Annotated in this window: 59 protein-coding genes and 1 tRNA gene (2 of these 60 running past the window's edge); 25 read left to right on the top strand and 35 right to left on the bottom strand. The window is 67.6% G+C overall.

Features of this window, described 5'->3' with window-relative positions; translation table 11 throughout:
• On the top strand, positions 1–441 hold the 3' portion of the coding sequence (locus IEV99_RS15525; protein ID WP_188518659.1) for a class I SAM-dependent methyltransferase. It extends 528 nt beyond the left edge of the window; the window shows 441 of its 969 coding nt (coding positions 529–969); the start codon falls outside the window, past its left edge; its stop codon occupies positions 439–441.
• 96 nt (positions 442–537) lie between these two features.
• Here the strand turns inward: IEV99_RS15525 and mscL are convergent, their stop codons facing one another.
• Together mscL and IEV99_RS15535 are read right to left on the bottom strand one after the other, a co-directional pair.
• Positions 538–996 carry a large conductance mechanosensitive channel protein MscL gene (gene mscL / locus IEV99_RS15530; RefSeq protein ID WP_188518660.1) on the bottom strand — a complete coding sequence of 153 codons (459 nt, stop codon included), beginning with the start codon at positions 994–996 and terminating at the stop codon, positions 538–540.
• Positions 997–1007: 11 nt separating this feature from the next.
• Complete coding sequence (locus IEV99_RS15535) at positions 1008–1484, bottom strand: BA14K family protein (RefSeq protein WP_188518661.1); 477 nt, start codon at positions 1482–1484, stop codon at positions 1008–1010.
• 76 nt (positions 1485–1560) lie between these two features.
• Here IEV99_RS15535 and IEV99_RS15540 point away from each other — a divergent pair, with 76 nt between their 5' ends.
• Entirely contained in the window at positions 1561–2028 is a 468-nt protein-coding gene (locus IEV99_RS15540) for a MarR family winged helix-turn-helix transcriptional regulator (protein WP_188518662.1), read from the top strand.
• A 265-nt stretch (positions 2029–2293) separates the two neighbouring features.
• Here the strand turns inward: IEV99_RS15540 and IEV99_RS15545 are convergent, their stop codons facing one another.
• The gene (locus IEV99_RS15545) at positions 2294–2656 is read right to left on the bottom strand and encodes a response regulator (protein ID WP_188518663.1); all 363 of its coding nucleotides are present in this window, start codon (positions 2654–2656) and stop codon (positions 2294–2296) included.
• 580 nt (positions 2657–3236) lie between these two features.
• Between IEV99_RS15545 and IEV99_RS15550 the strand changes: the two genes are divergently transcribed.
• The 3 genes from IEV99_RS15550 to IEV99_RS15560 all read left to right on the top strand — a co-directional run bounded on the left by IEV99_RS15550 (position 3237) and on the right by IEV99_RS15560 (position 5364).
• Positions 3237–3461 (top strand): hypothetical protein, encoded by a 225-nt coding sequence (locus tag IEV99_RS15550; protein WP_188518664.1) that lies wholly within the window; start codon positions 3237–3239, stop codon positions 3459–3461.
• A gap of 728 nt (positions 3462–4189) precedes the next feature.
• Positions 4190–4444, top strand: a complete 255-nt coding sequence (locus IEV99_RS15555; RefSeq protein ID WP_188518665.1) for a hypothetical protein — start codon at positions 4190–4192, stop codon at positions 4442–4444.
• A gap of 683 nt (positions 4445–5127) precedes the next feature.
• A complete protein-coding gene (locus IEV99_RS15560; RefSeq protein WP_188518666.1) occupies positions 5128–5364 on the top strand; it encodes a hypothetical protein in 237 nt (78 codons plus the stop codon).
• A gap of 134 nt (positions 5365–5498) precedes the next feature.
• Here IEV99_RS15560 and IEV99_RS15565 read toward each other — a convergent pair.
• A tRNA-Ser gene (locus IEV99_RS15565) sits at positions 5499–5592 on the bottom strand.
• A gap of 281 nt (positions 5593–5873) precedes the next feature.
• Positions 5874–6143, bottom strand: coding sequence for an SEL1-like repeat protein (locus tag IEV99_RS15570; protein ID WP_188518667.1), 270 nt, complete (start codon positions 6141–6143; stop codon positions 5874–5876).
• Positions 6144–6511: 368 nt separating this feature from the next.
• Between IEV99_RS15570 and IEV99_RS15575 the strand changes: the two genes are divergently transcribed.
• On the top strand, positions 6512–6979 hold the full coding sequence (locus tag IEV99_RS15575) for a DUF2147 domain-containing protein (RefSeq protein ID WP_210318666.1): 468 nt from the start codon (positions 6512–6514) through the stop codon (positions 6977–6979).
• Between the two features lie 42 nt (positions 6980–7021).
• Here IEV99_RS15575 and IEV99_RS15580 read toward each other — a convergent pair whose 3' ends face one another.
• A complete protein-coding gene (locus IEV99_RS15580; protein ID WP_188518668.1) occupies positions 7022–7732 on the bottom strand; it encodes a glutathione S-transferase N-terminal domain-containing protein in 711 nt (236 codons plus the stop codon).
• 261 nt (positions 7733–7993) lie between these two features.
• On the opposite strand from IEV99_RS15580, the gene IEV99_RS15585 reads away from it, so the two are divergent.
• Complete coding sequence (locus IEV99_RS15585; RefSeq protein ID WP_188518669.1) at positions 7994–8305, top strand: hypothetical protein; 312 nt, start codon at positions 7994–7996, stop codon at positions 8303–8305.
• A gap of 60 nt (positions 8306–8365) precedes the next feature.
• On the opposite strand, the gene IEV99_RS15590 is transcribed toward IEV99_RS15585, so the two are convergent.
• Positions 8366–8836: a GNAT family N-acetyltransferase gene (locus IEV99_RS15590; protein ID WP_188518670.1), complete on the bottom strand. Its 471-nt coding sequence runs from the start codon at positions 8834–8836 to the stop codon at positions 8366–8368.
• The gene (locus IEV99_RS15595; protein ID WP_188518671.1) at positions 8833–9471 is read right to left on the bottom strand and encodes a glutathione S-transferase family protein; all 639 of its coding nucleotides are present in this window, start codon (positions 9469–9471) and stop codon (positions 8833–8835) included. Before IEV99_RS15595 ends, IEV99_RS15590 begins: the two co-directional genes overlap by 4 nt.
• 221 nt (positions 9472–9692) lie before the next feature.
• Here IEV99_RS15595 and IEV99_RS15600 point away from each other — a divergent pair, with 221 nt between their 5' ends.
• Together IEV99_RS15600 and IEV99_RS15605 are read left to right on the top strand one after the other, a co-directional pair.
• Positions 9693–10214 (top strand): DedA family protein, encoded by a 522-nt coding sequence (locus IEV99_RS15600; protein WP_371875810.1) that lies wholly within the window; start codon positions 9693–9695, stop codon positions 10212–10214.
• Positions 10205–10849, top strand: coding sequence for a DUF2238 domain-containing protein (locus IEV99_RS15605; RefSeq protein WP_210318667.1), 645 nt, complete (start codon positions 10205–10207; stop codon positions 10847–10849). The genes IEV99_RS15600 and IEV99_RS15605 overlap by 10 nt, the downstream gene beginning before the upstream one ends.
• 3 nt (positions 10850–10852) lie before the next feature.
• Here IEV99_RS15605 and gatB read toward each other — a convergent pair whose 3' ends face one another.
• The 6 genes from gatB to IEV99_RS15635 form a co-directional block, all read right to left on the bottom strand.
• A complete protein-coding gene (gene gatB, locus IEV99_RS15610) occupies positions 10853–12340 on the bottom strand; it encodes an Asp-tRNA(Asn)/Glu-tRNA(Gln) amidotransferase subunit GatB (protein ID WP_188518674.1) in 1488 nt (495 codons plus the stop codon).
• Between the two features lie 220 nt (positions 12341–12560).
• Entirely contained in the window at positions 12561–12869 is a 309-nt protein-coding gene (locus IEV99_RS15615; protein WP_188518675.1) for a hypothetical protein, read from the bottom strand.
• A gap of 159 nt (positions 12870–13028) precedes the next feature.
• Positions 13029–13238: a hypothetical protein gene (locus tag IEV99_RS15620; RefSeq protein WP_188518676.1), complete on the bottom strand. Its 210-nt coding sequence runs from the start codon at positions 13236–13238 to the stop codon at positions 13029–13031.
• A 3-nt stretch (positions 13239–13241) separates the two neighbouring features.
• Positions 13242–14720: an Asp-tRNA(Asn)/Glu-tRNA(Gln) amidotransferase subunit GatA gene (gene gatA, locus IEV99_RS15625; RefSeq protein WP_188518677.1), complete on the bottom strand. Its 1479-nt coding sequence runs from the start codon at positions 14718–14720 to the stop codon at positions 13242–13244.
• 65 nt (positions 14721–14785) lie between these two features.
• Positions 14786–15073 carry an Asp-tRNA(Asn)/Glu-tRNA(Gln) amidotransferase subunit GatC gene (gene gatC, locus IEV99_RS15630; protein WP_188518678.1) on the bottom strand — a complete coding sequence of 96 codons (288 nt, stop codon included), beginning with the start codon at positions 15071–15073 and terminating at the stop codon, positions 14786–14788.
• Between the two features lie 247 nt (positions 15074–15320).
• Positions 15321–16016 carry a metal-dependent hydrolase gene (locus IEV99_RS15635; RefSeq protein WP_188518679.1) on the bottom strand — a complete coding sequence of 232 codons (696 nt, stop codon included), beginning with the start codon at positions 16014–16016 and terminating at the stop codon, positions 15321–15323.
• A 107-nt stretch (positions 16017–16123) separates the two neighbouring features.
• Between IEV99_RS15635 and ruvX the strand changes: the two genes are divergently transcribed.
• Entirely contained in the window at positions 16124–16624 is a 501-nt protein-coding gene (ruvX, locus tag IEV99_RS15640) for a Holliday junction resolvase RuvX (RefSeq protein ID WP_188518680.1), read from the top strand.
• 10 nt (positions 16625–16634) lie between these two features.
• Here the strand turns inward: ruvX and IEV99_RS15645 are convergent, their stop codons facing one another.
• A complete protein-coding gene (locus IEV99_RS15645; protein WP_188518681.1) occupies positions 16635–17183 on the bottom strand; it encodes a hypothetical protein in 549 nt (182 codons plus the stop codon).
• Between the two features lie 348 nt (positions 17184–17531).
• Here IEV99_RS15645 and IEV99_RS15650 point away from each other — a divergent pair, with 348 nt between their 5' ends.
• The gene (locus IEV99_RS15650; protein ID WP_188518682.1) at positions 17532–17786 is read left to right on the top strand and encodes a hypothetical protein; all 255 of its coding nucleotides are present in this window, start codon (positions 17532–17534) and stop codon (positions 17784–17786) included.
• On the opposite strand, the gene dprA is transcribed toward IEV99_RS15650, so the two are convergent.
• Positions 17749–19029 carry a DNA-processing protein DprA gene (gene dprA, locus IEV99_RS15655; protein ID WP_188518683.1) on the bottom strand — a complete coding sequence of 427 codons (1281 nt, stop codon included), beginning with the start codon at positions 19027–19029 and terminating at the stop codon, positions 17749–17751. The two genes, IEV99_RS15650 and dprA, sit on opposite strands and share 38 nt — an antisense overlap.
• Positions 19026–19622: a glycerol-3-phosphate 1-O-acyltransferase PlsY gene (plsY, locus tag IEV99_RS15660; protein ID WP_188518684.1), complete on the bottom strand. Its 597-nt coding sequence runs from the start codon at positions 19620–19622 to the stop codon at positions 19026–19028. Before plsY ends, dprA begins: the two co-directional genes overlap by 4 nt.
• A gap of 185 nt (positions 19623–19807) precedes the next feature.
• On the opposite strand from plsY, the gene IEV99_RS15665 reads away from it, so the two are divergent.
• On the top strand, positions 19808–20902 hold the full coding sequence (locus IEV99_RS15665; RefSeq protein WP_188518685.1) for an acyltransferase family protein: 1095 nt from the start codon (positions 19808–19810) through the stop codon (positions 20900–20902).
• Here the strand turns inward: IEV99_RS15665 and IEV99_RS15670 are convergent.
• The 3 genes from IEV99_RS15670 to IEV99_RS15680 form a co-directional block, all read right to left on the bottom strand.
• A complete protein-coding gene (locus tag IEV99_RS15670) occupies positions 20887–22188 on the bottom strand; it encodes a dihydroorotase (RefSeq protein ID WP_188518686.1) in 1302 nt (433 codons plus the stop codon). The genes IEV99_RS15665 and IEV99_RS15670 overlap by 16 nt on opposite strands.
• A gap of 11 nt (positions 22189–22199) precedes the next feature.
• Positions 22200–23159: an aspartate carbamoyltransferase catalytic subunit gene (locus IEV99_RS15675; protein ID WP_188518687.1), complete on the bottom strand. Its 960-nt coding sequence runs from the start codon at positions 23157–23159 to the stop codon at positions 22200–22202.
• 120 nt (positions 23160–23279) lie between these two features.
• Positions 23280–23843, bottom strand: coding sequence for a TIGR00645 family protein (locus IEV99_RS15680; RefSeq protein WP_188518688.1), 564 nt, complete (start codon positions 23841–23843; stop codon positions 23280–23282).
• Between the two features lie 336 nt (positions 23844–24179).
• On the opposite strand from IEV99_RS15680, the gene topA reads away from it, so the two are divergent.
• The 5 genes from topA (at position 24180) to rpmG (ending at position 32140) form a co-directional block, all read left to right on the top strand.
• Positions 24180–26903: a type I DNA topoisomerase gene (topA, locus tag IEV99_RS15685; protein ID WP_188518689.1), complete on the top strand. Its 2724-nt coding sequence runs from the start codon at positions 24180–24182 to the stop codon at positions 26901–26903.
• A gap of 1129 nt (positions 26904–28032) precedes the next feature.
• Positions 28033–30324 (top strand): ribonuclease R, encoded by a 2292-nt coding sequence (rnr, locus tag IEV99_RS15690; RefSeq protein WP_188519693.1) that lies wholly within the window; start codon positions 28033–28035, stop codon positions 30322–30324.
• 192 nt (positions 30325–30516) lie between these two features.
• The gene (locus IEV99_RS15695; protein WP_188518690.1) at positions 30517–30981 is read left to right on the top strand and encodes a DUF983 domain-containing protein; all 465 of its coding nucleotides are present in this window, start codon (positions 30517–30519) and stop codon (positions 30979–30981) included.
• Positions 30978–31730, top strand: coding sequence for an NUDIX hydrolase (locus tag IEV99_RS15700; protein ID WP_188518691.1), 753 nt, complete (start codon positions 30978–30980; stop codon positions 31728–31730). Before IEV99_RS15695 ends, IEV99_RS15700 begins: the two co-directional genes overlap by 4 nt.
• Positions 31731–31972: 242 nt before the next feature.
• Positions 31973–32140: a 50S ribosomal protein L33 gene (rpmG, locus tag IEV99_RS15705; protein WP_188518692.1), complete on the top strand. Its 168-nt coding sequence runs from the start codon at positions 31973–31975 to the stop codon at positions 32138–32140.
• Between the two features lie 430 nt (positions 32141–32570).
• Here rpmG and IEV99_RS15710 read toward each other — a convergent pair whose 3' ends face one another.
• Positions 32571–33950, bottom strand: coding sequence for a PleD family two-component system response regulator (locus IEV99_RS15710; protein WP_188518693.1), 1380 nt, complete (start codon positions 33948–33950; stop codon positions 32571–32573).
• A gap of 14 nt (positions 33951–33964) precedes the next feature.
• Positions 33965–34336: a response regulator gene (locus tag IEV99_RS15715; RefSeq protein WP_188518694.1), complete on the bottom strand. Its 372-nt coding sequence runs from the start codon at positions 34334–34336 to the stop codon at positions 33965–33967.
• 83 nt (positions 34337–34419) lie between these two features.
• Here IEV99_RS15715 and IEV99_RS15720 point away from each other — a divergent pair, with 83 nt between their 5' ends.
• Both IEV99_RS15720 and IEV99_RS15725 read left to right on the top strand, forming a co-directional pair.
• Positions 34420–34755 (top strand): DUF3572 domain-containing protein, encoded by a 336-nt coding sequence (locus tag IEV99_RS15720; protein WP_244643891.1) that lies wholly within the window; start codon positions 34420–34422, stop codon positions 34753–34755.
• Between the two features lie 3 nt (positions 34756–34758).
• A complete protein-coding gene (locus IEV99_RS15725) occupies positions 34759–36063 on the top strand; it encodes a DNA polymerase IV (RefSeq protein WP_188518695.1) in 1305 nt (434 codons plus the stop codon).
• Positions 36064–36066: 3 nt separating this feature from the next.
• On the opposite strand, the gene IEV99_RS15730 is transcribed toward IEV99_RS15725, so the two are convergent.
• On the bottom strand, positions 36067–36906 hold the full coding sequence (locus IEV99_RS15730) for a cell envelope integrity EipB family protein (RefSeq protein ID WP_188518696.1): 840 nt from the start codon (positions 36904–36906) through the stop codon (positions 36067–36069).
• 206 nt (positions 36907–37112) lie between these two features.
• Here IEV99_RS15730 and IEV99_RS15735 point away from each other — a divergent pair, with 206 nt between their 5' ends.
• The 5 genes from IEV99_RS15735 (at position 37113) to IEV99_RS15755 (ending at position 40577) form a co-directional block, all read left to right on the top strand.
• Complete coding sequence (locus IEV99_RS15735) at positions 37113–37580, top strand: RidA family protein (protein ID WP_188518697.1); 468 nt, start codon at positions 37113–37115, stop codon at positions 37578–37580.
• Positions 37580–38329: a glycerophosphodiester phosphodiesterase family protein gene (locus IEV99_RS15740; RefSeq protein WP_188518698.1), complete on the top strand. Its 750-nt coding sequence runs from the start codon at positions 37580–37582 to the stop codon at positions 38327–38329. Before IEV99_RS15735 ends, IEV99_RS15740 begins: the two co-directional genes overlap by 1 nt.
• A 94-nt stretch (positions 38330–38423) precedes the next feature.
• Positions 38424–39656: a GNAT family N-acetyltransferase gene (locus tag IEV99_RS15745; RefSeq protein WP_188518699.1), complete on the top strand. Its 1233-nt coding sequence runs from the start codon at positions 38424–38426 to the stop codon at positions 39654–39656.
• Positions 39657–39773: 117 nt separating this feature from the next.
• On the top strand, positions 39774–40064 hold the full coding sequence (locus IEV99_RS15750) for a hypothetical protein (protein WP_188518700.1): 291 nt from the start codon (positions 39774–39776) through the stop codon (positions 40062–40064).
• An 81-nt stretch (positions 40065–40145) separates the two neighbouring features.
• Positions 40146–40577 (top strand): HIT family protein, encoded by a 432-nt coding sequence (locus tag IEV99_RS15755; RefSeq protein ID WP_188518701.1) that lies wholly within the window; start codon positions 40146–40148, stop codon positions 40575–40577.
• Here the strand turns inward: IEV99_RS15755 and IEV99_RS15760 are convergent.
• From IEV99_RS15760 to IEV99_RS15785, 6 genes are all read right to left on the bottom strand, one after another.
• Entirely contained in the window at positions 40574–40933 is a 360-nt protein-coding gene (locus tag IEV99_RS15760) for an AzlD domain-containing protein (protein ID WP_188518702.1), read from the bottom strand. The genes IEV99_RS15755 and IEV99_RS15760 overlap by 4 nt on opposite strands.
• On the bottom strand, positions 40930–41676 hold the full coding sequence (locus tag IEV99_RS15765) for an AzlC family ABC transporter permease (RefSeq protein ID WP_188518703.1): 747 nt from the start codon (positions 41674–41676) through the stop codon (positions 40930–40932). The genes IEV99_RS15760 and IEV99_RS15765 overlap by 4 nt, the downstream gene beginning before the upstream one ends.
• A gap of 16 nt (positions 41677–41692) precedes the next feature.
• On the bottom strand, positions 41693–41884 hold the full coding sequence (locus IEV99_RS15770) for a hypothetical protein (protein ID WP_188518704.1): 192 nt from the start codon (positions 41882–41884) through the stop codon (positions 41693–41695).
• Positions 41885–42043: 159 nt separating this feature from the next.
• Positions 42044–44539 (bottom strand): ATP-dependent Clp protease ATP-binding subunit ClpA, encoded by a 2496-nt coding sequence (clpA, locus tag IEV99_RS15775; protein ID WP_188518705.1) that lies wholly within the window; start codon positions 44537–44539, stop codon positions 42044–42046.
• 14 nt (positions 44540–44553) lie between these two features.
• Positions 44554–44997: an ATP-dependent Clp protease adapter ClpS gene (clpS, locus tag IEV99_RS15780; RefSeq protein ID WP_244643892.1), complete on the bottom strand. Its 444-nt coding sequence runs from the start codon at positions 44995–44997 to the stop codon at positions 44554–44556.
• Between the two features lie 267 nt (positions 44998–45264).
• Complete coding sequence (locus IEV99_RS15785; RefSeq protein ID WP_188518706.1) at positions 45265–45603, bottom strand: phasin family protein; 339 nt, start codon at positions 45601–45603, stop codon at positions 45265–45267.
• 284 nt (positions 45604–45887) lie between these two features.
• Between IEV99_RS15785 and IEV99_RS15790 the strand changes: the two genes are divergently transcribed.
• Positions 45888–47561 carry a serine hydrolase gene (locus IEV99_RS15790; RefSeq protein ID WP_371875795.1) on the top strand — a complete coding sequence of 558 codons (1674 nt, stop codon included), beginning with the start codon at positions 45888–45890 and terminating at the stop codon, positions 47559–47561.
• 166 nt (positions 47562–47727) lie between these two features.
• On the opposite strand, the gene IEV99_RS15795 is transcribed toward IEV99_RS15790, so the two are convergent.
• From IEV99_RS15795 to IEV99_RS15820, 6 genes are all read right to left on the bottom strand, one after another.
• The gene (locus IEV99_RS15795) at positions 47728–48444 is read right to left on the bottom strand and encodes a DnaJ domain-containing protein (protein ID WP_188518707.1); all 717 of its coding nucleotides are present in this window, start codon (positions 48442–48444) and stop codon (positions 47728–47730) included.
• A 5-nt stretch (positions 48445–48449) separates the two neighbouring features.
• Positions 48450–49178: a vWA domain-containing protein gene (locus tag IEV99_RS15800; RefSeq protein ID WP_188518708.1), complete on the bottom strand. Its 729-nt coding sequence runs from the start codon at positions 49176–49178 to the stop codon at positions 48450–48452.
• Positions 49179–49255: 77 nt separating this feature from the next.
• Complete coding sequence (locus IEV99_RS15805; RefSeq protein WP_188518709.1) at positions 49256–49537, bottom strand: hypothetical protein; 282 nt, start codon at positions 49535–49537, stop codon at positions 49256–49258.
• A 95-nt stretch (positions 49538–49632) separates the two neighbouring features.
• Positions 49633–50070: a DUF1489 family protein gene (locus IEV99_RS15810; RefSeq protein ID WP_188518710.1), complete on the bottom strand. Its 438-nt coding sequence runs from the start codon at positions 50068–50070 to the stop codon at positions 49633–49635.
• Positions 50071–50134: 64 nt separating this feature from the next.
• Positions 50135–52102 carry an acetyl/propionyl/methylcrotonyl-CoA carboxylase subunit alpha gene (locus IEV99_RS15815; protein WP_188518711.1) on the bottom strand — a complete coding sequence of 656 codons (1968 nt, stop codon included), beginning with the start codon at positions 52100–52102 and terminating at the stop codon, positions 50135–50137.
• A gap of 20 nt (positions 52103–52122) precedes the next feature.
• Positions 52123–53621, bottom strand: partial view of a carboxyl transferase domain-containing protein gene (locus tag IEV99_RS15820; protein ID WP_188518712.1) — the 3' portion only. It continues 109 nt past the right edge of the window; only the last 1499 of its 1608 coding nucleotides appear in the window; its start codon lies off the right edge, out of view; it ends in the stop codon at positions 52123–52125.

A 53621-nucleotide genomic window follows, 5' to 3' on the forward strand; every position in this document is an offset into this window, starting at 1 on the left:
CACGTTCTGGACGGGGCCGCCCTGCTGCGCACGTTGCGTGCGATGCTGGCCCCAGGCGGTCGCCTCGTGGTGTTGGTCCCGGATCTGGATGCCATCCAGCCGATCGTACGCACCGACAATGCGTCGCGTGTGTTCAAGGTTGTGCACACCTACTACTTCACCCGCAAAACGCTGCCCGCGCTCGCTGGGCGAAGCGGCCTCGCGACGCTGTCGGTGAAATCGGGGCCGTTTTCGTCGGCCGGCCAGCACGACTTGGTGGCAGTGTTCGAGGCCGGGCCGGAGGTTGCTCCCGTGCTGCCCGTGGAAAACTGGGGCGAGAAAAAAGCCGGTGTTCTTAGCATGCTTGAGAAGCATGCAGCGACGAAGCCGACGAAGCCTCCTTTCCTAGGCGTTAGTAGGATCGCGAGGCGCGTGCTTGATAAGTTGTTTAGGGCATGGTGAGCAGCCGGTCGATTTATCGTCCATCTGACCCATCACGGAGCTGCGGCCCTCACACACATAGCAGTAGATCAGCAGACAGTTCCTCGCGTCGACGGCTCAGCGCCCGTGCTGGCCAGACGTCAGGGCTTGGGTCAGGGCGGTCATCTGGTCACGGATCTCAGCCAGCAGCTTGAGGTCAGCCGGGATCTCCGGCGACTTCGGCACGTCAACCTTGGCGTCCTCCTGACGCTTCAGCTTGTTCATGGCTCGGACGATGCTGAACAGCACAGCCGCCACAATGGCGAAGTTCACCGCAACCGTCAGAAACTGCCCATATCCCAGCACCGCGCCCTGCTTCTTGGCATCGGCATACGCCAGGCCGGACTGCACCTTTGCAGACAGGGGCAGGTAATAGCTGGAAAAGTCGAGCCCGCCGGTGATCGCCCCAATGATCGGCATGATGATGTCGGCCACGAGCGAGGTCACGATGGAACCAAAGGCGGCGCCAATAACGACGGCGACCGCGAGATCCACGACGTTGCCGCGCAGCGCGAACTTCTTGAAATCGTCGAGCATCAGGCCGGCCTTCAGTTCAGCGCAACCGAGCGCGCCGGCACTTCCCGGCAAGGCTTCACTGCGCCGTCAAAAGAGCGGTAGGTCTGGGTGGCGGCGCTGTATGACTTGTAGCCGGTGCAGCCAGCAGCCCCCGCCACGGCGCCCAGCTTGCGAGCAGGCGTCGTCTTGTCGGGCAAGGATACCGAAACCACTGAAACCGTCGCAGGGGCTGGCGCTTTGGTCTGTATGGCGGTCGCAGTGACCTGGGGATGGGAGAGCGTTGCGGGGGCAGCCTGGTCGGGGCTACGGCTCGCTGACGGCTGAGCCAACACGTCACGCGGGCCCGAGCGGACCGGCGATTGGGCAACCCCGCCCGATTGGATGGCATCGAGGCTGGCGACCTTGCGCTCGGGAGCGGCGGTCTTGGGCGTCTTGGCGTCGAGCAGCTGAATGGCACCCACAACCATGGCGGCCAGGATAGCGGGGGTCAGGAGAAAGCGAGCAAGCATAACGGTTCCTCTGCGGCGCAATTTCCCTATCGCACAATTGAATTGCGTACAACTTAAAAAGCTCTAGATTGCCCCTATGCCACATACTCACAAAGACCAAGACACTCCGGAGCTGCTGCTAGAAAACCAGCTGTGCTTTGCCGTTTACTCAGCCGCGCACGCCTTCACGGCCGCCTACAAGCCCCTCCTGGACCAGATCGGCGTCACTTATCCGCAGTACCTAGTGCTGTTGGTGCTTTGGGAAGCGAATGGGTCCAGCGTCGGAGAAATCGGGGGCAAGCTGAACCTCGATTCTGGCACTCTGACCCCACTTCTGAAGCGGCTTGAGGCTCAGGGCTTCGTCAGTCGCAACCGGGACAAGAATGACGAACGGGTAGTTCGCGTTCACCTGACCGCGATGGGCCGGGACGCTCGCATCCACGCCGTGGCTGCCCGGCGCGCCATCGTGTGTTCGCTTGAAACAACAGAGCCCGAGATCCAAAAACTGAAGACGCTCGTGACAGAGTTGGATGGTCGGCTTCGGACTTCTGGGCCGAACCGGTGACCGCGCTCTGAGGGAGTAGAGGCTCATGCGTCGGGCATCCGGATGACCGCAAATGCTCTCGGAAAGGGATCCAGATCCGCTTCCGGCTTCAAAGCCGGGAGTATCTGGACACCTCGCCTTCAACCACGCTGGCGAGATCCCCGACCTGTATGGCGCATCCTTCCGCTTGCAGACGATCCCCTCAAGTCTCACCGCGCAGGCGTGACGACAGGTCCGTCGACCGGCGAGGCCAGCAGGTGGGCCAGTTCGGCGCGGCGCTCGACCGCTAGGCCACTAGAAGCTCGTCTCGGATCGTTGCCGCAAGGTGGTCCGGATTGATGGGCTTCAGCAGCGCGGGGCCATGGGCATTTGCGTGCTTGATGCTCTCTGCAGAGCCTGTGATGAAGATGACGCGCATATCAAAGCGCCGCATCCGGGCCATCTGGGCCAGCGAGATGCCATGAGCCGCGTGATCGCCGAGGTGGATGTCCGTCACCATAACGTCAACCCGGGTGGCGGCGCCCTCAAGCACCCTCAAAGCGTCTTGGGCACAGCGAACGGCAGTCACCGTAAAACCCTCGCCCTGGAGTGAACGGCCCAGCGCATAGAGCAGAGGCTCGTCGTCTTCAACGAGAAGAACGTGTGACATGGCTGTCCCTCCGGGCTTTGCGGCCCGCCCGGGTATAGAGCAACTTTTTCGAAGCCTACGATGTAAGGACCAATACGCATGCGTCGATTTCCGCGCTGATCCGTAAAATCCGACCGATCGCCACAACCACCGATTAGGACGTGTTTTGTATCGAAGTCTCATCAAATTCGAGAGGTTCTTACGTGAACAACGGTCACGCTTACGCCCTTCTGGGCGACCAGTTCGAGCATGGCGCCATCGCACGCGCGCCAAGAACCAAGTCCACCTTGACGGGGCAATCCGAGAGAGGGTTTGCGCTGCTGGTTATCCTTGGATCATCCGCATGCGGAGCAGCGGTTGGCTGGCTGCACCTTATCCCGCACCTTGGTTGAGGGCCGAGGAGGCCTCCCAGCAGCCTACTTCCCCGCCGCTACCGTGGCGTGAGTTCGCGCGTGTTCTTGGCCCAAGAGGGTGAGCCTGTAAGTCAGGCGGACCCTATGTCCTAGTTGGGGAGAGCTTTCATGCGCTAAGACGTAGCGACGCATATGATGAGCGTTTCCGGCGATCATCGCCGCTCATAACGCAGGCGGGTTGACCGGGCATGAAACAGCATCTTGCCATTGCCTTTCAGCGAGCCGCACCGGAAGAGTTGCAGGCTTGTTGGCAGCGCACGTTTGGTGAGATGCCAGCGCTCGCCGGTTCGAGTCAGGATCTCGCCCTGATTCTGGCCCACCATGTCTGCGAGACATGGTTCCAGCGCGGGTACGGCTACTTTCCCCTGGATCCCTGGCCGGCATTGCAGGCAGTCCAGAAACGTGACGTTTAAGAGAGAAGACCGGCCATTCCGGGGTGGTCCCCACGTTCCCGACGTTGACGTCAAGTCCCGCGTGGAGAGTAACTAGTTACCTGGCGATGCGGCCCCGCCGTTTGCGCTGGGGCGGGGCCGAACTCCCTATGCCGAAGGCGGACATCTCCGACTCGGCGAAGCTGCAGCGGGATGGTTAACCAAAGCTAAACACCGTACCCCACTCTGCCGATCCGAAGCGGGATGGCCAAAGAAAAACCCGCCGTAGGGCGGGCGCGTGCAATGCACGAGTGGGGTCGCGTCAACGGATGTTGATGCTGTGCCAAAATGCACCAGCTTGGCTTTAGTTCCCGGTCGATAAGAACTATCGCACCCACACGAGGGACATTCCTGTCATCACCAAGTCGACCGCGGCAGCAAAGCCAACCAGCAAGCGCATGTTGGCATCGTGACCACCCTGCGATCGTCCAATGTTGCCTCTGGATGATTCAGTCGCTTCGCGCACAACCACACGTTTTTTGCTCACGGTGAGGCCCCAAGTTTAAGTTAAAATCCTTATTTGATAAATATAGAATTTTCAGACGTCGGCGCTCGATGCGCACATTCCAGAAACACCGCCAAGCAGGCAAGATGAAATATTGCGTACCACATTGCGTTACCCCCTCGTTTTCTACATTCTTGCTTGATTAGAGGCTGCTGCTGATTCGCAGATGGTGCAACAGCTAAGACGAAGGGTAGTTGAACTGCGTATGCAGCTGGCAGATCGCTTTCCAAAATTTGTCCGCGAGCAAAAGATGTTGGTGATGAGCAAGGACCTTGAAGACGTCCGCATCGAGGCAACTGCGGCGGATCTCGTTCAGCAGCATGGACACCTTCCGCCCGAGGACTTCAGCACGAAAGTAGCGTTGCTTCTGGTGAGGCAGCCTGATCTCGACTGCGACGCGTTCACTGATCTCATTGTCCGGCTCTATGTTAAGCGCGCCAGTTCTTCAGCCTGCAATTGATCGTTTTGCTGCCTTGTAGCTGTAAAAAAACCCCGCAGCGGGGGCTTGCTGCGGGGCCGAGAAGAGCTGGAATGAACGTTCAGTCGTGCTGGCCAAATAACACGCAGCCGTGTCTAGAGTTCCGGGGGCCAGTATCCTCCCCAGAGCGGACAATGGCCTATCGGCCGCATCGGATTTTCGAGGAAGTCTGCCACTGTGGCCGCCACCGCTCCGCGCAGGAGTGGCCGGAGGGCTCGCAAGGCGGTAAGGCCCTCGATGCCCGCGCCCTTCTCGACAGTCTCCTCCCGGCCCGCCTGCACGACAATCTCATAGAGCGTCAACGCGGCCGCACGCTCGATGCTGGGCGGAAGCGTTTCAAGAGTGTCGAACGCTGCGTCGATCTCCTCCTGGATCGCATCCTCACGCCGGTTGCCCTTGCGATGCTCCCATTCGGCATTCTCTGTGCCGTCATTGCCCCTAGTCGGGGGCGCAATGCTCTGAGCTGGTTTGCAATAGGGGCGTTGACCGCCGTGTTCGGCTTAATCGCACTTCTAGCGCTGCCTAAGCTTCCAGAGGTAGGGGATCGACAATGAGGGGCCGAGCCGGGCTAGAGCCGGAAATCGCGCTGCAGGATCGATCAACGAGGCCCTGCACGAGCACGGCAAGCCGCTGGTCTAGTCGTTCAGACGAACTGGAAGTCCGAGGTGGAATTGAAGATGCGCAGGCGTACCGGCAAAGGAGCCTGGTATGCCGTAGTCCAAGTTTGGGAGCGGGTATCCGCAGGTGAGATGCGCGAGATCGACTCTGTTTCGGAGAGATGCCCCACCAAAACGGCCGCCGTTGAGAAGGCTCGTGAGTTGTTGAAGGCGAATGCGGATCGGCTCAGTGATTACATCGAAGTTACGGCTGAAATCTTGAGCGAACTCGAGTGGAGCGCTTGATTGACGGCCAGTTTCAAGGCAGCTGCCCCTCCCAGCCGAGGCAGCCCATGTCGTAACAAGGTTGGGGTAAGAATTAGGGTTTGAGGGATTCTGCTCAGAAATTCACTGTAAGAACAGAAACTTACGATAAATGATGGCGGAGACGGAGGGATTCGAACCCTCGATAGGTCTTTACAAACCTATAACGGTTTAGCAAACCGCCGCCTTCAGCCACTCGGCCACGTCTCCGGCGCGGGAAGCTCTAGGCGATCAGGGGCGGCGGGTCAACGGGTCGGATGAGGCGGGCTGCGCGAGGGCGCGCGGCCGGGATGGGAACGCCGGGATTCGGGCCGCCCGGGCCTGCTCGAAGCCGTGGCGGCGCGCGTGAGGCGGCGGCGTGCGGGGCCTGTCCGGTCGGCCGGGCCCGGTCCGCGATGTGCGGTCGCCCGGGGCGCGCGCCCTGCCCTTCCGGGCGATCCTTGCGCGGCGTCGGGGTCGTCGGCGGCCCTGCAAAGGGCGGCCGCAGCCGCTTAGTGCAGCGTCAGCCACATGCGGGCGGCGCGCTGGGCGTCGGCGATCTCGGCCGTGGTCATCTCGGCCGCGATCTCGGCGCGGAGCGGGATGGCGTCGCGGCAGCCGCGGGCGGCCGCGATGTTGAGCCACTTGTGGGCGGCGACGCGGTCGACTTCCACCGAACGGCCGGCGGCATACATCATGCCGAGCTCGAGGAAGGCGAGGCCGTCCATTTCGCCCGCCGCGATCGAGGCCATCTCGGCCGTGTTCATTTCAAAACGCGCCATGGTCCTGGTTCCCATTCGCTCCGCTTCTGCGGAGATCTTTTCGATTACTTCAGGCGTCCGTCTCGGTTCAGGAGCGTCGCCTTGAACACCTGCATTCCACCGCAATTTCTTCAAAAGCGAGCTAATAAGCACGATGAATCGGAGGTAATCGAAACGAAAACGAGCGGTAAATCTAAACCTTCATTTACCCCGTTCAGGCGCGAAAACCCAGGCTGCAAAACGAATCGCGTCGCGGATCCTGAAGCGCCCTGAAGGTTCACGTTCACGGATCCTTGACTCTGCGCGCAGCCGCCGTCGCGCTTGCCAGAACCGGACAGGGATGGATGATGGGCCCAACGGCGCATGCGACGCCGATGGGGAACCGCCAGATGGCTGAACACACAACCGCGCTCGCCAGGCCGATGCGCATCCTTGCCGCCGCCGCCTTGGCGGCCGGCCTGCTGGCTCCGGCGTCCGCCGCCGCGGCCGACGCGACCGGCACGTGGCTGCGCGCCACCGGCACGTCGCGGATCAAGATCACGCGCTGTGGGGGCGACGCCCTTTGCGGCTCGATCAGTTGGCTGAAGGACCCGACCGGTCCGGATGGCAAGCCCCGCACCGACGACCAGAACCCGGACGCGGGTCGCCGCACCCGCCCGCTGCTCGGGTTGCCGATCGTTCTCAACATGAAGCCGACCGGCAAGCCGGACCAATGGAAGGGCGAGGTCTACAAAGCCGACGAGGGCAAGACCTACACGGGCTTCCTGAGCGCCATCGACGCGCAGCATTTGAAGCTCGAGGGCTGCGTCATGGGCGGCATGATCTGCAAGGCCGAGACGCTGAAGCGCGTCGACTGAGCGGCTGCGGCGCGGGGTTTCCGCGCCGCGCTGCGCGCATTCTCAGCGGGCCTTCTGGCCGAACAGCACCGCCTGCGCGTCCTTGTCCTTGGAGAGGTCGACTTTCGCGCGCTCCTCGGCCAGCACCGCCATGCCGCGCACCACCGCCGGGCGCGCCATCACGGCCTCGAACCAGCGCTTCAGGTGTGGGAAGTCCTCGATGTTCTGGCCCTGCCGCTCCCAGCCGCGCACCCAGCCGACGCAGGCCATGTCGGCGATCGAGTAGGCGTCGGCGAGATACTCGCGTTCGGCGAGGCGCTTGTTCATCACGCCGTAGAGCCGGTTCACCTCGTTGGTGTAGCGCGTGATCGCATAAGGCACCTGCTCGGGCGCGTAGATGCGGAAATGGTGCGTCTGGCCCGCCATGGGGCCGAGCCCGCCCATCTGCCAGAACAGCCACTCTTCCACGGCCACGCGGGCGCGCTCGTCGGACGGGTAGAACTGCCCGGTCTTGCGGCCGAGATACTGGAGGATCGCGCCGGACTCGAACACCGAGATCGGCTCGCCGCCGGGGCCGTCATGATCGACGATGGCGGGCATGCGGTTGTTGGGGGCGATGGCGAGGAATTCGGGCTTGAACTGGTCGCCCTTGCCGATGTTCACCGGCCGCACCGTATAGGGCAAGGCCGTTTCCTCCAGCATGATGCTGATCTTCCAGCCGTTGGGCGTCGGCCAGTAGTAGAGATCGATCGGGGTCGCGGGCGCTGCGGACATGCGGATGGTCCTCAAGAAACAAGGAGCCGTCACGGTAAGCCGAAGCCGCGGCCGCCGGAAGACAGACGCGCTGCGCGGCTGGCGTGCGCCGCGCGGCCTGTCTCGCATCGCATCATTGATTTTCCGCAACTTCGCAGCCGGCTCTTGCGGCGCGCCCCGGATTGGGAGGATGCTGCAGGGCTTCGCGCCCGCCGGTGAGTCCGGGGGCGGCGCCGGGTTCCCGGCGCGGGCCAGTGCCCCGGACATGGGGAGTTCTTTTCCATGAAAACCAGCCTCATCGCAGCGCTTGCGGTTCTCCTGGCCGCAGCCGCCCCCGCGGCCGCCCAAACGGCCGCCAACCCGCTGAAGAAGCCCGCTCCCGCCGCGACCGCGCCTGCGGCGCCAGCCCCCGCTACGCCGGCCCCTACGGCCGCAGCCCCGGCGACCGAGAAGAAGCCGCCCTCCGAGGCGCAGATGGCCTCGCGCAACCGCATGAAGGAATGCGGCGCCGAGTGGCAGGCCGCCAAAAAGGCCGGCAAGACCGAGGGCAAGACCTGGCGCCAGTTCTCCAGCGAGTGCCTGAAGAAGAAGTGATCCCGGCGCCGCGCGCCATCCCGGAAGCCCCCGGCCCGGCCGGGGGCTTTTGCGTGGGACCTAGGCTGGGCCGAAGCGCTTCTTGAAGCCGAAATGCGTCTTGCCGTAGCCATGCCGCTCGTAGAAGCGGTGCGCGTCCACGCGGCGCATGCTGGACATGAGTTCCATCACGGCGGCGCCGCGTCGCCGCGCCTCCGCCTCCGCGAAGGCCAGCAGCCGGGCGCCGATGCCGCCCGAGCGCTGGTCCGCCCGCACCTGGACCGACCGCAGTTGCGCGTGCAGCGCCCCGCGCCCGGTAAGGCCGGGCAGGAAGCTGAGCAGAAACGTCCCCAGCACCTCCCCGCCCGCCTCCGCGACATACAGCGTGTGGTCGGGATGTCGGGCGATGGCCGCGAAGGCCCGCTCGTAATCGGTCCGCGAGTCGGGCGTCCAGGCGTCGCCGTGGGCGCCCAGGGCGTCCGCGCCGTGCAGGGCCACCACGGCCTCGAGGTCTGAGGCCGTGGCTTCGCGAATAAGGAGCTCCCGGCTCACGCAGCCTTGCTCTCTGCCGGCAGCAGCGCGGCCGGCTCGGCGAACCCCGGCAGCGCCCGGAAGCGCTCCACCCAGGCGACGACGTTCGGGTAAGGCGCGAGATCGACGCCCGCGTCGCCGGCGTAGTGAACCACCCCATACACATCGATGTCCGCGATAGTCGGGCCCTCGCCGACCAGCCAGGAACGTCCCGCGAGCGCGTTGTCGAGGAACTTCAGCGCCGCGCCGGCTTCGCCGACATACATCGCCACGGTGGCGTCATCCAGCGTGCGGAAGCCGGCCTTGGCGCCGCGGACCCGGTAGATCGGCGCCGCGAGCTTGTCCCACACCCAGAACATCCACTCGCGCGCGGCGACACGCTCGTCCAGCGTCGCGCCGCCGAGCTTGCCGGTCTTGTCGGCAATGTATTCCAGGATGGAGGCCGACTGGCACAGGTTGCGGCCGTTGGAGTTGTCCGTCAGGCACGGCACCTGGCCGAAGCGGTTCATGGCCATGAACTCCGGCGTCTTGTGCTCGCCGGCGCGCAGGTTCACGTGCGTGTAGTCGAAGGGCTCGCCGGCCAGCGCCAGCGCGAGGCCGACCTTGTAGGTGGGGCCGGACAGAAAGATGCCGTGGAGGGTATAGCGCGCAGTCATGGGACGTCCTCGTGCCTGCCAGATGGGCAGCGGCGGGAGACTACAGCTTGGCGGGGCCGCCGCAAGGCGCAATGGCGGCCGAAAGGCCGCCGTGGAGCATCCTCCGCGGTTGACTTCGCGCCCGCGCTCACCACCTCTGCGCCGAGATCGCAGCCTGCATGCGGTTCGACGGGACGCCTCCCTTTCGTTGATCCATGCCCCGGGAGACGCGCCGCTTGAACGTGCCTGATTTCGTCGAGCCCATCCTGGCTTTCCTGCGGACGCACGAGGGCTGGGTCATTCCGATCGTGTTCGCGCTGGCGTTTGGAGAATCGCTCGCCTTCGTGTCGTTGCTCATCCCCGCCACCGTGATCCTGTGGGGCATCGGCGTCATGGTGGGGGCGAGCGGCATCGCGTTCCTGCCCATTTGGTTCGCGGCGGCGCTTGGCGCGGCGCTGGGCGACTGGCTGTCCTACTGGCTCGGCTACCACTATCACGAGCCCATCTCGCGCATGTGGCCGCTCAACAAGCACCCGGACCTGCTGCCGCGCGGCCATGCGGCGTTCCAGAAATGGGGCTGGGCAGGCGTGTTCTTTGGCCGGTTCCTCGGCCCGCTGCGCGCCGCCGTGCCGCTGGTGGCGGGCGCCTGCCAGATGCCGCAATGGAGTTTCCAGCTCGCCAACTGGCTGTCCGCGTCCGCGTGGGCCACGTGGACGCTGGGCGCCGGGGCATTCGGCGTGGAGGCGCTGCAAAAGTGGTTCTAGGGGGCTCTCCGCAGCGGCTGACCCCGCTTGCGCTCGCCGCCGTCTTTGTTGCGGCGCTTCCGCTGTCGTATTTTGGCGCCCACGACCGCCTGACCTGGTGGCTCGAGACCATTCCGGCTCTGATCGCCTTCCCGTTGCTGGCGCTGACTCGAAAGCGCTGGCCGTTGTCGGGTCTGCTGTACCTGCTGATCCTGGCGCATGCGCTGATCTTGCTGGTCGGAGGCCATTACACCTACGCGCTGGTCCCAGCCGGGGACTGGGTCCGTGACTGGGTCGGCGGAGCCCGCAACAACTATGACAAGCTCGGACACTTCGCCCAAGGCTTCGTGCCGGCGATCCTGACGCGCGAGCTGCTGGTGCGCTACTCGCCTTTCAGGCAGGCGCCCCGGAGCGCGTTCCTGCCCATTCTTATGGTCGCGGGGCCGCTCGCGTTCAGCGCACTCTACGAGATCATCGAGTGGCGCGTCGCGGTCGCCACCGGCGAAGCCGCGGATGCGTTTCTGGGAACCCAGGGCGATGTCTGGGACACGCAGTCGGACATGCTGATGGCGCTGATCGGCGCGCTCTGCGCGATGATCCTGATCCCGCTGCACGACCGCTCCCTCCGACGGCTGCAGCCGCCCGAGCGAGCGTAACTCTCAAATCCCGAGCTTCGCCTTCAGGATGTCGTTCACGGCCTGCGGGTTGGCCTTGCCGCCCGACTGCTTCATCACCTGACCGACGAACCAGCCGATCATGGTGGGCTTGGCCTGCGCCTGCGCAACCTTGTCCGGGTTGGCGGCGATCACGGCGTCCACGGCCGCCTCGATCGCCCCCGTGTCGGTGACCTGCTTCATGCCGCGGCTCTCGACGAGCTCGCGCGGGTCGCCGCCCTCGGTCCAGACGATCTCGAACAGGTCCTTGGCGATCTTGCCCGAGATGACGCCCTCGCCGATCAGGTCCACGATGCCGCCGAGCTGCGCCGGCGACACCGGCGAGGTCGTGACGTCCTTGCCTTCCTTGTTGAGCCGGCCGAAGAGCTCGTTGATCACCCAGTTCGCCGCAGCCTTGCCGTCGCGTCCCTTGGCGACCGCCTCGAAATAGGCGGCCTGCTCCTGCTCGGCCACCAGCACGCCGGCGTCATAGGGCGAAAGCCCGTAATCGGCGATGAAACGCGCCTTCTTGGCGTCGGGCAGCTCCGGCAGGTGCTGCGCCAGGGCGTCCACATAGGCCTGGTCGAACTCCAGGGGTAAAAGGTCCGGATCCGGGAAGTAGCGATAGTCGTGCGCCTCCTCCTTGGAGCGCATCGAACGCGTCTCCCCCCGGCTCGGGTCGAAGAGGCGCGTCTCCTGGTCGATGGCGCCGCCATCCTCCAGGATGCCGATCTGCCGGCGCGCCTCGGTCTCGATGGCCTGCCCGATGAAGCGGATCGAGTTCACGTTCTTGATCTCGCAGCGCGTGCCGAACGGCTCGCCCGGCCGCCGCACCGACACGTTCACGTCGGCTCGCAGGCTCCCCTTTTCCATGTCGCCGTCGCAGGTGCCGAGATAGCGCAGGATGGTCCGCAGCTTGGTCACATAGGCGCGCGCCTCTTCCGACGAGCGGATGTCGGGCTTCGACACGATCTCCATCAGCGCCACGCCAGAGCGGTTCAGGTCCACGAAGCTCATGGTCGGATGCTGGTCGTGAAGCGACTTGCCGGCGTCCTGCTCAAGGTGCAGGCGCTCGATGCCGACCGTGATCTGCCCGCCGCTCTCCGGCAGGTCCACCACCACCTCGCCCTCGCCCACGATCGGGCTCTTGTACTGGCTGATCTGGTAGCCCTGCGGCAGGTCCGGGTAGAAGTAGTTCTTGCGGTCGAAGGTGGAGCGCAGGTTCACCTGCGCCTTCAGCCCCAGCCCGGTGCGGATCGCCTGCTTGACGCATTCCTCGTTGATCACCGGCAGCATGCCCGGCATCGCGGCGTCCACCAGCGAGACGTGGTCGTTCGGCTCGCCGCCGAACTCGGTCGAGGCGCCCGAGAACAGCTTCGACTTCGACGTCACCTGCGCGTGAATCTCCATCCCGACCACGATTTCCCAATCCCCGGTCGCGCCCTTGATGAGCTTCTTGGGGTCGAGCGTGCGGCTGTCGACGATGGCGTTCATCGGATGATCTCTCGTGTCGGACGGGCCATGAGGCCGAACCCCGCTTTTCATGTCTCAGGCGCGCGGGGTCAAGGGGGCGAAGGGCCAACGGGGTTCAACGGGAGCGCGGCTACGCAGCCTGATTCCCTCCACCGTCATCCCCGGGCTTGCCCCGGGGATCCACGCGCTGGTCGAAGGCGTGGATGGCCGGGACAAGCCCGGCCACGACGGCAAGACTATTTCACCGCCCGCTCGCCCGCCTTGCCCCATATCCCACCACGGCCCAGGCCACCCCGGCGAAGAACCGCGCCAGCGCGTGCGCGCCGCCGAAGAAGTAGCCGCCCTCGAACCAGCTCACTCCGACGAAGCGCAGCAGGAAGCTCACCGCCACGGCGGCGATCACGGCCGCAAACCCGGCCAGCAGCAGCTTGGCGGCCTGGTCGGCCTTCCAGCCGATCCACAGCCCGACCGCGATCACGACCGGGTCGACGAAGGCGAGCAGCACCACCCAGCGATAGGGTTCGAGGTCCTGCCAGAAATGCGGAGGCATCCGTGTGTCCTGTTCTCAAGGCGAGGGTGGGTAGAGGGGCCGAAACCATACTCCCATCATTGCCAGCCGGAGACGAAGCCTTGAAGTCCGGCGCTAGACTGGATTGCTTCGCCTTCGGCTCGCAATTGACGGCGAGCAATTGCATCACTGCATTCTGGTCTACCGCGCGGCGAGCCGCCGGCCCGCGGCGCCGAACATCCAGCCCAGAACGCCGGCGGCTACGGCCATCACGGCCGTCGTGACCGGCTGGGCGTCAGCGTCACCGCGCAGGGACTGCACGACGAGCAGCAGAAGCAGCAGCCCCGCCGTGAGCCAGAGAAGCCATTGCAGCACGGTCAGGCACGCGGAAGCGACGGCCGTGCTGAACACGGCTCACCACCACGCGTCGGGAAGCCGGGTCCGTCCCGCCGCCTGCTCGATCACCTCGGCCACGGAAAACAGCGTCTCCTCGTCGAATGGCCGGCCGATGAGCTGCAACCCCAGCGGCAGCCCTTCGGACGAGAGCCCCGCCGGCACCGCGATGCCGGGCAGGCCGGCCATGTTCACCGTCACGGTGAAGACGTCGTTGAGGTACATTTCCACCGGGTCCGCCCCGCCCTTCTCGCCGATGCCGAAGGCGGCCGAGGGCGTCGCGGGCGTCAGGATGGCGTGCACGCCCTGGGCGTAGACCTCCTCGAAGTCGCGCTTGATCAGCGTGCGGATCTTCTGCGCCTTGACGTAGTAGGCGTCGTAGTAGCCGGCCGAGAGCACATAGGCGCCGATCATGATGCGTCGGCGCACTTCCTTGCCGAAGCCCGCCGCGCGGGTCTTCTCGTACATCTCCTGGATGTCCTTGCCGGGCACGCGCAGGCCGTAGCGCACGCCGTCATAGCGCGCGAGGTTGGACGAGGCCTCGGCCGGCGCGACGATGTAGTAGGCCGGCAGGGCGTATTTCGTGTGCGGCAGCGACACGTCGACGAGCTCCGCGCCCGCCGCCTTCAGCCACTCCGCGCCCTTGCCCCAGAGCGCCTCGATCTCGGCCGGCATGCCGTCGACCCGGTATTCCTTGGGAATGCCGATCTTCATGCCCTTGATGGAGCGCCCCACCGCCGCCTCGTAGTCCGGCACCGCGATGTCAACCGAGGTCGTGTCCTTGGGGTCGTGCCCCGCCATGGAGCGCAGCAGGATGGCGTTGTCGCGCACCGTGCGGGCGATCGGCCCGGCCTGGTCGAGCGACGACGCGAAGGCCACGATGCCCCAGCGCGAGCAGCGGCCATAGGTGGGCTTGATCCCGACCGTGCCGGTGAAGGCGGCCGGCTGGCGGATGGAGCCGCCCGTGTCGGTCGCGGTGGCGCCCAGGCAGAGCCGCGCGGCCACCGCCGAGGACGAGCCGCCGGACGAGCCGCCCGGCACCAGCGCGGCGTTGGAGCCCTCGCGCCGCCAGGGCGAGCTCACCGGCCCGAAGGCTGATGTCTCGTTGGACGAGCCCATCGCGAACTCGTCGTTGTTGAGCTTGCCCAGCATCACTGCGCCGTCGCGCCACAACTGCGACGTGACGGTCGACTCGTAGGCCGGCACGAAGTTGCAGAGGATGTTGGAGCCCGCCGTCGTGCGCACGCCCTTGGTGGCGTAGAGGTCCTTGATGCCGAGCGGCAGGCCCTCGAGCGCCCCGCCCTGCCCTCTCGCGAGCTTCTCGTCCGAGGCCTTCGCCATCGCGAGCGCCTGCTCGGGCGTCTCCAGCACGTAGGCGTTGAGGCCGCGGGCTGCCTCCATGGCCTTCAGGAAGGCGCCGGTGATTTCCGTGGAGGACGCCTGCTTCGCCTTCAGGGCGTCGCGGGCCTCGGCGAGGGTGAGGTCGGTGAGGTCGGTCATGGCTGAACTCTGGTTCTCCCGCGCTGAACCGCGCAGGTCGCCGCAGTGCGGCGGAAGGGCGAAGGTTACTCGACCACCTTGGGGACCATGAAATAATGGTCTTCGGTCATGGGCGCGTTGCCGACGATGATGTCGGCGATGCCGCCGTCCGTCACCGCGTCCTGCCGCTTCTTCATCACCATGGGGGTCACGGACGTCATCGGCTCGACGCCCGACACGTCGACCTCGTCGAGTTGCTCCACGAAGGCCAGGATGGCGTTCAGCTCGCCCTGGAGGTGCGGCACCTCCTCCTCGGTGACGGCCACCCGCGCAAGATGCGCGATGCGCCGGACGGTCGCCTGGTCGACGGACATTCTGACCTCTTGAAAATCGAGCAGCCGAGCCCCCGCCCGGCCGCAGCGCGTTCTATCCCGCACGCCTCCCAGCCGCAACAGGGGCGACGAGCGCACCCCGCGACACAGCCGCAACAGGCCCCCTCTCCCCAAGACGGGGAGAAGGCTGGGGTGAGGGTTGGCCGGGCCTGCTCCCCTCATCCGGCGCTTCGCGCTGCGTTTTCCCCCTGGCGGGGAGAAGGACGAACGGCGTTCCGGCGTTATCGCCTCACACCTCCACCGCAACGCCCTTCTCGGGCACGAGCACCTTCGCCCCACCCACCATCGCGGCCACGAACTTGTCCGCGTTGGCGTCCACGATGCCGAACGAGCCGTAGTGGCACGGGATCACGGTCTCGAACTGAAAGAACCGCTTGCACGCCAGCGCCGCCGAGGCCGCCCCCATGGTGAAGCGGTCGCCGATGGGCACGAGGCCCACCTTGGGCGCGTAGATCTCGTTGATCAGCGCCATGTCGCCGAAAATGTCAGTGTCGCCCATGTGGTAGACGGTAGGTTCGCCCGCCGCCCGCACAATGACGCCGTTGGGACTGCCGAGCGGGAAGCCGACGCCGGCCTCCACCAACCCGGCCGAGTGGTCGGCCCGCACCAGAGACACCTGGAAGCCGCCGGCGTCGATCGTGCCGCCGGTGTTCATGGGGTCGAACTTCTCCACGCCCTGCGAGGCCAGGTACATGCACAGGTCGTAGTTGGTGACCACCTTGGCGCCGGTCTCCTTGGCGATCGCAACCGTGTCCCCGATGTGGTCGCCGTGCCCGTGCGTCACCAGGATGTGCGTCACGCCCGCCACCGCGGCGGCGCGATCGGTCGTGAAGGCCGGATTGCCGGTGAAGAACGGGTCGATCAGCACGGCCTTGCCGGCGAAGTCGAGCCGGAAGGCGGAATGGCCAAACCAGGTGATCTTCATAGGGGTCTCTCCTCGCATGCGACAGGCTGGCGTCGAATGTAGCGGCGGCCGGGCCAGCGGCAATGCGCGGCGCTTGCCCGTTGCGGCGCGAGGGCCCATGAAGACGCATGATCGCGCCCGACGCCGACCTTTCGCCGATTCTCGCTTTACCCCGCCACGCGCGCCTGATCGGCATGGATCTGGGAACCAAGACGATCGGCCTTGCGCTGTCAGACGTCGAGCGCCGCATCGCGACGCCGCTGGAAACCATCCGCCGCACCAAGTTCAAGGCCGACGCCACCGCGCTGCTCGCGCATGCGACGAAGCACGCCGTGGGAGCGCTGGTGCTCGGCATGCCGTTGAACATGGACGGCACCGAAGGTCCGCGCGTCCAGAGCACCCGCGCCTTCGCGCGCAACCTGGCCGCGATGACGCCGCTGCCGATCGTCTACTGGGACGAGCGGCTCTCCACGGCCGCCGTCACGCGGACGCTGATCGCGGCGGACGCCTCCCGGGCCCGCCGCGACGAAGTGGTGGATAAGCTGGCCGCCGCCTACATCCTGCAGGGCCTGCTGGACCGGCTGGCCGCGATCGGGCGCAAAGCCCAGGACGACGCCGACCGGGCCTGATCGAGGCCCCTCACTGGCGCGTGTGGCGATCGAGCATTTCCTGCCGAGCCCGAAACTCGTTCCAGTGGCGATGAGGGGGCCGCCAGCCGGGGTTCCCGCGGGGCTGTCCGCCGTCCCACCCGCGGTGAACGGGCGACGGCGCAAACATCACGCGAGGCTGGTAGACGGGCCTCGGCGCATAGACCGGCGCAGGCTCATAGACGACCTCCGGTCCGTCCACGTATTCGGGCTCGGGAACAGGGCTCCGACGATAGCCATAGGCGGGTGCGTAGCCATAGAGTGGATCCCGCTCCACGGAGTCGTAGGACCGTGACCGGTTTGACGACGCAATGGCGGCCCCGATGCCGATGGCCGCGATCCCCGCGATGGCGGCCAGCGCAGCGCCGTTGCCGCCCCGGTTGCGGCGGTACGGCGCGGGGCCGTGATGATAGCCGGCCGAATAGCCGGGCCGCCGGGGTCGCGCTTCCGCTGATGGCGCCAATGCGGCCACCATTGCGAGCGAGAGGCAGCCGCCCAGCACCGACCGAACCAGCCGCGACCGCATTCCCAAAACCGACATCGTCATCTCCACGCGGGTCTCACGCAGCCCGCGACGATAGAAATGACGGTTCTCAAGTGAATGCATGCTGAATGCTTGATGGCCCAATTAGGGCGTGAATCACGGCCGGTCGGGCGAAGCACGACTCAAGGCGGCCTGTTTTGCAGCGTTTACGTTTGGTTGAGCTCTCTGCAATCAGCCCAACGGTCTGGTTGCATTTAGCTATCGGCCAACCCTGATGCGCAAATTGCAACCCATAAGACGCAACATCGCTCTATACATTTACCAAATGATGGGGCATCGTTTGATCACGTGCTACCGAACGGCGGCCGAATCGGCCTTGAGCATCGAGCCCCAAGGGAGCCAGTCATGCCCGCTCTGAAATCCCAGACCATTCCCTTCGGGGCGTCCATTCCGGCCAATGGCCGCGCCCGGGGCTTCACGCCCGCCCCGCAGGAGCCGGCCGCGACCGAGGACATCGCCCGCTACATCGCCCAGATGACCACCGAGATGGCCGTGATCGCCCGGTCGGCCAACCTGGACCTGCTGGCCTATTTCCTCGAGATGGCGAACATCGAGGCCAATGTCACGGCTCGTCGCAACGCTGCGGCGGCGCCGTCCTGAGCGCGGCCTCGGCGGGCCGGAGCGACAGCATCCCCGCTCCGTGCCTCTCGATCCGGCCCGCGACCTCCAGATCCAACAGGGCCGACCGCACTGTCGCGACCGGCAAACCCGACGAACGCACGAGAAGGTCCATCCCGACCGGGCTCGTCCCGAGCAGCGCTTCGATCCGCTTCATGGGGTCGGCGGGCTCCGCGTCGTCCGGAGGGCCGGACGCCCGCTCCTCGAACGAATAGCCCTGCACAGGCGCGGTCGGGGTGGGCGGCGCATCCCCGAACAGGTCGAGCTCGTCCCAGAGCTGTTCCTGGTCGACGCTGTCCTTGCCGCCGTCCCGCATCTGATTGGCGCCGGGCTCTGCCGCGATCAGCGGTTGCAGCGCCGCGATGACGTCCTCGGCCCCGGTCGTAAACGTAGCGCCCTGTTTCAGGAGATCGTTGGTTCCCGCCGCGCGCGGGTCCAGCGGCGAGCCCGGGATCGCGAACACCTCCCTGCCCTGCTCCAGTGCGAAGCGCGCCGTGATCAGCGAGCCGGATTTCCGCGCCGCCTCCACCACCACGACGCCCAGCGACATGCCGGACACGATGCGGTTGCGGCGGGGGAAATCGCGCCCGCGCGGCTCCCAGCCGAGAGGCATCTCGGACACCGCAGCGCCGCGCTCCACCATGCGCTCCAGCATGGCCGTGTGCTCGGCCGGGTAGATGCGATCATGCCCGCCCGCCAGCACCGCGACCGTGCCGGACGCGAGCGTGGCCTCATGCGCGCGGGCGTCGATCCCGCGCGCCAGCCCGCTCACCACCGTGAAGCCCGCGCCCGCAAGCTCATGCGCCATGCGGATCGCGAGCTGCTGCCCGGTCGCGGAGGCGTTGCGGGAACCCACGATGGCGACGCACGGGCGCAGCAGCGCCTCCGCGCGCCCGCGCACGCACAGGATCGGAGGCGCGGTGTCGATCGCGCGCAGCGCGGTCGGGTAGTCGGGCTCGCCCGACGCGACGAAGCGCGCGCCAAGGCGCCGCGCGGCGTCCCACTCGCGCTCGGCCTCGGCCTGCGTGCAGATCCGCACGGCCTTCGCGCCGCGGCTGCGCGCCAGGTCCGGCAGTCCCCGCAACGCCGCCCCCGCGCTGCCGAAATGGTTGATCAGGGCCCTGAAGGTGCGCGGGCCGATGTTTTCAGAGCGGATCAGGCGCAGCCAGTCGAACCGTTGCTGGTCGGTGAGCGCCGGTGCGGGTCGTCCGCCCTCCAGGCTCATCCCTTGCTCCCGATGCGGCCTTCGGTTCCGGCCAGGAGCCGGCGGATGTTCGCCTCGTGCTTCCACCACAGCAGCGCGACCAGAACCGCATAGACCAGCGCGGCCTCGCGCTGTCCGGCCCAGGCCATCCAGGCGGGAGCGGACGCGCTGGCGAGCAGCGCGGAGGCGGAGGAGTATTTCGTGGCCAGCGCGCAGCCGAGCCAGAGGGCCGCGAAGAGCAGCGCCGGAACCCAGCCGACCGGCGTCGCCGCCAGCCCGATCAGGCCGCCCAGAAAGGTGGCGACGCCCTTGCCGCCCTTGAAGCCCAGCCACACCGGCGCGACGTGGCCCAGAAAGGCGCCGGCCGCGGCCGCCAGGGCGGGCTCCAACCCCCACCGCGCCGCGATCACCACCGCGAGCGTGCCTTTCAGCGCGTCTCCGAGCAGCGTTGCGGCCGCCAGTCCCTTCCGGCCGGTGCGCAGCACGTTGGTGGCGCCGATGTTCCCGGAGCCGATGGAGCGAATGTCCTGCGTCCCGGCGACGCGCGTGATGAGGAGGCCGAACGGGATGGAGCCGAGCGCGTAGCCGAGGACGAGAAAGACGAGGAGGAGCATGAAAAATTCGCCGCGGCGGGTTGGTGGCTCAACAGTCGCGCCCGCGGCCGCCTCCGTCAATGCGCGCCGTGCTTTTACGTCTTTAACGAGCACACAACCACTATGCGCGTAAGAAGATCGCTGGCGCCCGCCATGCAACGCACCCTGCGCACAGCGCTTGATTGTGCCGTAACGGAACGTTCACCATGAGCGGTCGCCTATCCAATATCCAGATCCTGCGAGCCCTTGCTGCGCTGTTCGTGGTGCTCTCCCACGCGGCGCACGAAACATTCGGCATGGCCGAGAAGCTCGGGCTTCCACCGATCATGGAGGTCAGCAACCGCTGGACGGCGGCCGTCGACGTGTTTTTCGTCATGAGCGGCTTCATTCTGCTGTCGACCAGCTACGACGCCTTCGCGCAGCCCGGGGCCTCGTTGAAGTTCTTTATGCGACGGCTGGTTCGCGCCGTTCCGCTCTACTGGCTGCTCACCACCCTGGTGCTGGTGGGCGGCTTCATCGCCCCCCGCCTCCTGAACGTGCCGATCACCGAGCCCCTGCACGTCCTGGCGTCCTACTTCTTCTTCCCGTTCGAGCGCGCCAACGGCGAAATGCGCCCCGTTCTGGCGCTCGGCTGGACAATGAACATCGAGTTCTTCTTCTACGCCCTTTTGGCGCTCTGCCTGGCGCTGCCGCGCAAATGGGGCGTTGGCCTCGCGTCCGCGGTTCTCGCCGGAATGGTTGCGGCCGCGCACCTTCCGGGCGCGCCCGCCAGCGTCTCGTTTTGGGGCGGCGCGATGACGCTCGACTTCATCGTCGGCTTCGCGATCGCGATCGCCTTCAAGGCGGGGGTGCGGGTGTCGGCCGACTTCGCCCTGGTGGTCTGCGCCGCGTCCGTGGCGGCGATCTTCGCCAGCTCCAGCGCCGACTCGTTCAAGCTGGACTGGTTCGTCACCATTTCGCTGCCGGCCGCCGCGCTGGTCGCGATGGCGGTGCTCGCGCCGCAGATCCCAACGAACACCCGCATCGCCCGCCTCGGCGTGCTGCTGGGCGACGCCTGCTACAGCACCTACCTCCTGCAACCCTTCATCCTGCGCCCCGCCGCCTTTGCGTGGACGGCGCTGGTCGGCGCCGGCGTGTCGCTCTGGGTGTTCGTCGCGGCGGCCGGATTGGCCGCGATGGCGGGCGGCCTGGTCTGCTTCCTGGTTTTCGAAACGCCGCTCACGGCCGCGTTGAACCGTCGCCTGCGGGCGTGGGAGAGCCGGCGCGAGGCGCGCCCGCTGCGGCTTCAGCCGGCCGAATAAACCAGCGCCCCGTCCACCACCGTGTGGTGGACGACGCCCTGCAGCCGCGCGCCGTCGAATGGCGTGTTCTTGGAGCGCGAGTGCAGCGCCGCAGGATCGAGCACGAAGGGCTCTTCCGGGTCGAACACGATGAGGTCCGCGGGCGCGCCTTTGGCGAGCCGCCCTTGCGGCAGGCCCAGGATCTCGGCCGGCCGGGTCGACATGGACCGCAGCAGCGCGGCGAGCTCGAGTTCGCCCGCATGCACCAGCCGCAAGCCCGCGGCCAGCATCGTCTCCAGGCCGATCGCCCCGTCGGCGCATTCGGCGAAGGGCAGCCGCTTCGTCTCGACATCCTGCGGATTGTGGTCCGACACCACCACGTCCACGAGCCCCTCCGCCAGCGCCTCCACCATGGCGAGACGGTCGTCCTCATGCCGCAGCGGCGGCGAGAGCTTCAGGAAGGTCCGGTACGGCCCGATGTCATTCTCGTTCAACGTCAATGAGTTGATCGAAACTCCGCAGGTGACGTTCAAACCTTCCGAGCGCGCCCGCTCGATGATGGCCAGCGAGTCCGCGCAGGAGATCATGGCGGCGTGGTAGCGCCCGCCCGTCAGCCGCACGAGCCGGAGATCGCGCTCCAGCATGATGGTCTCGGCCTCGCGCGGCACACCGTGCAGCCCGAGGCGGCTGGCGAGCTCGCCCTCGTTCATCACGCCGTCTCCGACGAGATCCGGGTCCTCGCAATGGTGGACGATGAGCCCGCCGAAGTCGCGCGCATAGGTCAGCGCCCGGCGCATCACCTGGGCGTTGGTGACAGACCGTGCGCCGTCGGTGAGGAACACCGCGCCGGCTTCGGTCAGGAGGCGGATCTCCGCCATCTCGGCGCCGTGCAGCCCCTTGGTGAGCGCGGCCGCCGGCAGCATGCGCACGATGGCGGTGTCGCGGGCGCGGCGGATCAGGTAGTCGACCACGGCCGGATCGTCCACGGCCGGGCTCGAATCCGGCATGCACACCACCGTGGTGACGCCGCCGGCCGCCGCCGCGTGGCTGGCCGTGGCCAGCGTCTCGCGATGCTCCGCCCCCGGCTCGCCCACGAAGGCGCGCATGTCGATCAGGCCCGGCGCCACCACCATGCCGCGGCAATCCACGACGGTGCAGCCGTCCGGGCGCGAGCCGCGCACCGCATGGCCGAAGTCGCGGATCACGCCGGCGTCCGCGATGAGGTCGCCGCCCTCCTCCCGGCCGGTGGCGGGATCGAGAAACACGCCGTTGGCGAGAACGAGCGGCTGCAGGGCGGATACGGACATGGGCTCCCGCCTCACGGGTTGAGCTGGTTGGGCAGGTGCCCGGCCAGCGCCTCGAGCACGGCCATGCGCACCGCGACGCCCATCTCGACCTGCTCGCGGATCAGCGACTGTGCGCCGTCCGCGATGTCGGACGCGATCTCGACGCCCCGGTTCATCGGGCCGGGATGCATCACGAGCGCATCCGGCCGGGCGAAGGCCAGCTTCTCGGCGTCGAGGCCGAAATAGCGGAAATACTCCTTCACGCTCGGCACGAAGGAGCCGTTCATGCGCTCGCGCTGGAGGCGCAGCATCATCACGATGTCGGCCCCGGCCAGCCCCTTGCGCATGTCGGTGAACACCCGCACGCCCATGCGGTCGATGCCGGGCGGCAGCAGCGTGGACGGCCCGATGGCCCGCACCTCCGCCCCCATGGCGTTCAGCAGGATGATGTTGGAGCGCGCCACCCGCGAATGGAGGATGTCGCCGCAGATCGCCACCACGAGCCCGCGGATGCGGCCCTTGTTGCGGCGGATCGTCAGCGCGTCCAGCAGCGCCTGCGTGGGGTGCTCATGCGCGCCGTCGCCGGCGTTGATCACCGAGCAGTCCACCTTGCGGGCCAGCAGCTGCACCGCGCCGGCCGCGTGGTGGCGCACCACGATCAGGTCCGGCCGCATGGCGTTCAGCGTCATGGCGGTGTCGATCAGCGTCTCGCCCTTCTTGATGGACGAGGATGCGACCGACATGTTCATCACGTCCGCGCCCAGCCGCTTGCCGGCGAGCTCGAAGCTCGACTGGGTGCGGGTGGACGCCTCGAAGAACAGGTTGATCTGCGTGCGGCCCCGCAGGGTCGCCTTCTTCTTCTCCACCTGCCGCGACACGTCCACGGCCTCGTCGGCCAGGTCGAGCAGCGCGGCGATGTCGTGCGGAGTCAGTCCCTCGATGCCGAGCAGGTGCCGGTGAGGGAAGCGGGGCCGTGGCGCAGGCGATGTCATTTGAAGCGATTGCTATAGGCGCACGGGCGCCGGGCGGCAAGCCGCGGCGGCGCGGGTATCAACAGGCAGGTCGGGCAACGCTCTCCCGCGCAGCGGGGGCGGGTTCCGCGCATCAGCGCCTCAGTGCTGGTTGCGCGCCGCCGAAGCCGCCGAACTCGCGGTCGAGAGCTTGTCCACATACGCGATGCCGATGGCCGACAGAATGAACACGCAATGGATGATCGTCTGCCACAGGATGCCCTCCTGCGTGTAGGCGGCCTTCCCTGACCCCAAATTGCCCGCCTCGATAAAGGTGCGCAGGAGGTGGATGGACGAGATGCCGATGATCGCCATCGCGAGCTTGATCTTCAGCACGCTGGCGTTGACGTGGCTCAGCCACTCGGGCTGGTCCGGATGGCCGCTGAGGCCGAGGCGCGACACGAAGGTCTCGTAGCCGCCCACGATCACCATCACGAGCAGGTTGGAGATCATCACCACGTCGATCAGGCCCAGCACGATCAGCATGATCTGCTGCTCGCTGAAGGTGGTGGCCTCTGAGACGAGGTGGATCAGCTCCTTCATGAACTTGAACACGTACACGCACTGCGCGAGGATGAGCCCGAGATAAAGCGGCAGCTGAAGCCAGCGGGATCCGAAGATCAGGGCGGGCAGCGGCCTGAGCGGCGCGGGTACGGCTTTATCCATCGGGAGAACCTCGGCAATGTTGCGGCTCCGCCGCAGATAGGCGTCCGGACGCCGGAATGCCAGAGCTCGCGGTTTCCGCCGATCGGCGCTGGATCAGGCGAAAACACGCACAGGTTGCACCCACCCGACACTGTGGCGCCATGGACGCGCAGGGCCCGTCTTGAACTCCGTCCGCCGCCGTCTCATTTGACACAGCCGTGCGGGATGACCCACTTTCCGCGCGAGAAGAGAGAGCTTGCCTGACAGTTTGCGAGGGCTGGGCGGCGCATTGCGCGCCGCCGATTGCGGGGGGCTGGACGGAGCGCGCATGTGCGGCCGTCGTGAAAGGCGTTTCAGATGAAAGTCGTCGTCGTCGAGTCGCCGGCCAAGGCCAAGACGATCAACAAATATCTCGGCCCGGGCTACGAGGTGATCGCCTCGTTCGGGCACATCCGCGACCTGCCGCCCAAGGATGGCTCCGTCGATCCCGAGCAGGATTTCAACATGCTTTGGGAGATCGAGGCCAAGGCGTCCAAGCGCGTCTCCGAGATCGCCAGCGCCGTGAAGGGCTCCGAGCGCCTGATCCTCGCCACCGACCCGGATCGTGAGGGCGAGGCCATTTCGTGGCACATCCTCGAGGCCCTGAAGGCCCGCCGGGTGCTGAAGGACGTCCCGATCGAGCGCGTCACATTCAACGCCATCACCAAGGACGCCGTGAAGGAGGCGATGGCCAACCCGCGGCAGATCGACCAGGCGCTGGTGGACGCCTATCTGGCCCGCCGCGCGCTGGACTACCTTGTCGGCTTCCGTCTCTCGCCCGTGCTGTGGCGCAAGCTGCCCGGCGCCCGCTCGGCCGGCCGCGTGCAGTCGGTCGCGCTCCGGCTCGTCTGCGATCGCGAGCGCGAGATCGAGACCTTCGTGAAGCGCGAGTACTGGTCCCTGGTCGCCACCTTGGCGACGCCCGCCAACGCCCTGTTCGAGGCCCGCCTCGTCGGCGCGGACGGCCGCAAGATCACCCGCCTCGACATCGGCAAGGGCGAAGAGGCCGAGGCCTTCAAGCGCGACCTAGACGTCGCCCGCTTCACGGTCGCGAACGTCGAGGCCAAGCCCGCCCGGCGCAACCCCTCCCCGCCCTTCACCACCTCGACGCTGCAGCAGGAAGCCAGCCGCAAGCTCGGCATGGCCCCGGCCCGCACCATGCAGGTGGCGCAGCGCCTCTATGAAGGCGCGGACATCGGCGGCGAGACCGTCGGCCTCATCACCTATATGCGTACCGACGGCGTCGACATGGCGCCCGAGGCGATCGCGTCGGCCCGCAAGACCATCGCCAAGGAATATGGCGACCGTTACGTGCCGAGCGTCCCGCGCAAATACGCCACCAAGCAAAAGAACGCCCAGGAAGCGCACGAGGCCGTGCGTCCCACCGACATGGGCCGCCTGCCCTCGCAGGTGGCCAGGTTCCTGGAGCCCGAGCAGGCCAAGCTTTACGAGCTGATCTGGATCCGCACCGTCGCCAGCCAGATGGAGTCGGCCGAACTCGAGCGCACCACGGTCGACATCACGGCGAACGCCGGCGGCAAGACGCTCGAGCTGCGCGCCACCGGCCAAGTGGTGAAGTTCGACGGCTTCCTGAAGCTTTACCAGGAAGGCAAGGACGACGAAGGCGACGACGAGGACTCGCGCCGCTTGCCGCCCATGAAGAGCGGCGACGACCTCCGCAAGGAGAAGATCGAGGCCAACCAGCATTTCACCGAGCCGCCGCCGCGCTATTCGGAAGCCTCGCTGGTGAAGCGCATGGAAGAGCTCGGCATCGGCCGGCCCTCCACCTACGCGTCCACGCTCGCGGTGTTGAAGGACCGCGAATACGTCCGCATCGACAAGAAGCGCCTCCACGCGGAGGACAAGGGCATGCTGGTGACGGCGTTCCTGGAGAGCTTCTTCGACCGCTACGTGGAATACGACTTCACGGCGAGCCTGGAAGGCGACCTCGACCGCATCTCCAACAGCGAGATCGACTGGAAGGAGGTGCTGCGACGCTTCTGGAAGGACTTTTCGGCCGCGCTGGACGGCACCAAGGAGCTGCGCGTCAGCGAGGTTCTGGATTCCCTGAACGAGATCATGGGCCCGCACATCTTCCCGCCGAAGGCGGACGGCGGCGACCCGCGGCTCTGCCCCACCTGCCATGCGGGCCAGCTTTCGCTGAAGCTCGGCAAGTTCGGCGCCTTCATCGGCTGCTCGAACTATCCGGAGTGCAAATACACCCGCCAGCTCTCGGCCGGCGGCCAGGATGGCGAAGCCTCCTCGGCGGATGGCGGCGTCGGCGGCGTGAAAACGCTCGGCCAGGACCCCGCGACGGGCCTCGACGTCACCCTGCGCGACGGCCGTTTCGGCGCCTATGTGCAGCTCGGCGAGGGCGAGAAGCCCAAGCGCCAGACCATCCCGAAGGGCACCCCGCGCGACGCGATCGACCTCGATTTCGCCGTGTCGCTGCTGTCGCTCCCGCGTGAAGTCGCGAAGCACCCGACCTCGGGCGAGCCCATTCTGGCCAGCATCGGCCGGTTCGGGCCCTATGTGCAGCACGGCAAGGTCTACGCCAATATCGGCAAGGACGACGACGTCCTCACCATCGGGGCCAACCGGGCCATCGACCTCATCGTCGCCAAGGAAAGCGGCGCCGGCCGCTTCAGCCGGGGCGCCGCGGCGGCGGGCCGGGCCATCGGCGACCATCCGGACGGCGGGCCGGTCACCGTGCACGACGGCAAGTACGGCCCCTACGTGAAGCACGGCTCCGTGAACGCCACCCTGCCCAAGACGATGGCGGCCGAGGCCGTCACGCTCGAGCAGGCCCTGGAGCTCATCGCCGCCCGCGCGGCCGCGGCGCCGCCGAAAAAGGGCGCCAAAAAGGCCGCCGGCGCCAAGAAGCCGGCCGCCAAGGCTTCAGCTTCGAAGGCTTCGGCTTCGAAGGCTTCCGCCACAAAGGCGGCGCCCGGCGCCAAGCCCCCCGCCAAGGCCAAAGCCGCCGCGAAAGCCAAGGCCCCCGCCAAAGCCGCCGCCCCGGCCAAGCGCAAAGCCGCCGGCTAAAGCGCCCGTCCCCAGCGCCTCGCCGTGCGCGTCCCTCTCCCGCTTGCGGGAGAGGGGCAGGGGTGAGGGCGTTCGTGCGCCTGCATCTCGCCGCCATTGCGAGCGACAGCGAAGCAATCCAGCTAACGCCGGGCGCTACGCCCGGCGCCGTAGCTACTTCCAACCATCTGGATTGCTTCGCTGCGCTCGCAATGACGGCGAGGCGCTTCATGGTCGTGCACGTCCCTCTCCCGGGGGGAGAGAGCACGCCCGCAGTATGAAAATAATCCTTGACATTCCGCCTCCTTTCCCGCACCCTGCGCCTACTCTCGACCCAGGGAGGGGACGCTTCCGGAGCGGTCCGTTGCGGGGTCGGGGCGCGGCGCCTGCGCGGGTGGGGACACCGGACCCACCCTCCCGGGAGGCCTTTCCGGAGCGGCCGGACGGCGGGTTCGAGGGGTAACAGCCTCGGCCGACCCAAAGTCCGGCAGTCAGCCCGCCCGCCCCACACTACGGTGGGGCCGTGGACGCGGCCACCTTAACACCCTCGCGGTTGCTGCCCCCAAGGAGCGACCACGAGGAAGGAGCGCGGGTCGGAAAGGTTCAAAATCGCCGGTCGCGGGGCGTCGGCCCGTCCGAACCCTACGCGTAAAACCATTGATGGGCCGGCGCCTCGCGGCGCCCCTCCACCAGCTTGCCTCACCTCCGCGCGAACGGAGAACGCGGAGCCATGCCTGCAGCCAAAGCCCGAAACTCTCGGCCGTCATTGCGAGCGCAGCGAAGCAATCCAGCCTAACAGCCGGGCCTTAGACTGGATTGCTTCGCCTCCGGCTCGCAATGACGGGGAGCTTGCTGCACCCGTCCGCCCTCATCCCCGGCGGCGCGCAGCGCCGGGAAGGGGATCCAGGGGATGGGGTGGACACTCAGGCCTTGACCCCTGGATTCGCTTCCCCTCCGCGGCTGCGCCGCTCCGGCCGGGGATGACGGCGGGAAAGCGCGCACGTAAGCCTCGCCGCCGCCGATGCGCCAACGCCGCGCCTGCCCTTGCCAAAAACTTCCGATGGAACTTCCGCCCCGGAAACCCCATGTATAACGGGTGAAACCTTCGCCAGAGAGCCGGACCGACCCAGTGCCCAAAGACCCCCACGCCATGAAGGGCGGCGACCGCCTCCCCTCCAAGGAGGACCTCGTCGCCTTCATCAAGTCCGAGGGCGAGCTGGGCAACAAGGTCGGCAAGCGCGAGATCGCGCGCGCGTTCTCGATCAAGGGCGACGCCCGCATCGCCCTGAAGGCGCTGTTGAAGGAGTTGCAGGACGACGGCGCCCTGAAGAGCCGGGGCAAGTCGCTCGCCAAGGCGGGCGCGCTGCCGCCCGTGATGCTGGCCGACATCACCGGCCGCGACCGCGATGGCGAGCTCGTGGCCGCGCCCGTGGAGTGGGACGAGGAGGACCTCGGCCCCACCCCGCGCATCACGATCCATCTGCCGCGCAAGCCCAAGCCCGGCCTCAAGGTCCCTGGCGTCGGCGACCGCGCGCTCGTGCGCCTGTCACCCGATCGCGAGGGCGGCGGCAGCTATGTGGGCCGCATCGTCAAGGTTCTAGACAAGGCGCAGGCCGCCGTGATCGGCGTGTTCCGCTCCATGCCGGGCGGCGGCGGCCGGCTCGCGCCGGTGGACAAGAAGGCGCAGGGCCGCGAGATCCCGATTCCGCCCGGCGACGAGAATGGCGCGCAGGACGGCGATCTCGTCTCGGTGGCGATCACCAAGCTGGGCCGCTTCGGCGCCACGGTCGCGAAGGTGCGCGAGAAGCTGGGCTCGCTGAAAAGCGAGAAGGCCATCAGCATGGTGGCGATCTTCACGCACGGCATTCCGAACCAGTTCCCGCAGTCCGTGCTGGACGAGGCCGCCAAGGCCGAGCCCGCCAAGCTTGGCCCGCGCGAGGACTGGCGCGACCTGCCGCTGATCACCATCGACCCGGCCGACGCCAAGGACCACGACGACGCCGTCCATGCCGAGGCTGACCCGGATGACAAGAACCCGGGCGGCTTCATCGTCCACGTCGCCATCGCGGACGTCGCCGCCTATGTGCGGCCCGACACGCCGCTGGACCGCGAGGCGCTGCTGCGCGGCAATTCGGTTTATTTCCCCGACCGCGTCGTCCCGATGCTGCCCGAGCGCATCTCCAACGACCTCTGCTCGCTGCGCCCGCTGGAAGACCGCCCGGCCCTCGCCGTCCGCATCGTGCTCGCCGCCGATGGCCGCAAGCTGCGCCACAGCTTTCACCGCGTGCTGATGCGCTCGGCCGCCAAGCTCTCTTACCAGCAGGCGCAGGCAGCCATCGACGGCCAGGCCGACGACCTCACCGCCCCGCTGCTGGAGCCGATCCTCCGGCCGCTCTGGGCCGCCTATCATTGCGCCACCCGCGCCCGCAACGAGCGCGGCCCGCTGGAGCTCGACCTCCCCGAGCGCAAGATCCTGCTGAAGCCCGACGGCACGGTCGACAAGGTGGTCTCGCCCGAGCGCCTCGACGCCCACAAGCTGATCGAGGAGTTCATGATCCTCGCCAACGTGGCTGCCGCCGAGACGCTGGAAGCCAAGAAGACCCCCCTGCTCTACCGCGCCCATGACGAGCCGACGCTGGAAAAGATGCGCGGGCTCGGCGAGGTGCTGGCCTCCATCGGCATCAAGCTCACCGCGCAGGGCGCCCTGCGGCCGGAGTTCTTCAACCGCATCCTCAAGCGCGTGGAAGGCTCCGAGCACCAGACGCTGATCAACGAGGTTGTGCTGCGCTCCCAGGCGCAGGCCGAGTACACGGCCGAGAACTACGGCCATTTCGGCCTCAACCTTCGCCGCTACGCGCATTTCACCTCGCCGATCCGCCGCTACGCCGACCTGATCGTCCACCGGGCCCTGATCCGCGCGCTGGGACTCGGCCGCGACGGCCTGCCGGATTCCACCATCCCGGACCTGCCCGAGATCGCCGCCAAGATCTCGGCCGCCGAGCGCCGCGCCATGGCGGCCGAGCGCGAGACCAACGACCGGCTGATCGCGCATTTCTTGGTCGACAAGGTCGGGGCGGAATTCTCCGGCCGCATCGCCGGCGTCACCCGGGCGGGCCTGTTCGTAAAGCTGGCCGACACGGGCGCGGACGGCTTTGTCCCGGCCTCCACCATCGGGGCGGACTACTACCGCTACGACGAGGCCCTGCACGCGCTGGTCGGCGACCGCAGCGGCGAGACCTACCGGCTGGGCGATCAGGTTCAGGTGAAGCTCGTGGAAGCCGCCCCGCTGGCCGGCGCGCTGCGCTTCGAGATGCTGTCCGAAGGCCGCGAGGGAAGCGCCCGCGGTCGCCGCGGCCGCTCCGCCCCACGCCCCTTCGTCCGCACCGCCGAGCGCCCCGAAGGCGGCGCCCGCCGCAAGGGAACCGCCAAGGTGCGGCGATGACGCTCGATCGATCACCACCCTGCCGTCATCCCCGGCGGTCTGCGCAGCAGACCGGGAAGGGGATCCAGGCGACTGGGCGCCGCGTCTGCCAAATGGCCCCTGGATCCCCTTCCCTTCCGCCGCTACGCGGCTCCGGCCGGGGATGACGGCGGTTTCCCGGACGAGACGAGAGATCCTGAAAACGAGAACTCCATGACCCACACCCACCACTACGGCGCCGTCGCCGCCGATCCCGCTGCGCTCCCCCGGCGCGACCTCGGCCTCGCGATGCGGCGCGGCCTCAGGGGCCGCTGCCCCCATTGTGGCGAGGGCAAGCTGTTTCGCGCCTTCCTGAAGGTCGCGGATCGCTGCGACGCCTGCGGGACGGAATATCACCACCACCGCGCCGACGACCTGCCGGCCTACATCACGATCAGCATCGTCGGCCACGTCGTGGTCGGCGGCATGCTCTATGCCGAGACCTATGGCGACTGGCCGGTCCTCTGGCACGTCATCCTGTGGCCGCTGCTCGTGATTGCGCTGTCCTTCGCGATCATCCAGCCGATCAAGGGCGCAATCGTCGGCCTGCAATGGGCCAACCGGATGCATGGCTTCAGCGCCACGCCGGACGGCGACGACCTGCCCATCCTGCAACCGCATCGGGACCACGCCCGATGACCGACGCCCTGAAAAGCGACGCGCATGTCGTCACCCTCACGAGCGCCGAGCGGGAGCGCAAGTGGCCGAATGTCCGGCCCAAGGACGCCGCCACGCTGATCCTGCTGGATCGGCAAGGCCCCTCCCCCAAGGTGCTGATGGGCCGGCGGCATCCCGGCCACAAGTTCATGCCCGGCAAGTTCGTGTTTCCGGGCGGACGCATCGAGGCTGGAGACCGCCGCATGGCGGCCGCGGGCGCGCTCGACGCCAAGGTCGAGGAGCGCCTGATGGCGCGGGTGCAGCGCGCCACGCAGGGCCGCGCGCGGGCGCTGGCGCTGGCCGCCATCCGCGAAACCTATGAGGAGACCGGCCTGCTGCTCGGCACCACCGACCACGGCGCGCCCGACGAGGCGCCCGAGGGCGTGTGGTCCGAATTCGCCGCGCACGGCGTGTTCCCCACCCTCGAGAACCTCCATTTCATCGCCCGCGCGATCACGCCGCCGCGCCGTCCCAAGCGCTTCGACACCCGCTTCTTCGCCGCCGAAGCCGCCGACATCGCGCACAAGGTCGAGGGCGTGGTGGGCCCCGACTCGGAGCTGGTCGAGCTCGTCTGGGTCGAACTCGAGGAAGCCCAGCGGCTCGACCTGCCTACCATCACGGGCGTGATCCTCAAGGAGCTCCAGACCCGCCTTGATGGCGGCCTGGCCCCCTGGATGCCGGTGCCGTTCTACTACGAGGTGCAGGGCAAGTTCCGCCGGGACGAGCTTTAGTCGGGGGCGCCTCTCTCCCGCGCGGCGGCGGAGATGTCGGCGCCAGCCGACAGTGGGGCGTCGAACCCGCTTCGCGCCTTGACATCCCGGCCGCGATGCGTAGGTTGCGCGGCACACGAGGCCGGTCCCAGGACCGGCCCGCTTCTTTCATGGACACGGGTTGATGAGGGTCGAGCCCCTAGGGCTCAAACCGCCTCAAGCCGCACGCCGCGCCGGCGGCATCACGACAAGGGACGACCGCCATGGCCAAGGCGACCACCATCAAGATCAAGCTCGTGTCGACCGCCGACACCGGTTTCTTCTACGTGACGAAGAAGAACTCGCGCACGATGACCGACAAGCTGACCAAGAAGAAGTACGATCCGGTCGCCAAGAAGCACGTCGAGTTCAAGGAAACCAAGATCAAGTGAGCTGCGGCGTCTTCGGACGCCCCTCGCCTGAGACGACGAAGCCGCCCTGACCGGGCGGCTTTTTTGCTGTTGGAGCCTGGATTTCGCTGTGGACAAAGGGCCGAACGGCGAAAGGCCGGTCGCCCAGAGGGCGCCGGCCGGCCAGAATCGCGATGGCGTATCGAGAAAGGTGGCCGGCCGGAAATGGACCGCGAGGAGGCCACTCCGTCCATTTCCGTGCCGGCCGAACCCCACGGGACCCAGGAGATGCGGCGGACCTGAGCATTCCGAGGGGTAGACGTGACGAGGACCGCGACCGGAAGGTCGCCTGCACCTCGTTCCGTGCCCAGAGATTATCCCAAGCGCCGCGCTTGTCCACTGCTCCCGGAGGGTGGACCCCGTTTACTCGTCATTAAGGTAAAGGACGGGCTCTTCGGCCGCTATCGCCCGGTCATGCCGCGCGCGGGCTCACGATCACGCGGTTTCGGCCCGTTTCCTTGGCGCGGTACAAGGCCTGGTCGGCTCTTTTCAGCAGCGTGTCGGGCGTGTCGTCCACCCGCTCCGTGGCGGCGACGCCGATTGAAACCGTAACCGGGATAAACTGAGATCCCTTGTGGATAGCGAAGGGATCAGCCCCCACCCGGGCGCGGATCCGCTCGGCGGCCAGCCGCGCCGTTTCCAGCGAGGTGTCCGGCATCACGACCACCAACTCCTCGCCGCCGAATCGCGCGACGAGGTCCGGCGCCCGCAGGCTCTTGCGCACCCGCTGGGCGAATTCACGCAGAACGTCGTCGCCGGCGTCGTGGCCGTAGGTGTCGTTCACGGACTTGAACTTGTCCACGTCCAGCACGAGCACGGAGAGTGGGCGGCCGCGGTTGAGCGATTCTTCCACCAGCGCGCCGAAATGGCTGTCGAGGTAGCGGCGGTTGTGCAGCCCCGTGAGGGCGTCCACGATCGCGAGCTCGATGGTGGCATGGACGGTGTCGCGCAGCCGGTCGGCGTAGCGCTTGCGCCGCACCTGGGTGCGGACGCGCGCCAGCAGTTCGTTGCGGTCGATCGGGCGGACCAGATAATCGTTCACGCCGAGATCGAGCCCACGCAGGATGCGGCTCGTGTCCTCGGCCTCGGCCAGCGCCAGGATTCCGAGATGGCGGGTCGCCTCGACGGAGCGCAGCTGGCTGCAGAGCCGCAGGCCGTCATAGTCGGCGAGGTCCAGCGACACGACGACGAGGTCCGGCGCGTCGGCGGCGGCCGCGAACAGCGCCTGCTGGGCGTTGGGCTCCAAAGTCACCATGTGGTGCTGGGAGAGCGTCGCGATCAGCCTGTCGGCCGAGCCCGGCCGGTCGTCGACCAGCAGGATGCGCCCGTTGACGCCGGTGTCGGCGACGGCCTGCACGAGCGGATCGCCCATGCCGGCGTCGCGGGAGGTGAGCGCGCGGCTGCGCAGCTCGTCCGTCACGGCCTTCAGCCGCACAAGGCTGCGCACGCGGGCGATTAGTGCGATCTCGTTCACCGGCTTGGTAAGAAAGTCGTCCGCGCCTGCCTCGAGCCCCTTCACGCGGTCGCTGGGCTGGTCGAGCGCCGTCACCATCACGACCGGAATATGCGCAGTGGACGGGTTGGCCTTGATGCGGCGGGTCACCTCGAAGCCGTCCATGCCGGGCATCATCACGTCGGTGAGGACGATGTCGCACAGGCCCTGGTCGCAAATCGAGATGGCGTCCGGGCCATTGCTCGCCGTGAGGACGTCGAAATATTCAGCCGTCAGCCGCGCTTCGAGCAGCTTGACGTTTGGTAAGAGGTCATCGACGACCAATACACGCGCGGTCATGAAAACAAGGCCCTTCAGGCGTCGCCGAGGTAGATCCGGACCGTCTCAATGAATTTGCCGACCGAGATCGGCTTGGAAAGATAGGCCTCGCAGCCCTTGCGGCGGATCCGCTCCTCGTCGCCCTTCATCGCGAAGGCCGTGATCGCAATGATCGGGATGGAGCGAAGTTCCTCGTCGCTTTTGATCCACTGGGTGACATCCTCGCCGGAAACCTCGGGCAACTGGATGTCCATCAGGATCAGGTCGGGCGAATGCTGGCGCGCGAGCTCGATCGCCTCGACGCCGCTGGCGGTCTTGAGCGTCTGGTAGCCGTGCGCTTCGAGCAGATCGTTGAAGAGCTTCATGTTGAGCTCGTTGTCTTCAACGATCAGAACCGTTTTCGCCATTGGCATGTCCCCGGACGCCGTCCACAATCGGAAACGCCAGCGTCCACGCGTCCCGGAATGTCGCCCAAGGTTATAGCCCGCACATGTTGATGAAACACAAACCTGGTTCGGTAAGGTCCGGTAAAGGGGCCAGAATCGATCGCGACGGAGCCGAAGCGCTGGCGGTTTCGGCGCTCGGATTCCTGGCGGCAGAGCCCGAGCGGCTCGACCGCTTCATGGCGCTGACCGGGCTCGCGCCCGACACGCTGCGCTTGGCCGCCGGCGAGCCCGGCTTCCTGGTCGCAGTGCTGGACCATGTCGTGTCGGATGAGTCGCTGCTGCTGACCTTCTCGGCCAATGCCGGGCGGCCGCCCGAAGAAGCTCTGATGGCGCGCGACCTCCTGGCGGGGCCCAACGCGATGGGCCTGCGCGAGGGCTGAACGGTGGCGGGGGCCGGAACCATTCTGTGCCGCGACTGCCTGGCGCGTTCGGCGGGCAGCGCCGGCGCGCCCGCGCGGCGCTGCCCGGTTTGCGGGTCCCCTCGCCTGCTCGTCCATCCGGAGCTCGACACGCTCTCCATCGCGCATATCGACTGCGACGCGTTTTTCGCCGCCATCGAGAAGCGCGACAACCCGGAGCTGGCCGACAAGCCGGTGATCATCGGCGGCGGCAAGCGGGGCGTCGTCTCGACGGCCTGCTACATCGCCCGCACGTTCGGGGTGCGCTCCGCCATGCCGATGTTCAAGGCGCTGAAGGCCTGCCCGGACGCTGTCGTGGTGCGTCCCGACATCGAGAAATACAGCCGCATCGGACGGCAGATCCGCGCCATGATGCTGGACCTGACGCCGGCCGTGGAGCCGGTCTCGATCGACGAGGCCTTTCTCGACCTCTCGGGCACGCAGCGCCTGCATGGCGCGCCCCCGGCCGAGACGCTGATGCGGTTCAGCAAGCGCGTGGAGCGCGAGCTGGCGCTATCGGTGTCGGTGGGCCTGTCCTACAACAAGTTCCTGGCCAAGATCGCGTCCGATCTCGACAAGCCGCGCGGCTTCGCGGTGATCGGCCGCGCCGAGGTGGTGTCGTTCCTGGCCGACAAGCCCATCGGCATCATCCCGGGCGTCGGCAAGGTCACCCAGGAGCGGCTGGCCAAGGATGGGTTGCGTCTGATCGCTGACGTGCAGCGCCAGTCCGACGCCGACCTCGCCCGCCGCTATGGCGAGGAGGGCCTGCGCCTCGCCCGGCTGGCCCGCGGCGAGGACCGCCGCATAGTCAAGCCCGAGCGCGAAACCAAGAGCGTCTCGGCCGAGACCACCTTCGACGAAGACATCGGCGAGGCCGAGCGCCTCGCCCCCGTGCTCCTGCGACTTTCCGAGAAGGTGGCGCTCCGCCTGCGCAAGGCGGATTTTTCGGCCCGCGGCCTGACGCTGAAAATGAAGACCGCCGATTTTCGCACCCGCACCCGGGCGCGCTCGGGCTTTCCGCCGACGCAACTCGCCTCGCGCATCTTCGAGATCGGTCGCGAGATGCTCGCCAAGGAGTGTGACGGCACGCGCTTCCGGCTCATTGGCATCGGCGCCTCCGATCTCGGCCCGGGCGCGGAGGCTGACCGCGGCGACCTTGTCGACGTCACGGCGACCCGAGACGCCGGCGTCGAGCGCGCCATCGACCGCCTGCGCGACAAGTTCGGCGGCGACGCCGTGATGCGCGGGCTGGTGTTCGGCGCGAAGGTGGAGCGCGGCCGGCGCGGCTGAACCCTACTTGGCGCACTCCGGCGCCGACATCACGTCCAGCCGCTTCAGGTCGCCATCCAGGCCGAAATCGCCGTAGTCGAGCTTGAGCTTGCGCGATACGCCATTCTCGAGAAGCTCGAACGACAGCGTATAGACCGGTTGCTGCCCGTCCTGCTTGCCTTCCTCGAAATAGCTCACCGAGACCGGCCAGCGGGTCAGCTTGTCCCAGCCGGCGTCGCGCAGCGGCTGCTCGAGCTCGCCGTCCTTGTCGTGCGGCACGGCTTTGCCGATCACCGTGAAGGTGTCGTAGACTTTCTTGCCGCCCTCGGAGCCGTCGAACAGCTTCACCGCCACGGTGGATTTCTCGGCCCGGGCGGCGTCGATCAGCATCTTCATCTGCGCGGTCGGGAACACAATGTCGCCCTTCAGCGTAGCGCGGCCGGCCTGCGGCTTCCGGAGCCGCACCGCGACGCTGTCGCCCTTCTTCTCCGCCGAGCCGTCCGTCGCCTCGGGCGGCGTGGGGCCGACACGCGATTCGGTGTTGAAGCGGAAATTCGCGCCGTCGCCATCCTCGAACGTCGTGGTGCGCATGTCAGACAGGCGGCTGCCGATCTCACCGCCGGACAGCTCCGTCACCTGCCGGAACGTGAGCGCATAGCCCTCGCAGGCCGAGCCCGTGAACTCGAACACGATGCGCCCGCGCGCGTTCTCGACGCCCTTGGCGCCGCCGGACTTGGACAGCGTGAGGTCGTAGGTCGCCCGATGCGGCGCCATGCCGGGCGCGGCCCAGGCTGGCTGGCTCGCGCCCGCGCCCATAACTCCCGCGCTGATCGCCGCGACGGCCGCCGTGAAACGCCAGGTCATGCCGAACTCCCTGTTGAGGCTCCGCCGAGGCGGGGCTGAAACGATAGCGGCCGCGGTGCGCCGCAGCAATCCAGCCGCGCCTGCGACACGCTTGCAGGGCGCGGACCGATGCGCCACAACGCGTTCGGGCCGCGATCGATCACCCGCGGCGCCGGCCGCAGCGCCAGCGCATGCGGCGGCAACGTCCGAACCGGAGCGAGGATCCCATGAGCGTCGAAGCGAAGCTGCAAGAGCTGGGCGTCACCCTGCCCACCCCCGCCGCCCCGGTCGCCAACTATGTCGGCGCGGTGCGCACCGGCAATCTGCTGGTAGTGTCCGGCCAGCTCTGCTTCGGCATGGACGGCAAGCTCGCGCCCGAGCACAAGGGCAAGCTCGGCGGCGAGGTCTCGGCCGAGCACGCCGTGGAGGCCGCGCGCCTCTGCGCCATCAACGTGCTCGCGCAGGCCAAGGCCGCGCTCGGCTCTCTCGACAAGATCACCCGTTGCGTGCGCCTCGGCGGCTTCATCAATGCAGTGCCGACCTACGCGGCCATTCCGGCCGTGATGAACGGCGCGTCCGATTTCATGGTCGCCGCGCTGGGCGACAAGGGCCGGCATGCCCGCAGCACCATCGGAGTCGCCGAACTGCCCATGGACGCCGTGGTCGAGGTCGAAGCCATGTTCGAGGTGGCGTGATGGCGGCTCCGGCCTGGCTCGTCGCCCGCCCGATCGCCCATCGCGGCCTGCATGACCGCGCCAAGGGCGTGATCGAGAACACTGCGGGGGCCGCCCGCGCGGCCATCGAGCGGAACTTCGCGATCGAGTGCGACGTCCAGCTGACGCGTGATCTCGAGGCCGTGGTGTTCCACGACTTCGCGCTGGAGCGGCTGACTGCGGACGGAACCGGCAAGGTCGCGGAGCGCACCGCGGCCGAAGTCGGCGCGCTCAGCCTCAAGGACACGACGGACCGCATCCTGCCGCTCGCCGATTTCCTGGCCGTGCTGGGCGGGCGCGTGCCGCTGGTGCTGGAGATCAAGAGCACCTTCGAGGGCGACCTGCGCCTCACCCGCCGCACTCTCGAGGTGCTGAAGGGCTACGCCGGCCCGATCGCCGTAAAGAGCTTCGATCCCGAGATCGTCGTGGCGCTGCGCGAGCTCGCTCCGGACCGGCCGCGCGGGATCATCGGGCAGGCGAACTACGAGCACCCCGAATATGTGCGTCTGTCGAAAGAGCAGAAGCACGCCGCCGCGAACCTGCTCCACTTCGAGCGGAGCCGGCCGGACTTCCTGTCCTGGCAGGTCAAGGACCTGCAGAACGCCGCGCCATTTCTCTGCCGCCACGCCGCCGGACTGCCGGTGATGACCTGGACGGTCCGCACCCCGCACGACCGCGAACTGGCGACGGCCGGAGCGGACCAGATGGTGTTCGAGGGCTTCGTGCCGTGAGTTGAGCGCGGAAGCGACCCGCCGCGACCTCGCGCCCGCTTGCTCTCGCTGCCAGAAAGCCTAGCTTTCCGTGAGCACCTCCTGATCGGGCACAATGGCCGGCGCCGCTCCCTCACATCTTCCCGACGACCTGACCTTGAAGGTCGCATCCAGCCTCAAGGCCGTGGATGCGGCCCAATGGGACGCTTGCGCGAACCCGGCTCGTCCGGCGGTTGAATCAGAAGCTGAAGCAGCTGATTCGACGTCTCAGGAAGATTGGTTCAATCCATTCATCTCGCACGCTTTCCTATCGTCGCTGGAGGAGTCGGGTTCGGCCACCGGCCGGACTGGCTGGGGCGGCGCGCATGTGCTGGTGGAAGGCCCCGGGGGCGAGATCCTGGCCTGCGCGCCGGCCTACCTGAAGTCCCACTCGCGTGGCGAGTACGTGTTCGACAGCAGTTGGGCCGACGCCTACGAGCGCGCCGGTGGAAGCTACTATCCCAAGCTGCAGGTCAGCGTGCCGTTCACGCCCGCGACCGGTCGACGCCTGCTGGTGCGGCCAGGCCCCCGCGCGGCGGAGGCCCGCGAGGCGTTGATCCACGCCCTGAGCGCACTTCGCGCACAGGCCGGGGCGTCATCGACACATGTCACCTTTCTGCCCAAGGCCGATTGGGAGGACCTGGGCGCGCGCGGGTACCTGCAGCGCATGGACCAGCAATTCCACTGGATCAACGACGGCTACGCTGACTTCGAAGGCTTTCTCGCCGCCCTCGCGTCCCGCAAGCGGAAGGCGATCCGGCGCGAGCGCCGGGACGCGTTGGCCAACGGGATCACGATCGAGCATCTCACGGGCGCCGACATCACCGAAGCGCACTGGGATGCCTTCTTTGCCTTCTACATGGACACAGGCTCGCGCAAATGGGGTCGGCCTTACCTGACCCGCACGTTCTTCTCGTTGATCGGCGAGCGGATGGCCGACAAGACGCTGCTGATCATGGCCAAGCGCGAGGGGCGCTATGTGGCGGGGGCGATCAACTTCATCGGCGGAAACACGCTGTATGGCCGCAACTGGGGCTGCATCGAGGATCACCCCTTCCTGCACTTCGAGGTTTGCTACTACCAGGCCATCGACTTCGCGCTCTCGCGCGGCTTCGTGCGGGTGGAGGCAGGCGCCCAGGGCGAACACAAGCTTGCGCGCGGCTACCGGGCGGTGACGACCTACTCGGCCCATGACCTGGCCGACCCCGGCCTGCGGCGGGCGGTGGCGGACTACCTGGTGCGCGAGCGCACCTATGTGGAAAGCCTGCACGAGGAATATGAGGAACAAGCTCCGTTCCGGAAGTCGTGAAGGGTGGCCGGAGCGCGCCTGCGACAGCGCGCCACCGAATGTGAGGACACGGATCGGGAACGAACAAACCAGCGGCACATTGATGGTTGGTTGGGCGATGTTGAACGGAGAGCAGCAATGAAGCGCCTTGGCTTGATCCTCGTCTTGATCAGCTCCGGTTCGCCCGCGATGGCGCAGATGCGGCCCCAGACTCCCGGCATGAGCTGCGGGCAGGTGCAGAATCTGCTGGCCCAGTATGGCGGCGTGGTGCTCGGCACGGGCGGCTACACCTACGATCGCTATGTTTCGAGCGCAGCCGCGTGCCTGCCCGGCCAATCCGTGAAGCGCGAGTTTGTGCCGACCCGCAACGGCGCCTGCCCGGTCTACACCTGCTACGATCCCAGCAATCGAAACTTCTTCGACGACTGAGCCCCGGCTTGACGCCGGCCGGTCCGGAAGCGACACCGGGCCGGCGGCGACCGGCGCCGCGCCAGCCCGCGGGAACACGCCATGACGGCCGACCAGTCCTATGACCCAAACAACATCTTCGCCCGGATCCTGCGCGGCGAGTTGCCGTGCGAGAAGGTCTACGAGGACGAGGCGACGTTCGCCTTCATGGATATCATGCCCCGCTCGGACGGGCACGTGCTGGTAGTCCCAAAGGCGCCAGCCCGCAACATGCTCGACATCCGGCCCGAGGACCTTTCCCGTCTGATGGTGAGCGTGCAGAAAGTCGCCCGGGCCGTGAAGAGCGGCATGGCGGCCGACGGCCTCACCATCCAGCAGTTCAACGAGAGCGCGGGCGGACAGGTGGTGTTCCACATCCATTTCCACGTGCTGCCCCGCTGGGACGGCGTGCCGCTGCGGCCGCACACGGGCCAGATGGAGAAGCCAGAGGCGCTGAAGGCGCATGCGGACAGGATCCGGGCGGCGCTCGCCTAGCCGCCCCACCAGGTCGCGGCCGCGATCAGGGCGGCCTCGCCGATGACAATCCCGGCGAAAAACGACCGGCGGAACGCGAAAAAGCACGCGAAGCCGATCACGATCGCGCCGGTGCGGCCCCACCAGGGGACCAGCGCCAGCGCTCCGCTGGGCGACAGCAGCAGCTTGGCCACCACGGCCGCCAGCAGCGCGGTTGAGACCGCCCGCACCCACACCAGGAACAGCGAGCCCTCCGGCACGCCACGCGCCGCCGCGACGCCCAGGATGCGCCAGACCTCGGTGGGCAGCAGCCCGCACAGGATGATCATGATGTAGGGCCAGAGTGGCCCATGCACGAAAGCGAGGTCCAGCGTCATCGCCGCCCCTCCAGCATCTGGCCGAACAGGAACGCGGCGGTGCCGCCGACAAGCCCCACGCCGAGAAGGTCGAACCCGTCGCCCAGCAGCGCGCGCATTGGCGGCTCCAACGCGAAGCCGAGCGCGATCGCGAGCCAATCCGCCGGGACCCGCGCGCCGGCGCTGATCGAGAGCGTGAAGTAGATCGGGCTGACGAACAGAATGCCTGCCGCGAGCGGCGTCGGCAGCGCGCCCACCAGGAAGTAGCCGGCCCCGGTCGACAGTGTGCTGAGCAGGATGCAGGCGGCCGCGAAGCCGTAGTAGTAGGGCAGCCGCGCCGGCGGGGGTTTGCCCGGCAGGCGGCGCAGGTTCTCGGTCCAGACCGTCACGGCGACGAAATGGGCGGCGGCGCATTGCGCCCAGAAGCCCTGCCCCGGGCGCCGCAGCAGCGGCAGGATGGCGACCGTCATCGGGAAGAAGCGCACGGACGAGAAGCCGACCGCCGCTGCAACCGCCAGCGGCGTCATGCCGGCCGCGATGCCGCCATAGAAGATCACCTGCGCGGGACCGGCCCAAATCACCAGCGTGGACATCATTGCGGCCCAGACGGGGTGGCCGACCGACTGGGCCAGCCCGCCGACGCCGACAAGCGACAAGGCGACAACCCACGCGGGCAGCGCCAGCGCGTCACGTGCGCCACGGTAGACCCAGGTCGAAGCGGGGGTCTGCAGGTCGTCGCCGTCCGGCTGATCGTCAGGCGTCACGGCCGGACGCGCCCCCTCACTGCGGCGCGCCTTTGTCCTTGCCGGAGATTATGGCCATCAAGGGCGTGTTCTTGATCTGGTCGCGAACCTGCAGCCAGCCCCAATAAACCCCGAATGCGAGCGCCGGCACGACGATCCAGGCCAGCAGCTCTTCCATGCGCTCACGCCTGCGCTTGCGCTGCCGCCGTTTCTCGAACCAGGACGCCACGTGATATCTCCCGATCCGGGCCTCAATCCGCCCGCGACAAGCGGATGGGCGAAACGCGCACGTTCCGCCCATCCAGGATCAACGTCTTACCGCAAGCCGCCCGGGGCCGAAACCGCCAAACGCGCGTCTCAGCCCTGCGAAGCAGGAAGCGTCAGCAACTCAGCTGCGCACCAGCGGCACCTTGGGAACCGTGCGCACGGGCTTGCCGCCCTCGGTCGGGCCGCCGCCGGATGAGTCCGAACCACCCGGGTCCTTCTTGGCCTTGGGCTTGGGCGAGGTCTTGCGCGGCGAGGACGCCCGCTTGGCGCGCACCTTGGTGGCTTCCTCGACGTCCTTTTCAGGCTTGGGCGTCACCGGTCCGGCCGGAAAGTCGAAGCCGAGCTCCTTCTTGCCGTCCTTCTCGACCACGCTGACCCGAACCGCGCCGCCGTCCTTCAGGCGGCCGAACAGCACCTCGTCGGCGAGCGGTGTCTTGATGGTGGTCTGGATCAGACGGGCCATCGGGCGTGCGCCCATGGTCTCGTCATAGCCGCGCTCCACCAGCCACTCGCGGGCCTCGTCGGTGAGCTCGATCGTGACGTTGCGGTCGGCGAGCTGCGCCTCTAGCTGCATCACGAACTTGTCCACCACCTTGGAGACGACCTCCTTCGGCAGCTGGCCGAACGAGATGATCGAATCGAGGCGGTTGCGAAATTCCGGAGCGAACAGACGGTTGATCGCCTCGTTATCGCCGCTGTCGCGCTTGGACTGGGTGAAGCCGAATACCGGCTTGGCCAGCTCCGCCGCGCCCGCATTGGTGGTCATGATCAGGATCACGTTGCGGAAGTCGACCGACTTGCCGTTGTGATCCGTCAGCTTCCCGTGGTCCATGATCTGCAGGAGGATGTTGAACAGGTCCGGATGGGCCTTCTCGATCTCGTCCAGCAGCAGCACGCAATGCGGATGCTGGTCGACGCCGTCGGTCAGCAAACCGCCCTGGTCGAAGCCCACATACCCGGGTGGCGCGCCGATCAGGCGGCTCACGGTGTGGCGCTCCATGTATTCCGACATGTCGAAGCGGATGATCTCGACGCCCAGGCTCTTGGCGAGCTGGCGCGCAACCTCGGTCTTGCCGACGCCCGTGGGGCCGGCGAACAGGTAGTTGCCGATCGGCTTCTCGGGATCGCGCAGGCCGGCCCGCGACAGCTTGATCGCGGAGGTCAGCGCCGTGATGGCGGCGTCCTGGCCGTAGACGACGCGCTTCAGCGTCTCGTCCAGCGCCTTCAGCACCTCGGCGTCGTCCTTGGAGACCGTCTTGGGCGGGATCCGCGCCATGGTGGCGATGGCCGCCTCAATCTCCTTGATGCCGATCTGCTTCTTGCGCTTGGCCTCCGGCAGCAGCATCTGCGACGCGCCGGTCTCGTCGAGCACGTCGATCGCCTTGTCGGGCAGCTTGCGATCGTGGATGTAGCGAGCCGAAAGCTCCACCGCAGCCTTGATGGCCTCGTTGGTGTAGCGGATGTGGTGGAAGTCCTCGTAGTAGGGCTTGAGGCCCTTCAGGATCTCGATCGCATCCGGCACCGACGGCTCGTTCACGTCGATCTTCTGGAAGCGGCGCACCAGGGCGCGGTCCTTTTCGAAGTACTGGCGGTATTCCTTGTAGGTGGTCGAGCCGATGCAGCGCAGGGTGCCTTGCGCCAGCGCCGGCTTCAGCAGGTTGGAGGCGTCCATTGCGCCGCCCGAGGTCGCGCCCGCGCCGATCACCGTGTGAATCTCGTCAATGAACAGGATCGCCTTCGGGTGGTTCTCGATCTCCTTCATCACCTGCTTGAGGCGCTCTTCGAAGTCGCCGCGATAGCGGGTGCCGGCGAGCAGCGTGCCCATGTCGAGCGCAAACACGGTGGCGTCCGCCAGCACATCCGGCACCTCGTGGGTGATGATCTTGCGGGCGAGGCCTTCCGCGATGGCGGTTTTGCCGACGCCGGGGTCGCCCACCAGCAGCGGGTTGTTCTTCTGGCGGCGGCACAGCACCTGGATGGTGCGCTGCACCTCGGACTCGCGCCCGATCAGAGGATCGATGCGGCCTTCCTTGGCGCGCTTGTTGAGGTTGACGCAGTAGGCTTCCAGCGCCTCTCCCTTCTTTTTCGGGCCGGCGCCGCTCTCCTCTCCGCCGCCGGGGGAGCGCTCGGACTGCTCCTCCTCGGCCCCCCGCGGGGACCGGGTCTCGGACATGCCCGCGCGCTTGGCGATGCCGTGCGAGATGTAGTTCACGGCGTCGTAGCGCGTCATGTCCTGCTCCTGCAGGAAATACGCGGCATGGCTCTCGCGTTCGGCGAAGATCGCCACGAGCACGTTCGCGCCGGTCACCTCCTCGCGGCCGGAAGACTGGACGTGGATCACGGCGCGCTGAATCACGCGCTGAAAGCCCGCGGTGGGCTTGGAGTCGTCGCTGCCGTCGGTGATCAGGTTGCCGAGCTCGGCGTCGACATATTCGGTGAGGTTGCGGCGCAGAGCCTCGATGTCGACGTTGCAGGCGCGCATCACCGCGGCGGCGTCCTGGTCGTCAACCAGGGCCAGGAGAAGGTGCTCGAGGGTCGCGTATTCGTGGCGCCGCTCATTGGCCAGCGCCAGGGCCCGGTGGAGCGCTTGTTCGAGATTGCGAGAGAAGGACGGCATCGGGCCTCAGCCTTTCACTTCTTTTCCATCACGCATTGCAGAGGATGCTGGTGCTTTCGCGCGAAGTCCATCACGAGCGTGACTTTGGTCTCCGCTACCTCGTAGGTGAAAACGCCACACTCCCCCACGCCGTTCTGGTGGACATGGAGCATGATGCGGGTGGCTTCATCCGCATCCTTGTTGAAGAACCGCTGGAGCACGAGAACAACGAACTCCATCGGCGTGTAGTCGTCGTTGAGCAGCAGGACGCGGTACAAATTCGGACGTTTGGTGCGCGTCCGCGTCTGCGTGATCACGGCGGTGCCGGACCCGCCGTCGCCGGGCCGACCCGTTCCGCGCCGTCGCTCGGCCGCCCGCAACGGGTCCGTGCGGATGAGGCCCGAAGCGATGTGCCTGCCCCTGAGCAGCGCGCGCTTGATGCGGAGAACCATGTCGGGAAGGATCAGTTTGAGGTCCATCGCAGGGTGGCGGTCTTTCCGGAAAGGCGTGCTCGCCCCCGGCGGCTGCCGCGGGCGGCGACCGCAGCCCAACACGGGACCGCACGGCCGGTTCCGTTAATCTAGTCCTCCCGATAGCGCTTCGCCAGACCACACTTGCGCCAACCGAAAGGGCGCTATCGCCGCAGCCGCTTTCGCAGCCCAGCCCTGCGCGCGAAACTGGCCCCAATAAAAAAGGCCCGGGTTTCCCCGGGCCTTTCGTCGTCCATCGCGTGGATGGGCGAAAACTTACTTGGCGGTGGCGGTCGCCTTGGCGAACATGCCCTCGTACGGCTTCACCGTCTCCTTGGCGAGGTTGGAGTAGAGGTCGCCGACCTTGGTCGCGTAGGCGACGAAGCCCTCGTAGGCCGACTTCACGTACTCGCTCTGGATCTCGAAAGCCTTGTCGAGGGTCTTCACGGCGACCAGCTTCTCGGCGACGGCCGAAACGCTCTCGAAGGACTTCTTGGAAAATTCAGCCGTCTCGGCGGCGATCGCCTGCACGCCCTTGGAGGTCGCGCCGAAGCTCTTGAGAGCGACGTCGACGTTGTCCTTGCCGAGCTTCTGCATATCGAACTGAGTAGCCATGGTGCACCCCTGTGTTTGCGCCGATGCGCGGGACCCTGGGCTGGCCATCACTCAACGCCGCCAAACCCGATGGCCCCGTTTTAGCTGCATTGCACAACGAATGTCAATGATTATGCTGCAGTGCACCATTCACCCTTGGTCTATCCCCCAGGTTGCGTTCTTAACCAGCGCGTAACCCCAACTCGGTAGCGTCCATCCCTGTGCCGAGAATGCGACAGTGGGCCCCCTCGCCCCAGCATTCCCGGTCCGGCTCGTGTCGTGGAGCCGTCACAGGGGATGTGGGTATGGGTATGCGTCAGGGTTTGTTCGCGAAGCGGTTCGGCGCCTTTGCGTCGATCGTCGTGACGGCTTCGGCTATCGCCGTCATCGCCTCCCCGGCCGAGGCGCGGCGGCGGCATCACGGCGGCGGGGGCGGTTACAGCCCGCCTTATGCCGACATGGTGGTCGACGCCAAGACTGGCCGCACCTTGCACGCCGTCAACGAGGACGCGCTGCGTCACCCGGCGTCCGTCACCAAGGTGATGACGCTGTTTCTTTTGTTCGAGCAGCTCGAGAAGGGCCGCTACCAGCTCGACTCCGAGCTGAAGGTCAGCGCCCACGCGGCCGCCCAGGCCCCCTCCAAGCTCGGCCTGCGCCCCGGTTCGACCATCGAGGTCGAGGACGCCATCAAGGCGCTCGTTACCAAGTCGGCCAACGACGTGGCCGCCACGGTGGCGGAGAACATCGCCGGCTCCGAATCCGAATTCGCCGAGATGATGACCCGCAAGGCGCGCCAGCTCGGCATGAGCCGCACCGTGTACCGCAACGCGTCAGGCCTGCCCAACCCCGGCCAGGTCACCACCGCGCGCGACCTCGTCACGCTCGGCCGCGCCCTGCAGGACCGTTTCCCGAAATACTACCGCTATTTTTCGACGCCGGTGTTCGCCTACAAGGGCGGCTACCACCGCAACCACAACCACCTCCTCGGCCGCGTCGAGGGCATGGACGGAATCAAGACCGGCTACACCCGGGCTTCCGGCTTCAACCTGCTGACTTCCGTGCGCACCGACAACCGCCACGTGGTGGCGGTGGTGCTGGGCGGCCGCTCGGCCGGCGCCCGCGACGCCAAGATGGTGTCGCTGCTCGACGACAACATCGACCGCGCCTATGCGGGCGTCCGCACTGCGCCGCCGGCGACCGAAGTCGCGGCCGCCGTGCCGACCCCCGAGGCGCGGCGCGAGGCGCTAGCCGCCCGCGAGACCATGGCGGCGCGCGAAGCCAAGGACGCGCGCGACGCCAAGGAAAGCCGCGAGATCGACGTTGCGGCCGTAAAGGAGATCGTCAAGGAAGCTCCGAAGGTTCGGGTCGCCTCCGCGGACGAAAGCATTCCGATGACCACGGCGGCGCTCACCCCCGCCCGGCCGCTCGCCCGTTCGACGGACGGCATGAGGCCGAGCGCGGACGTTCCGGTCGTGCACCTGACCGAATCCACTCCGGCGCCCCGCCGCATGGCCGACGCCTCGGCCGCCAGGCCGGTCGTCGCATCCGCGATCGGGGCCTCCACGACCACGCCGTCCAGCGGCATGCGCTGGGTAGTCGGGGCTGCGCCCGTCACCCGCGCCGAACCCGAGACCAAGCTCGCCCGCCTTGAACCCCGGTTGGACGTAAAGGCCGACGCCCGCCCCGAGCCGAAGGCGGAAACCCGGGTCGAGAAAACAGCCGCCGCGCGCCCGGCTGCCGGCGGCTGGATCATCCAGCTCGGCGCCACCGACGACGAGGACAAGGCCAAGGACATCCTGGCCCGCGCCAAGGCGGCCGATCGTGCACTGTCAAAGGCGTCGCCCTTCACCGAGAAGGTGCAGAAGGCCGGCTCGACGCTCTACCGGGCTCGCTTCTCGGGCTTTGACGAAGACGACGCCCAGACCGCCTGCAAGCAGCTCAAGCGCAGCGGCTTCTCGTGCTTCGCGGTGAAAGGCTGACGCACCGAACTGGGGGCGGCGATCCGCCCTCTGGAGAATCTAAAGCGGCCAAAGGCCGAGAGACGCCGCGCAAAGCGGCGCGATCGAAACAGAGAGCAAAGCCCGGGCGTGTATTGGCCCGGTTCGAACGGAAGACAGCCGAAACCACCGGAACGCGCGTGGAGTATCAGCGATGCCGGTTCAACAAAACGTCCTTGGCCTGATTTACCCTGGTGGCGAGATACGTCGAGCCCCCCTGGTCGGGATGCAGTTTCTTCATCAGGTCTCGGTGCGCGCGGCGGATGTCCGCCTCCCCGGCGCCCGGCTGAAGGCCAAGGATCTCGTAGGCCTCTTGCTCGGACGGCATGCCCGCGCGACGGCCTCCATCGCCGCCCGGCCGCGCGTCCGCGTCGTCCTGCGTTGCCTGACGCCGTCCGGGAAACCGGCGGTCAAGATACGCATCGAGGAGCCGTGATCCATCCGGATCCCCGGCCAGGCACAGTTGCGCCAATTCGGCGAGCTGCGTCTCGTCCAGCTCGTCGAGGCGGCGCCCTTCCAGCGGGCCCGCCAGCACCCGGCCGTTCAGCGCCCCGGTGTCATGGTCGAGTTCCATCTCGAGCAGCGCCGACCTGACGCGCGACTGCCCGCCCGGCGTCGGCTGGGTGCGTTGCGCCCATGCGGGGAGCGCGAAGCCCTTGAGGCCGAGCAGCCAGGCGCCGCCGCCCGCGATCACCATCGCGACTTCAATCTGCCCGCGCATCAGTACGAACGCCGCGAGCCCGAGGCAGGCCACGCCGCCGGCCTTGCGGAAGATCTTGGCGAGCGCTTGCGGGCTGGCGGTGGCGTAGTTGTGGCCGACATACCAGAGGATGAACAGGACGGCGCCGCCGATCAGGAGTGCCACGCCGGTTACCTCATCTGCCCAAGCAGGCGCTGCGCGCCCGCTTCGCGCTTCGCCAGATCCTCCAGCGCCACCCTGCCCCCGGCCGCATAAGCGGCGGCTGCGCGCAGCAGCGCAGCGAGCTCGGTCGGAGCCGACGCGTCAAAGCGCGCATAGGCGCCGCCGGTCAGCCGGGCGATGTCCTGGAAGGCGCGAGCCGCGGCGGGGTCGCTCCCCTCGTGAAACATGAAAGCCTTGACGCCCAGCAGGCCGATCTCGCCCGCGACCGCGCAGAGGTCGTCCAGGCGTTCCTCCATGGCGTCGCCCACATAGACAAGCGCGTGGACGGCCGCCTCCCGCGTCTCCCCGCGCACATGCTCCAGCACTCGACCGATCTGGGTATGGCCGCCGCGGCAATTGATGGACCGCATCAGCCCGGTCAGGCTGCGCGGATCGGCGACGAAACGGGAGGCGCGACATTCCGAGAAGCCGCGAAAATAGACGAGCTGCACGTCAAGCCCGCCAACGCGCGCCGCCTCGTCGAACATGCCGCCCTGCAACGCGCAGGCGAGATCCCAGGTTGGCTGCCGGCTCATGGTGGCGTCGAGCGCGAACACCAGCCGGCCGCGCTTGCCGTCGCGGCGCGGCGCGAGCGAGCGGGCGTCCTGCAGGAAGCTGTCGATGTCGCGCGAGGGCGACGACGCGATCGCGCTCCCGCCCGAACGTGTCACCCCACCCTTGTTACCGCCTGAGTTCATGCCGATTCCCTGCCGCTCTTTAGATTGGCGGGCCGGGACCGGAATGCAACGGGGACTACCCGAGACCTGATGGCGACCTAATGGCCCTTTTGCATCTCGAAGCGGGCGTGCCCGCCCATGCGCACCTCGGTGTTGCCGAAGCGCAGCGTGGCGGGGCGGCCGGTCATGAGCGGCGCAGGCGCGGGCTCAACTTCCTGGTAGGGCTGCGGTCGCTTGTCGAACACGTTGGAACAGGAGCCGGACCGCATCTTCACACCCGGCGCGACCTCGGTCACCGCGCAGGAGCGATCCATGGCGGCCGCGACCCCACAGGTCGCGAGCCCGCCTACAGCTCCAGCCATGACCACGAACAATCGCATGTAGCGCCCCCCGATGCGTCGGGGAGAGGGAGCACGGCAACTGAGGAGATTCTGTGACGCAACCCTGGGCTCGGCCATGGAGGCGGCGCTCGGTGTCACAGCAGCCCCAGCTCGGCGAGTTCCCGCCGCAGCGTCTCCGGCAAGGTCATGAGGTCCGCCCCGAAGGAGCCGAGGTCGCGCGGCGCCGACTTGGGCTCCAGATAGCGCCAGCCTTGGAACGGGCGGCAGGGACGCGGGTCAACCGGCGTCACCACGGGCTCGAGAACGAGGTGGCAGCGCCCGATTCCGTCCGCGTCCTTGAACGGCCGGATGTCCTGCAGCGGCTGCCGGCAGGCAATCTGGCCCTTGATCACCCAGAACAACGAGCCGCCGTCCAGGATCTCGGCGACCCGCTTGGGGACCATGCGGGTGGTGTGCTTCTGCTCGTGCGGCCGGTGGAGGCGGCGCGACAGGGCGGCGTTCTCCTCGATCCAGCCTTCGAGATCAGCGATCGAGTCGCAGCCGACGCAGAGCTTGAGAAGGTGCAGTGCCATGCCGCTGTGGTAGCGCGGCTCGCGCCGCCCGCCAACGCGGCGTTGCGGCGCGTTGTGGACAACCTCACTCCTCGCCAACCACCACGATGAGCTTCGCGCCTTCAGGCACCTGCTGGCCGGCCTCTGCGGCGATCTCCACCACGGTGCCGGCGCGTGGCGCCACGAGCGCGTGCTCCATCTTCATGGCCTCGACGATGGCGAGCCGCTGGCCCTTTTCGACCGCCTCTCCTTCGGTGACGAAGATCGCCACCACCTTGCCGTGCATCGGCGCCTTCACGACGCCGCCGGCATCGTCATCGTCGCCCGCATGCGCTAGCGCGTCGTGGAGCCGGACGGAGGTCTGCCGCCCACGATCCAGCACGATCAGCCCGTCGTCCGTCTCGACGATCGCGAGAGCGTGCTCGCCGACCGGCACGGGATGGCCGGGGATATCGACGCTGGCGCCGTCCTCGTCCCAGCTCAGGACGCCGTCGTGGCGCTCGCCTTCCACGATCAGCGGCAGCCCGGTGCGGCGCTCGCCCGACAACTGGAAGCCATCCGCCACGTCCCAGGGCGACGGCCCGCCGCGGCGCGCCACGGCGGCGGCCTCCAGGCCGCGCTCTGTCTGACGGGCCACGAGCGCCAATGCGCCGGCGGCTGCCGCAGCTGCGGGAAAACCTTGAGGCGTTGCGCCAAGCGCCTCGAGGTTGCGGTCGATGAAGCCGGTGTCGAACCGACCGGCGCGAAACTCCGGCGCTTCGCACAGCGCCTTCAGGAAGGCTACGTTGGAGCGCGGCCCCGCCACCACGGTGTCGCCCAGCGCCGCCGCGAGGCAATCGAGAGCCTCCTCGCGGGTGTCGCCATGCGCGATCACCTTGGCGATCATCGGATCATAGAATGGCGTCACGCTGTCGCCCTCGACGACGCCCGTGTCCACCCGCAGCCGGTCGGCCTGCGGGAAGCGCAGCGCCCAGAGCCGGCCCGTGGACGGCAGGAATCCCTTCTCGGGGTCCTCCGCGTAGACCCGCGCCTCCACGGCGTGACCCTGGATCTGCAAGTCGTCCTGGGCAAAGGGCAGCTTCTCGCCGGCCGCGACGCGGAACTGCAGCTCCACGAGATCGAGCCCTGTGATCGCCTCCGTGACCGGATGCTCAACCTGCAGGCGGGTGTTCATCTCCATGAAGAAGAAGCCGTCCGGCCGCAGCCCGTTGGAGCCGTCCGCGATGAACTCCACCGTGCCGGCGCCCACATAGCCCACCGCCCGCGCGGCTTCCACGGCGGCCTTGCCCATGGCGGCGCGCACCTCCTCGGGCATGCCGGGCGCGGGCGCCTCCTCAATCACCTTCTGGTGGCGGCGCTGCAGCGAGCAGTCGCGTTCGAACAGGTGGACGACATTGCCGTGCCGGTCGGCGAAGACCTGGATCTCGATATGGCGCGGCGAGCGCACATAGCGCTCCACCAGCACGCGCGGATCGCCGAACGCATTGGCGGCCTCGCGCTGGGCGCTTTGCAGCGCCTCCTCGAAGTCGAGCAGCCGGTCGACCCGGCGCATGCCTTTGCCGCCGCCGCCCGCCACCGCCTTGATCAGCACCGGAAACCCGATATTCGCCGCTCTCTCGCGCAGAAAGGACGGGTCCTGCTTGGGCCCATGATAGCCCGGCACCACCGGCACATGGGCGCGCTCCACAAGCGACTTGGCGGCGTCTTTCAGCCCCATGGCGCGGATCGCGGACGCAGGCGGGCCGATGAACGCCACCCCGGCCTTGCCGCAGGCCTCCGCAAACTCGGCGTTCTCGGACAGGAAGCCGTAGCCCGGGTGAATGCAGTCGGCGCCAGCGTCTCGCGCCACGTCAAGGATCCGCGAACCGACCAGGTAGCTCTCCCGCGCCGCCGCGGGCCCGATCAGATAGGCCTCGTCCGCGTCGTGGACGAACAGCGCATCGGCGTCCGCCTCCGAATGCACCGCGATGGTGCGCAAGCCGAGCCGCTTGGCGGTGCGGATGATCCGGCAAGCGATCTCGCCACGATTGGCGATCAGGACGGAGGTGAACATGGTCTTTTCCGATCGCTTCGTCACATCCGGAACACGCCGAAGCGCGTCTCCTCCACGGGGGCGTTAAGGCAGGCCGAAAAGGCCAGTCCGAGGACGCGGCGGGTTTCGGACGGGAGAATGATCCCGTCGTCCCACAGCCGCGCGGTGGCGTAATAGGGGTTGCCCTCGGCTTCGTACTGCGCCCGGATCGGAGCCTTGAAGGCCTCCTCCTCGCGGACCGGCCACTTGCGGCCCTCCGCCTCGATGTTGTCGCGCCGCACGGTGGCGAGCACGCTGGCGGCCTGTTCGCCGCCCATCACCGAGATGCGCGAGTTCGGCCAGCTGAACAGGAATCGCGGGCCGTAGGCGCGCCCGCACATGCCGTAATTGCCGGCCCCGAAGGAGCCGCCGAGCAGCAGGGTGATCTTCGGCACCTTGGCGCACGCGACCGCCGTGACAAGCTTCGCGCCGTCCTTGGCGATGCCGCCGGCCTCGTATTGCCGGCCCACCATGAAGCCCGAGATGTTCTGCAGGAACAGCAGCGGGATGCGCCGCTGGGCGCACAGCTCGATGAAGTGCGCGCCCTTCACGGCCGACTCGGAAAACAGGATGCCGTTGTTGCCGATGATGCCGATCGGCATGCCCCAGATCCGGGCGAAGCCGGTCACCAGCGTGGTTCCGTAGAGCGCCTTGAACTCGTCGAAGCGCGAGCCGTCCACCAGCCGGCCGATCACCTCGCGAATGTCGTACTGCTTCTTCAGGTCGGTCGGAACAAGCCCTTCGAGTTCGTCGGGATCCAGCAGCGGCTCCTCGGGTTCTGCGATCGCGAGGTCGTCGGGCTTGCGGGTGTTGAGGTTGGCGACGATCCGCCGGGCCAGCGCCAACGCGTGGGCGTCGTCGGCCGCGTAGTGGTCGGCCACGCCCGAGATCCGGGCGTGCACATCGGCGCCGCCGAGGTCCTCGGCCGAGACCTCCTCGCCGGTGGCGGCTTTCACGAGCGGCGGGCCGCCCAGGAAAATGGTGCCCTGCCGGCGCACGATGATGGTCTCGTCCGACATGGCCGGCACATAGGCTCCGCCGGCCGTGCATGAGCCCATCACCACCGCGATCTGCGGGATGCCGAGCGAGGACAGCGTCGCCTGATTGTAAAAGATGCGGCCGAAATGCTCCTTGTCGGGGAACACCTCGGTCTGGTGCGGCAGGTTCGCGCCGCCCGAATCGACGAGGTATACGCAGGGCAACCGGTTCTCGCGCGCGATCTCCTGAGCCCGCAGGTGCTTCTTCACCGTCATCGGGTAGTAGGTGCCGCCCTTGATGGTGCTGTCGTTGCAGACCACCATCACCTCGCGGCCTTCCACGCGGCCGATGCCGGCGATCATCCCGGCCCCGTGGATGGCGTCGTCATACATCCCGTGGGCCGCGAGCGCGCCGATCTCCAGAAAGGGTGAGCCCGGATCGAGCAGCCGCATCACGCGCTCGCGCGGCAGGAGCTTGCCGCGCGCGAGGTGGCGTTCCCGCGCCTTGGGAGGCCCGCCGGCCG

The sequence above is a fragment of the Alsobacter metallidurans genome (assembly GCF_014636935.1).
Lineage (GTDB): Bacteria > Pseudomonadota > Alphaproteobacteria > Rhizobiales > Beijerinckiaceae > Alsobacter > Alsobacter metallidurans.

Coding starts and splice junctions, on each gene's coding strand:
- mscL (WP_188518660.1), bottom strand. CDS start 996: ATGCTCGACGATTTCAAGAAGTTCGCGCTGCGCGGCAACGTCGTGGAT.
- IEV99_RS15535 (WP_188518661.1), bottom strand. CDS start 1,484: ATGCTTGCTCGCTTTCTCCTGACCCCCGCTATCCTGGCCGCCATGGTT.
- IEV99_RS15540 (WP_188518662.1), top strand. CDS start 1,561: ATGCCACATACTCACAAAGACCAAGACACTCCGGAGCTGCTGCTAGAA.
- IEV99_RS15545 (WP_188518663.1), bottom strand. CDS start 2,656: ATGTCACACGTTCTTCTCGTTGAAGACGACGAGCCTCTGCTCTATGCG.
- IEV99_RS15550 (WP_188518664.1), top strand. CDS start 3,237: ATGAAACAGCATCTTGCCATTGCCTTTCAGCGAGCCGCACCGGAAGAG.
- IEV99_RS15555 (WP_188518665.1), top strand. CDS start 4,190: ATGCAGCTGGCAGATCGCTTTCCAAAATTTGTCCGCGAGCAAAAGATG.
- IEV99_RS15570 (WP_188518667.1), bottom strand. CDS start 6,143: ATGGCGCGTTTTGAAATGAACACGGCCGAGATGGCCTCGATCGCGGCG.
- IEV99_RS15575 (WP_210318666.1), top strand. CDS start 6,512: ATGGCTGAACACACAACCGCGCTCGCCAGGCCGATGCGCATCCTTGCC.
- IEV99_RS15580 (WP_188518668.1), bottom strand. CDS start 7,732: ATGTCCGCAGCGCCCGCGACCCCGATCGATCTCTACTACTGGCCGACG.
- IEV99_RS15585 (WP_188518669.1), top strand. CDS start 7,994: ATGAAAACCAGCCTCATCGCAGCGCTTGCGGTTCTCCTGGCCGCAGCC.
- IEV99_RS15595 (WP_188518671.1), bottom strand. CDS start 9,471: ATGACTGCGCGCTATACCCTCCACGGCATCTTTCTGTCCGGCCCCACC.
- gatB (WP_188518674.1), bottom strand. CDS start 12,340: ATGAACGCCATCGTCGACAGCCGCACGCTCGACCCCAAGAAGCTCATC.
- IEV99_RS15615 (WP_188518675.1), bottom strand. CDS start 12,869: ATGCCTCCGCATTTCTGGCAGGACCTCGAACCCTATCGCTGGGTGGTG.
- gatA (WP_188518677.1), bottom strand. CDS start 14,720: ATGACCGACCTCACCGACCTCACCCTCGCCGAGGCCCGCGACGCCCTG.
- gatC (WP_188518678.1), bottom strand. CDS start 15,073: ATGTCCGTCGACCAGGCGACCGTCCGGCGCATCGCGCATCTTGCGCGG.
- IEV99_RS15635 (WP_188518679.1), bottom strand. CDS start 16,016: ATGAAGATCACCTGGTTTGGCCATTCCGCCTTCCGGCTCGACTTCGCC.
- ruvX (WP_188518680.1), top strand. CDS start 16,124: ATGATCGCGCCCGACGCCGACCTTTCGCCGATTCTCGCTTTACCCCGC.
- IEV99_RS15645 (WP_188518681.1), bottom strand. CDS start 17,183: ATGTCGGTTTTGGGAATGCGGTCGCGGCTGGTTCGGTCGGTGCTGGGC.
- IEV99_RS15650 (WP_188518682.1), top strand. CDS start 17,532: ATGCCCGCTCTGAAATCCCAGACCATTCCCTTCGGGGCGTCCATTCCG.
- dprA (WP_188518683.1), bottom strand. CDS start 19,029: ATGAGCCTGGAGGGCGGACGACCCGCACCGGCGCTCACCGACCAGCAA.
- plsY (WP_188518684.1), bottom strand. CDS start 19,622: ATGCTCCTCCTCGTCTTTCTCGTCCTCGGCTACGCGCTCGGCTCCATC.
- IEV99_RS15665 (WP_188518685.1), top strand. CDS start 19,808: ATGAGCGGTCGCCTATCCAATATCCAGATCCTGCGAGCCCTTGCTGCG.
- IEV99_RS15670 (WP_188518686.1), bottom strand. CDS start 22,188: ATGTCCGTATCCGCCCTGCAGCCGCTCGTTCTCGCCAACGGCGTGTTT.
- IEV99_RS15675 (WP_188518687.1), bottom strand. CDS start 23,159: ATGACATCGCCTGCGCCACGGCCCCGCTTCCCTCACCGGCACCTGCTC.
- IEV99_RS15680 (WP_188518688.1), bottom strand. CDS start 23,843: ATGGATAAAGCCGTACCCGCGCCGCTCAGGCCGCTGCCCGCCCTGATC.
- topA (WP_188518689.1), top strand. CDS start 24,180: ATGAAAGTCGTCGTCGTCGAGTCGCCGGCCAAGGCCAAGACGATCAAC.
- rnr (WP_188519693.1), top strand. CDS start 28,033: ATGAAGGGCGGCGACCGCCTCCCCTCCAAGGAGGACCTCGTCGCCTTC.
- IEV99_RS15695 (WP_188518690.1), top strand. CDS start 30,517: ATGACCCACACCCACCACTACGGCGCCGTCGCCGCCGATCCCGCTGCG.
- IEV99_RS15700 (WP_188518691.1), top strand. CDS start 30,978: ATGACCGACGCCCTGAAAAGCGACGCGCATGTCGTCACCCTCACGAGC.
- rpmG (WP_188518692.1), top strand. CDS start 31,973: ATGGCCAAGGCGACCACCATCAAGATCAAGCTCGTGTCGACCGCCGAC.
- IEV99_RS15710 (WP_188518693.1), bottom strand. CDS start 33,950: ATGACCGCGCGTGTATTGGTCGTCGATGACCTCTTACCAAACGTCAAG.
- IEV99_RS15715 (WP_188518694.1), bottom strand. CDS start 34,336: ATGGCGAAAACGGTTCTGATCGTTGAAGACAACGAGCTCAACATGAAG.
- IEV99_RS15720 (WP_244643891.1), top strand. CDS start 34,420: ATGTTGATGAAACACAAACCTGGTTCGGTAAGGTCCGGTAAAGGGGCC.
- IEV99_RS15730 (WP_188518696.1), bottom strand. CDS start 36,906: ATGACCTGGCGTTTCACGGCGGCCGTCGCGGCGATCAGCGCGGGAGTT.
- IEV99_RS15735 (WP_188518697.1), top strand. CDS start 37,113: ATGAGCGTCGAAGCGAAGCTGCAAGAGCTGGGCGTCACCCTGCCCACC.
- IEV99_RS15740 (WP_188518698.1), top strand. CDS start 37,580: ATGGCGGCTCCGGCCTGGCTCGTCGCCCGCCCGATCGCCCATCGCGGC.
- IEV99_RS15745 (WP_188518699.1), top strand. CDS start 38,424: ATGGCCGGCGCCGCTCCCTCACATCTTCCCGACGACCTGACCTTGAAG.
- IEV99_RS15750 (WP_188518700.1), top strand. CDS start 39,774: ATGAAGCGCCTTGGCTTGATCCTCGTCTTGATCAGCTCCGGTTCGCCC.
- IEV99_RS15755 (WP_188518701.1), top strand. CDS start 40,146: ATGACGGCCGACCAGTCCTATGACCCAAACAACATCTTCGCCCGGATC.
- IEV99_RS15760 (WP_188518702.1), bottom strand. CDS start 40,933: ATGACGCTGGACCTCGCTTTCGTGCATGGGCCACTCTGGCCCTACATC.
- clpA (WP_188518705.1), bottom strand. CDS start 44,539: ATGCCGTCCTTCTCTCGCAATCTCGAACAAGCGCTCCACCGGGCCCTG.
- clpS (WP_244643892.1), bottom strand. CDS start 44,997: ATGGACCTCAAACTGATCCTTCCCGACATGGTTCTCCGCATCAAGCGC.
- IEV99_RS15785 (WP_188518706.1), bottom strand. CDS start 45,603: ATGGCTACTCAGTTCGATATGCAGAAGCTCGGCAAGGACAACGTCGAC.
- IEV99_RS15790 (WP_371875795.1), top strand. CDS start 45,888: ATGGGTATGCGTCAGGGTTTGTTCGCGAAGCGGTTCGGCGCCTTTGCG.
- IEV99_RS15800 (WP_188518708.1), bottom strand. CDS start 49,178: ATGAACTCAGGCGGTAACAAGGGTGGGGTGACACGTTCGGGCGGGAGC.
- IEV99_RS15805 (WP_188518709.1), bottom strand. CDS start 49,537: ATGCGATTGTTCGTGGTCATGGCTGGAGCTGTAGGCGGGCTCGCGACC.
- IEV99_RS15810 (WP_188518710.1), bottom strand. CDS start 50,070: ATGGCACTGCACCTTCTCAAGCTCTGCGTCGGCTGCGACTCGATCGCT.
- IEV99_RS15815 (WP_188518711.1), bottom strand. CDS start 52,102: ATGTTCACCTCCGTCCTGATCGCCAATCGTGGCGAGATCGCTTGCCGG.